Annotated in this window: 56 protein-coding genes and 1 pseudogene (1 of these 57 cut by a window edge); 27 read left to right on the forward strand and 30 right to left on the reverse strand. The window is 63.1% G+C overall.

The features are described 5' to 3' along the window. Together ilvB and miaA are read right to left on the reverse strand one after the other, a co-directional pair. On the reverse strand, nt 1-529 hold the 5' portion of the coding sequence (gene ilvB, locus JI59_RS00510; protein ID WP_007010977.1) for a biosynthetic-type acetolactate synthase large subunit. The gene continues 1,214 nt to the left of window position 1, outside the view; 529 of the gene's 1,743 nt are visible here — the first part of the coding sequence; its start codon is at nt 527-529; its stop codon lies beyond the left edge, outside the window. 217 nt (nt 530-746) lie between these two features. After that, on the reverse strand, nt 747-1,733 hold the full coding sequence (gene miaA, locus JI59_RS00515; protein ID WP_007010976.1) for a tRNA (adenosine(37)-N6)-dimethylallyltransferase MiaA: 987 nt from the start codon (nt 1,731-1,733) through the stop codon (nt 747-749). Here miaA and serB point away from each other — a divergent pair. After that, complete coding sequence (gene serB, locus JI59_RS00520) at nt 1,726-2,610, forward strand: phosphoserine phosphatase SerB (RefSeq protein ID WP_007010975.1); 885 nt, start codon at nt 1,726-1,728, stop codon at nt 2,608-2,610. The two genes, miaA and serB, sit on opposite strands and share 8 nt — an antisense overlap. Before the next feature lie 83 nt (nt 2,611-2,693). On the opposite strand, the gene purL is transcribed toward serB, so the two are convergent. After that, nucleotides 2,694-4,853, reverse strand: a complete 2,160-nt coding sequence (gene purL / locus JI59_RS00525; protein ID WP_007010974.1) for a phosphoribosylformylglycinamidine synthase subunit PurL — start codon at nt 4,851-4,853, stop codon at nt 2,694-2,696. Nucleotides 4,854-4,997: 144 nt separating this feature from the next. Here purL and JI59_RS00530 point away from each other — a divergent pair, with 144 nt between their 5' ends. The 10 genes and pseudogenes from JI59_RS00530 (at nt 4,998) to JI59_RS00575 (ending at nt 13,415) form a co-directional block, all read left to right on the forward strand. Then, entirely contained in the window at nt 4,998-5,252 is a 255-nt protein-coding gene (locus JI59_RS00530; protein WP_007010973.1) for an exodeoxyribonuclease VII small subunit, read from the forward strand. A gap of 3 nt (nt 5,253-5,255) precedes the next feature. After that, entirely contained in the window at nt 5,256-6,161 is a 906-nt protein-coding gene (locus JI59_RS00535) for a polyprenyl synthetase family protein (RefSeq protein ID WP_007010972.1), read from the forward strand. Further along, a complete protein-coding gene (gene coaD, locus JI59_RS00540; RefSeq protein WP_007010971.1) occupies nt 6,161-6,691 on the forward strand; it encodes a pantetheine-phosphate adenylyltransferase in 531 nt (176 codons plus the stop codon). The genes JI59_RS00535 and coaD overlap by 1 nt, the downstream gene beginning before the upstream one ends. 86 nt (nt 6,692-6,777) lie before the next feature. Further along, complete coding sequence (locus JI59_RS00545; protein ID WP_007010970.1) at nt 6,778-7,464, forward strand: peptidylprolyl isomerase; 687 nt, start codon at nt 6,778-6,780, stop codon at nt 7,462-7,464. Between the two features lie 83 nt (nt 7,465-7,547). Continuing rightward, complete coding sequence (gene queA / locus JI59_RS00550) at nt 7,548-8,576, forward strand: tRNA preQ1(34) S-adenosylmethionine ribosyltransferase-isomerase QueA (protein WP_007010969.1); 1,029 nt, start codon at nt 7,548-7,550, stop codon at nt 8,574-8,576. An 88-nt stretch (nt 8,577-8,664) separates the two neighbouring features. Continuing rightward, nucleotides 8,665-9,602 (forward strand): annotated as a pseudogene (locus tag JI59_RS00555) (ABC transporter ATP-binding protein). Next, nucleotides 9,599-10,369, forward strand: a complete 771-nt coding sequence (locus JI59_RS00560) for an ABC transporter permease (protein WP_007010967.1) — start codon at nt 9,599-9,601, stop codon at nt 10,367-10,369. The pseudogene JI59_RS00555 and the gene JI59_RS00560 overlap by 4 nt, the downstream one beginning before the upstream one ends. A gap of 21 nt (nt 10,370-10,390) precedes the next feature. Then, the gene (locus tag JI59_RS00565; protein WP_007010966.1) at nt 10,391-11,434 is read left to right on the forward strand and encodes a DUF481 domain-containing protein; all 1,044 of its coding nucleotides are present in this window, start codon (nt 10,391-10,393) and stop codon (nt 11,432-11,434) included. A 20-nt stretch (nt 11,435-11,454) separates the two neighbouring features. Then, entirely contained in the window at nt 11,455-12,582 is a 1,128-nt protein-coding gene (tgt, locus tag JI59_RS00570; protein WP_007010965.1) for a tRNA guanosine(34) transglycosylase Tgt, read from the forward strand. Between the two features lie 185 nt (nt 12,583-12,767). Continuing rightward, the gene (locus tag JI59_RS00575; RefSeq protein ID WP_038575280.1) at nt 12,768-13,415 is read left to right on the forward strand and encodes a ParA family protein; all 648 of its coding nucleotides are present in this window, start codon (nt 12,768-12,770) and stop codon (nt 13,413-13,415) included. A gap of 9 nt (nt 13,416-13,424) precedes the next feature. Here JI59_RS00575 and JI59_RS00580 read toward each other — a convergent pair whose 3' ends face one another. The 7 genes from JI59_RS00580 to rpiB form a co-directional block, all read right to left on the reverse strand. Then, nucleotides 13,425-13,637, reverse strand: coding sequence for a hypothetical protein (locus JI59_RS00580; RefSeq protein ID WP_038576685.1), 213 nt, complete (start codon nt 13,635-13,637; stop codon nt 13,425-13,427). Between the two features lie 145 nt (nt 13,638-13,782). Continuing rightward, a complete protein-coding gene (gene rpsD / locus JI59_RS00585) occupies nt 13,783-14,397 on the reverse strand; it encodes a 30S ribosomal protein S4 (protein WP_007010962.1) in 615 nt (204 codons plus the stop codon). Nucleotides 14,398-14,623: 226 nt separating this feature from the next. Beyond that, nucleotides 14,624-15,349, reverse strand: a complete 726-nt coding sequence (locus JI59_RS00590) for an RNA methyltransferase (protein ID WP_007010961.1) — start codon at nt 15,347-15,349, stop codon at nt 14,624-14,626. Further along, nucleotides 15,342-15,839: a transcriptional regulator NrdR gene (gene nrdR, locus JI59_RS00595; RefSeq protein ID WP_007010960.1), complete on the reverse strand. Its 498-nt coding sequence runs from the start codon at nt 15,837-15,839 to the stop codon at nt 15,342-15,344. The genes JI59_RS00590 and nrdR overlap by 8 nt, the downstream gene beginning before the upstream one ends. Nucleotides 15,840-15,872: 33 nt before the next feature. Next, on the reverse strand, nt 15,873-16,100 hold the full coding sequence (locus JI59_RS00600; protein ID WP_007010959.1) for a hypothetical protein: 228 nt from the start codon (nt 16,098-16,100) through the stop codon (nt 15,873-15,875). Nucleotides 16,101-16,104: 4 nt separating this feature from the next. After that, the gene (gene glyA / locus JI59_RS00605) at nt 16,105-17,403 is read right to left on the reverse strand and encodes a serine hydroxymethyltransferase (protein WP_007010958.1); all 1,299 of its coding nucleotides are present in this window, start codon (nt 17,401-17,403) and stop codon (nt 16,105-16,107) included. Nucleotides 17,404-17,423: 20 nt separating this feature from the next. Continuing rightward, on the reverse strand, nt 17,424-17,861 hold the full coding sequence (gene rpiB / locus JI59_RS00610) for a ribose 5-phosphate isomerase B (RefSeq protein ID WP_007010957.1): 438 nt from the start codon (nt 17,859-17,861) through the stop codon (nt 17,424-17,426). A 289-nt stretch (nt 17,862-18,150) separates the two neighbouring features. Here rpiB and JI59_RS00615 point away from each other — a divergent pair, with 289 nt between their 5' ends. Then, nucleotides 18,151-19,611 carry a catalase gene (locus JI59_RS00615; protein ID WP_420845485.1) on the forward strand — a complete coding sequence of 487 codons (1,461 nt, stop codon included), beginning with the start codon at nt 18,151-18,153 and terminating at the stop codon, nt 19,609-19,611. Nucleotides 19,612-19,710: 99 nt separating this feature from the next. On the opposite strand, the gene rpoD is transcribed toward JI59_RS00615, so the two are convergent. Genes rpoD through JI59_RS00630 form a run of 3 tightly spaced genes read right to left on the reverse strand, consistent with a single transcriptional unit; the run spans nt 19,711 to nt 24,146 of the window. Beyond that, on the reverse strand, nt 19,711-21,738 hold the full coding sequence (gene rpoD, locus JI59_RS00620) for an RNA polymerase sigma factor RpoD (protein ID WP_007010955.1): 2,028 nt from the start codon (nt 21,736-21,738) through the stop codon (nt 19,711-19,713). Nucleotides 21,739-21,779: 41 nt separating this feature from the next. Further along, a complete protein-coding gene (dnaG, locus tag JI59_RS00625) occupies nt 21,780-23,663 on the reverse strand; it encodes a DNA primase (protein WP_007010954.1) in 1,884 nt (627 codons plus the stop codon). Nucleotides 23,664-23,693: 30 nt separating this feature from the next. Next, entirely contained in the window at nt 23,694-24,146 is a 453-nt protein-coding gene (locus JI59_RS00630) for a GatB/YqeY domain-containing protein (protein WP_007010953.1), read from the reverse strand. Between the two features lie 159 nt (nt 24,147-24,305). Between JI59_RS00630 and carA the strand changes: the two genes are divergently transcribed. From carA to greA, 4 genes are all read left to right on the forward strand, one after another. After that, the gene (gene carA, locus JI59_RS00635; RefSeq protein WP_007010952.1) at nt 24,306-25,472 is read left to right on the forward strand and encodes a glutamine-hydrolyzing carbamoyl-phosphate synthase small subunit; all 1,167 of its coding nucleotides are present in this window, start codon (nt 24,306-24,308) and stop codon (nt 25,470-25,472) included. Further along, nucleotides 25,469-25,774: a hypothetical protein gene (locus JI59_RS00640; protein WP_007010951.1), complete on the forward strand. Its 306-nt coding sequence runs from the start codon at nt 25,469-25,471 to the stop codon at nt 25,772-25,774. Before carA ends, JI59_RS00640 begins: the two co-directional genes overlap by 4 nt. A gap of 179 nt (nt 25,775-25,953) precedes the next feature. Further along, on the forward strand, nt 25,954-29,277 hold the full coding sequence (carB, locus tag JI59_RS00645; protein ID WP_007010950.1) for a carbamoyl-phosphate synthase large subunit: 3,324 nt from the start codon (nt 25,954-25,956) through the stop codon (nt 29,275-29,277). A 103-nt stretch (nt 29,278-29,380) separates the two neighbouring features. Continuing rightward, a complete protein-coding gene (gene greA, locus JI59_RS00650) occupies nt 29,381-29,857 on the forward strand; it encodes a transcription elongation factor GreA (RefSeq protein ID WP_007010949.1) in 477 nt (158 codons plus the stop codon). A gap of 96 nt (nt 29,858-29,953) precedes the next feature. Here greA and JI59_RS00655 read toward each other — a convergent pair whose 3' ends face one another. The 5 genes from JI59_RS00655 to JI59_RS00675 all read right to left on the reverse strand — a co-directional run bounded on the left by JI59_RS00655 (nt 29,954) and on the right by JI59_RS00675 (nt 32,122). Further along, nucleotides 29,954-30,175, reverse strand: a complete 222-nt coding sequence (locus tag JI59_RS00655) for a DUF4170 domain-containing protein (protein ID WP_007010948.1) — start codon at nt 30,173-30,175, stop codon at nt 29,954-29,956. A gap of 126 nt (nt 30,176-30,301) precedes the next feature. Then, nucleotides 30,302-30,829 carry a hypothetical protein gene (locus JI59_RS00660; RefSeq protein WP_007010947.1) on the reverse strand — a complete coding sequence of 176 codons (528 nt, stop codon included), beginning with the start codon at nt 30,827-30,829 and terminating at the stop codon, nt 30,302-30,304. Further along, complete coding sequence (locus JI59_RS00665; RefSeq protein ID WP_007010946.1) at nt 30,822-31,139, reverse strand: hypothetical protein; 318 nt, start codon at nt 31,137-31,139, stop codon at nt 30,822-30,824. Before JI59_RS00665 ends, JI59_RS00660 begins: the two co-directional genes overlap by 8 nt. A gap of 4 nt (nt 31,140-31,143) precedes the next feature. After that, nucleotides 31,144-31,524 (reverse strand): phage holin family protein, encoded by a 381-nt coding sequence (locus JI59_RS00670; protein WP_007010945.1) that lies wholly within the window; start codon nt 31,522-31,524, stop codon nt 31,144-31,146. 28 nt (nt 31,525-31,552) lie between these two features. Then, complete coding sequence (locus JI59_RS00675) at nt 31,553-32,122, reverse strand: hypothetical protein (RefSeq protein ID WP_007010944.1); 570 nt, start codon at nt 32,120-32,122, stop codon at nt 31,553-31,555. 174 nt (nt 32,123-32,296) lie between these two features. Between JI59_RS00675 and eno the strand changes: the two genes are divergently transcribed. Further along, complete coding sequence (gene eno / locus JI59_RS00680) at nt 32,297-33,583, forward strand: phosphopyruvate hydratase (protein WP_007010943.1); 1,287 nt, start codon at nt 32,297-32,299, stop codon at nt 33,581-33,583. Nucleotides 33,584-33,736: 153 nt separating this feature from the next. Here eno and JI59_RS00685 read toward each other — a convergent pair whose 3' ends face one another. From JI59_RS00685 to ribB, 4 genes are all read right to left on the reverse strand, one after another. Then, nucleotides 33,737-34,303, reverse strand: coding sequence for a helix-turn-helix domain-containing protein (locus tag JI59_RS00685; protein ID WP_007010942.1), 567 nt, complete (start codon nt 34,301-34,303; stop codon nt 33,737-33,739). Nucleotides 34,304-34,474: 171 nt separating this feature from the next. Further along, a complete protein-coding gene (locus JI59_RS26590; RefSeq protein ID WP_138921218.1) occupies nt 34,475-34,669 on the reverse strand; it encodes a hypothetical protein in 195 nt (64 codons plus the stop codon). Between the two features lie 407 nt (nt 34,670-35,076). Beyond that, nucleotides 35,077-35,499: a 6,7-dimethyl-8-ribityllumazine synthase gene (gene ribH / locus JI59_RS00690; RefSeq protein WP_007010940.1), complete on the reverse strand. Its 423-nt coding sequence runs from the start codon at nt 35,497-35,499 to the stop codon at nt 35,077-35,079. A 1-nt stretch (nt 35,500) separates the two neighbouring features. Then, nucleotides 35,501-36,814: a 3,4-dihydroxy-2-butanone-4-phosphate synthase gene (gene ribB / locus JI59_RS00695; protein WP_038575285.1), complete on the reverse strand. Its 1,314-nt coding sequence runs from the start codon at nt 36,812-36,814 to the stop codon at nt 35,501-35,503. A 187-nt stretch (nt 36,815-37,001) separates the two neighbouring features. Here ribB and JI59_RS00700 point away from each other — a divergent pair, with 187 nt between their 5' ends. Next, a complete protein-coding gene (locus JI59_RS00700; RefSeq protein WP_007010937.1) occupies nt 37,002-37,469 on the forward strand; it encodes an MEKHLA domain-containing protein in 468 nt (155 codons plus the stop codon). Next, complete coding sequence (locus JI59_RS00705) at nt 37,466-38,296, forward strand: kinase (RefSeq protein ID WP_007010936.1); 831 nt, start codon at nt 37,466-37,468, stop codon at nt 38,294-38,296. Before JI59_RS00700 ends, JI59_RS00705 begins: the two co-directional genes overlap by 4 nt. On the opposite strand, the gene JI59_RS00710 is transcribed toward JI59_RS00705, so the two are convergent. Both JI59_RS00710 and JI59_RS27260 read right to left on the reverse strand, forming a co-directional pair. Further along, nucleotides 38,284-39,216 carry a YihY/virulence factor BrkB family protein gene (locus tag JI59_RS00710; protein ID WP_007010934.1) on the reverse strand — a complete coding sequence of 311 codons (933 nt, stop codon included), beginning with the start codon at nt 39,214-39,216 and terminating at the stop codon, nt 38,284-38,286. The two genes, JI59_RS00705 and JI59_RS00710, sit on opposite strands and share 13 nt — an antisense overlap. A gap of 97 nt (nt 39,217-39,313) precedes the next feature. Continuing rightward, on the reverse strand, nt 39,314-39,535 hold the full coding sequence (locus JI59_RS27260) for a hypothetical protein (RefSeq protein ID WP_203226073.1): 222 nt from the start codon (nt 39,533-39,535) through the stop codon (nt 39,314-39,316). Between JI59_RS27260 and JI59_RS00715 the strand changes: the two genes are divergently transcribed. The 7 genes from JI59_RS00715 to JI59_RS25475 all read left to right on the forward strand — a co-directional run bounded on the left by JI59_RS00715 (nt 39,534) and on the right by JI59_RS25475 (nt 49,689). Continuing rightward, a complete protein-coding gene (locus JI59_RS00715; RefSeq protein WP_138921217.1) occupies nt 39,534-41,771 on the forward strand; it encodes an autotransporter assembly complex protein TamA in 2,238 nt (745 codons plus the stop codon). The two genes, JI59_RS27260 and JI59_RS00715, sit on opposite strands and share 2 nt — an antisense overlap. After that, nucleotides 41,771-46,030, forward strand: coding sequence for a translocation/assembly module TamB domain-containing protein (locus JI59_RS00720; protein ID WP_007010932.1), 4,260 nt, complete (start codon nt 41,771-41,773; stop codon nt 46,028-46,030). The genes JI59_RS00715 and JI59_RS00720 overlap by 1 nt, the downstream gene beginning before the upstream one ends. Continuing rightward, nucleotides 46,030-46,221: a hypothetical protein gene (locus JI59_RS00725; RefSeq protein WP_007010931.1), complete on the forward strand. Its 192-nt coding sequence runs from the start codon at nt 46,030-46,032 to the stop codon at nt 46,219-46,221. The genes JI59_RS00720 and JI59_RS00725 overlap by 1 nt, the downstream gene beginning before the upstream one ends. An 80-nt stretch (nt 46,222-46,301) precedes the next feature. Next, nucleotides 46,302-46,685 (forward strand): PilZ domain-containing protein, encoded by a 384-nt coding sequence (locus JI59_RS00730; protein ID WP_038575287.1) that lies wholly within the window; start codon nt 46,302-46,304, stop codon nt 46,683-46,685. Between the two features lie 232 nt (nt 46,686-46,917). After that, entirely contained in the window at nt 46,918-48,087 is a 1,170-nt protein-coding gene (locus tag JI59_RS00735; protein ID WP_007010928.1) for a tyrosine-type recombinase/integrase, read from the forward strand. 658 nt (nt 48,088-48,745) lie between these two features. Next, nucleotides 48,746-48,973, forward strand: coding sequence for a helix-turn-helix transcriptional regulator (locus JI59_RS28155; protein ID WP_052117805.1), 228 nt, complete (start codon nt 48,746-48,748; stop codon nt 48,971-48,973). A 218-nt stretch (nt 48,974-49,191) separates the two neighbouring features. Beyond that, nucleotides 49,192-49,689, forward strand: coding sequence for a DUF3987 domain-containing protein (locus tag JI59_RS25475; RefSeq protein WP_052117806.1), 498 nt, complete (start codon nt 49,192-49,194; stop codon nt 49,687-49,689). Nucleotides 49,690-49,746: 57 nt separating this feature from the next. Here the strand turns inward: JI59_RS25475 and JI59_RS00750 are convergent. Next, a protein-coding gene (locus tag JI59_RS00750; protein WP_085997526.1) for an IS3 family transposase occupies nt 49,747-50,918 on the reverse strand; the annotation gives its coding sequence in 2 pieces (ribosomal slippage) (nt 49,747-50,654 and nt 50,654-50,918; 1,173 coding nt in all). Nucleotides 50,919-50,963: 45 nt separating this feature from the next. Here JI59_RS00750 and JI59_RS00760 point away from each other — a divergent pair. Next, nucleotides 50,964-51,959, forward strand: a complete 996-nt coding sequence (locus tag JI59_RS00760) for a DUF3987 domain-containing protein (RefSeq protein ID WP_081976325.1) — start codon at nt 50,964-50,966, stop codon at nt 51,957-51,959. 619 nt (nt 51,960-52,578) lie between these two features. Here JI59_RS00760 and JI59_RS00765 read toward each other — a convergent pair. The 5 genes from JI59_RS00765 to JI59_RS00780 all read right to left on the reverse strand — a co-directional run bounded on the left by JI59_RS00765 (nt 52,579) and on the right by JI59_RS00780 (nt 56,604). Further along, nucleotides 52,579-53,160, reverse strand: a complete 582-nt coding sequence (locus JI59_RS00765; protein ID WP_007015830.1) for a UPF0149 family protein — start codon at nt 53,158-53,160, stop codon at nt 52,579-52,581. Beyond that, nucleotides 53,157-54,710, reverse strand: a complete 1,554-nt coding sequence (gene tnpC, locus JI59_RS00770; protein WP_007015831.1) for an IS66 family transposase — start codon at nt 54,708-54,710, stop codon at nt 53,157-53,159. The genes JI59_RS00765 and tnpC overlap by 4 nt, the downstream gene beginning before the upstream one ends. 50 nt (nt 54,711-54,760) lie before the next feature. Further along, nucleotides 54,761-55,114 carry an IS66 family insertion sequence element accessory protein TnpB gene (gene tnpB, locus JI59_RS00775; RefSeq protein WP_038575295.1) on the reverse strand — a complete coding sequence of 118 codons (354 nt, stop codon included), beginning with the start codon at nt 55,112-55,114 and terminating at the stop codon, nt 54,761-54,763. Then, a complete protein-coding gene (locus JI59_RS25895) occupies nt 55,111-55,353 on the reverse strand; it encodes a hypothetical protein (protein WP_007015833.1) in 243 nt (80 codons plus the stop codon). Before JI59_RS25895 ends, tnpB begins: the two co-directional genes overlap by 4 nt. A 79-nt stretch (nt 55,354-55,432) precedes the next feature. After that, a protein-coding gene (locus JI59_RS00780) for an IS3 family transposase (protein WP_085997526.1) occupies nt 55,433-56,604 on the reverse strand; the annotation gives its coding sequence in 2 pieces (ribosomal slippage) (nt 55,433-56,340 and nt 56,340-56,604; 1,173 coding nt in all). Nucleotides 56,605-56,616 lie beyond the last annotated feature (12 nt).

The raw sequence follows: 56,616 nt of genomic DNA on the forward strand, positions 1-56,616 counted from the left end.
GGGCGTCGGTCCAGGGCGCGGTGGCGATCTGGACGTCCTTGGGAATGTCGATCAGGACCGGGCCGGGACGGCCGGTCGTCGCGATCTGGAATGCCTCGTCGATGGTCGCGGCCAGATCGGCCGGATCCTTCACCAGGTAGTTGTGCTTGGTGCAGTGCCGCGAGATTCCGACGGTATCGGCTTCCTGGAATGCATCCGAGCCGATCAGCGCGGTCGGAACCTGACCGGTGATGACGACGAGCGGAATCGAATCGAGGAAGGCATCGGCAATGCCGGTGACGGCATTGGTCGCGCCCGGGCCGGAGGTGACCAGCACGACGCCGGGCTTGCCGGTCGAACGGGCATAGCCTTCGGCGGCATGGGCCGCGCCGGCTTCGTGACGCACGAGGATGTGCCGAAGCCGTTCGTCACCGAAGAGAGCATCGTAGATCGGAAGCACGGCGCCACCGGGATAGCCGAATACGAATTCGACTCCCTGACGGACCAGGCTTTCGACCAAGATGTTCGCGCCGCTGCGCTCTTCACTCACAACACATTCCTCTTCGTATTCTGGTGTGCGACCCGCAAGAGTCCGCCTCAGAAAGCTCGCCTCCATAAGGGGATCGACCCCGGAAACAAGCATTTCCGAAGGTCACGCGCTCTCTAATGAAACCGACCCGACACGACAATCGTCGCGCCGGGTCATCCTCTCCTCCCTGCATAACTTCCACCAGCAGGTGATGGAGGCCTCTACGGGACGTTAAATGTTACGTCAAATGAAAAATGCGAAATAAAATGTCGTGTAGATAGGTGGAATCAAAATTTTCAAACGAGACGCGCTGCCAGTCTTCCGGCGGTTGGTGGCGCAACCACGTGAACTGGCGTTTGGCGTAGTTGCGGGTCGCCTGGCTGCCGCGGGCGATGGCTTCCTCGAGCGTCCACTCACCGCGCACGACTCCGGCGAGTTCAGGGACGCCGATAGCCCGCATGACGGGCAGGGCCGGATCGAGTTGCCGGGCGAGAAGCGCTTCGACTTCGCCCAGTGCGCCGCGTTCGATCATCCGTTCGAAGCGCAGGTCGCAGCGGCGGTAGAGCGCCTGGCGCTCAGGCAGGAGGATTGCCGGGTAAACCGTGACCGCATCGCCGATGCCGCCTGAAGTCTCAGCCTGCCATTGCGCCAGTGTCTTGCCGCTGGACCGGACGACTTCGAGTGCACGGGCGATGCGGGCGGTGTCCGCTGGGGCGAGGCGACTGGCACGCTCCGGGTCTTCCTGCCGGAGCGCGGCAAAGGCCTCATCGACGGGCAGCGCGCGAACCGCCTGCCGAATCCCGGGATCGATCGCCGGGACCGGAGCGATACCTTCGAGCAGAGTCCTTATATACAGGCCGGTACCGCCGACGAGGATGGGCAGGGCGCCTTCAGCGTGGATCGCCGAGATCGTGTGCCGCGCAGTTTGCGCCCAGTCGGCCGCGGAGCAGCTTTGCGACCCGTCCCAGTTTCCGAACAGGCGGTGCTCGATCCCGCCCATTTCCTCGTGCGTCGGCCGCGCGCTCAGGACCTGCAGGTCGGCATAGACCTGCGAGCTGTCGGCATTGACGACGACGCAGCGCCGCCCGCGCCTGTGCAGTTCCTGTGCCAGCATGACCGCACAATCGCTCTTGCCGCTGGCGGTCGGCCCTGCGATGAGCGCCAGCGGTGGCCGGTCTGCGGCCGCGATATTCAACGATGCATCAAGGATATTTGCAGTGCTCATTGCCCGGCTGATAGCAGAACCGGATCATCTCTCCGCAAGAATCGACGCGGCCCGTGCCGACATGGAGCAACGGGGCGTGCGCCTGGCCGAGGCATCGATGCTCGATTTCTGCGGACAGACGATGCAGATCGAGTCGCCCGACAGCGATGCGCTGGCCATGCGCGCTTCGCTCGATGCGCATTTCGAGGTGACCGACGGCCTCGTCTGCGAAAGCGAGCCGCAAGTGCCCGCGCTGTTCATTTCCGACATGGATTCGACCATGATCGGGCAGGAATGCATCGATGAACTGGCGGACTTCGCTGGCCTGAAGGATCGCATCGCCGACATTACCGAGCGGGCCATGCAGGGTGAGCTGGACTTCGAGCAGGCCCTTCGCGAACGCGTCGGATTGCTTGAGGGCCTGTCGGTCGAAGCGATCGACCAGTGCCTTGCCGGTCGTATCCAGCCCATGCCCGGATCGAAGGTTATGGTGCAGACGCTCAAGAAGCTGGGTTGCCGTACCGTGCTGGTAACGGGCGGCTTCCACCACTTCGCCGATCCGGTCGCCGAATGGCTGGGCTTCGAAGAGGTCGTGGGCAATCGCCTTGAAGTTGCGGATCGCAAGCTGACCGGCGGCCTTGTCGGCGGCATCGTCGACAGTTCGGTGAAGAAGGGCACGCTGCTTTCGATCATGGCCGAGCTGGCCGAAGGTGCGACGAGCCTTGCCACAGGCGATGGCGCCAATGACATCCCGATGCTTGAAGCGGCCACTTACGGCATTGCCTACCACGCCAAGCCCAAGGCGCGCGCTGCCGCAAATGGCTGGATCAACCGCGGAGACCTCACTTCGGTCCTGCGCCTGCTGGGCATTCCCGAGAAGGACTGGGTCCGCGATTGATGGCGGGGTTGTACCTTCGCTGAGTTCCTCCCCGTTGCGAAGCAATGGGGAGGGAAATCAGCCGCCGGACTGGCGGAAGGGTGTTACGCCTCCATCCAGTCCCGGAAGAACGCCTCGTTGGCTTCGCGAAGATCCGCGATTTTGACGCCAGCGACCTTGCTTCCGCCCACGCTGCCGATTCTGACCGCACCGGGCAGTTCGGTTCCGGCCGGGGCCGTCACGACGTAGCGGCCCTGATCTTCGCCGAAAGCTTCGGCAGTGGAAAGAGCGCTGTCGAGGGTGCAGCCCTTGCCGCTGGCGAGGGCCATTTCGGCAAGCGCGACCAGCAGGCCGCCGTCGCTGATGTCATGGACGGCGGTAACTTTGTCCTGACCGATCCATTCACGCACGGTTGCGCCGTTGGCACGTTCGGCATCGAGATCGACCTTCGGCGCTTCGCCCGCTTCCTGACCGGCAATCTCGCGCAGCCACAGCGACTGGCCCAGGTGCGTGCCCGAACCGCCCAGCACGAAGATGTCGTCGCCTTCGTTCTTGAAGGCGATGGTAGCCATCTTGTCGTGGTCGACGAGCAGGCCGACGCCGCCGATTGCCGGTGTCGGCAGGATAGCCGAGCCGCCGCCGGTGGCTTTCGATTCGTTGTAGAGCGAGACGTTGCCGGACACGATCGGATAGTCGAGCGCGCGGCAGGCATCGCCCATGCCGTTGAGGCAGCCGACGATCTGAGCCATGATCTGCGGGCGCTGTGGGTTCGCGAAGTTGAGGCAATTGGTGATTGCCAGCGGCAGGCCGCCGACCGCGCAGATGTTGCGGTAGGTCTCTGCGACCGCCTGCTTGCCGCCCTCGTAAGGGTCGGCATAGCAGTAGCGCGGGCTGCAGTCGGTGCTGATCGCCAGCGCCTTCTGCGTGCCGTGGACGCGCACGACCGCGGCATCGCCGCCCGACTTTTGCATGGTATCCGCGCCGACCTGGCTGTCGTACTGTTCCCAGATCCACTTGCGCGAGGCGAGGTCCGCCCCGCCCATCAGCTTGAGCAGATCCGCGCCCAGGTCTGTGCTTTCGGGCACGTCGCCCAGCGCGGGCACCTTGGCCCATGCCTTGTACTCTTCGGGGCTGACGTAGGGCCGCTCGTATTCCGGCGCATCGTCGGCGAGCGGGCCGAGCGGAATGTCGCAGACCACTTCGCCGTCGAACTCGAGGACCATGTGGCCGGTATCGGTGACTTCACCGATCACCGCGAAGTCGAGTTCCCACTTCCTGAAGATCGCTTCGGCCATGGCTTCCTTGCCCGGCTTGAGGACCATGAGCATGCGCTCCTGGCTCTCCGAAAGCATCATCTCGTAAGGCGTCATCGCCTCTTCACGGCAGGGCACCTTGTTCATGTCGAGCCGGATGCCCGCGCCGCCCTTGCTGGCCATTTCGACCGAGGAGGAAGTAAGGCCCGCCGCGCCCATGTCCTGGATCGCGACGATAGCATCGGTCGCCATCAGCTCGAGGCAGGCCTCGATCAGCAGCTTCTCGGTGAAGGGATCGCCGACCTGCACGGTCGGGCGCTTCTCGTCCGAGTTCTCGTCGAAGTCGGCAGAGGCCATGGTGGCGCCGTGAATGCCGTCGCGGCCGGTCTTCGAGCCGACGTAGACGATGGGGTTTCCCAGGCCGGTGGCGGCGCAGTAGAAGATCTTGTCGGTTTCGGCCACGCCCACGGTCATCGCGTTGACGAGGATGTTGCCGTCGTAGGCCTTGTGGAAGTTCGTCTCGCCGCCGACGGTGGGCACGCCCACGCAGTTGCCGTAACCGCCGATTCCCGCGACTACGCCCTGCACGAGGTGCTTCATCTTCGGGTGCTCGGGGCGGCCGAAGCGCAGCGCGTTCATGTTCGCGACCGGGCGCGCGCCCATCGTGAAGACGTCGCGCAGGATGCCGCCGACGCCCGTCGCCGCGCCCTGGTAGGGCTCGATGTAGCTGGGGTGGTTGTGGCTCTCCATCTTGAAGATGGCCGCCTGGCCGTCGCCGATGTCGATGACGCCGGCGTTTTCGCCGGGGCCCTGGATGACCCAGGGCGCCTCGGTCGGCAACTTCTTGAGGTGGAAGCGACTCGACTTGTACGAGCAATGCTCTGACCACATGACCGAAAAGATGCCGAGTTCCACAAGGTTCGGCTCTCGGCCGAGCGCATGAAGGACGCGCTCGTATTCCTCGGGGCTGAGGCCGTGGGCCTCGACGACTTCAGGGGTGATTCCGCTCATGCGACGCGCCTTAGCCATGTCATCGCGCGCGCGCTAGTCCGCTTTCACGCCCTGATTCAGGGTTCCTGACGCCAAGGGCATGGCAAAACGCGATTCTCCGGTTCCCACCTTGACCGTGTGACACGAGACGGCCATTGCTGCGGCATGAACGGAGAGACCCCGAACATCGACGCCTTGAGCTTTGAGGATGCGCTGCGCGCGCTGGAAGACGTAGTGCGCAAGCTCGAAAGCGGCGATGTGCCGCTCGAAGATTCGATCACGCTTTACGAACGTGGTGAAGAGCTGCGCAAGCATTGCCAGAAGCGCCTCGATGCGGCCCAGGCACGGATCGAGAAGATCGTCGCCGGACCTGACGGGGTGCCGTCCGGCACCCAGCCTTTCGATGCCGCGGATCGCTGAGTCGTGGCCCAGGGCGTAACCGACTCGCTGCTCGCAGAGGGTCTTGCGCGCATCGCGTCCGAGATCGACGGCGCTTTCGATGCACTGTTGCCGGTTCCGGAAGATGCGCGCGCGCGCCTGATCGAAGCCATGCGCTATGCCGCGATCGGCGGCGGCAAGCGGCTGCGTCCGCTCCTGCTGACCTCGGTGGCCGAAATGTACGGCGTCGACCGCGGGGCCGCGGTGCGGGCGGCCGTCGCGATCGAAGCGATCCACGTCTATTCGCTGATCCACGATGACCTGCCGTGCATGGACGATGATGCGCTGCGCCATGGCAAGCCGACCGTCCACATCGCTTTCGACGAGGCGACGGCGGTTCTGGCCGGGGATTCGCTGCACGTCTTCGCATTCGAGGTGCTGGCCGATCCGGCGACTTGCGCCGATCCCTTCACCCGCATCGAACTGGTCCAGGCGCTTGGCCATGCCAGCGGCGCGCACGGCATGGCGGGCGGCCAGATGATGGACCTCGTCGCCGAGACGAGCGAGTTCGATCTGCAGACCGTCACCCGCCTGCAACAGCTCAAGACAGGGGCCCTGCTGGGAGCAGCGGTCGAGATGGGCGCGATCCTGGGCCGGGTCTCGCCGGAAGGGCGCACGCACCTTCGCGGCTATGCGCGCGACATCGGGCTGGCCTTCCAGATCGCCGACGACCTGATCGATTATGAAGGCGATGCCGCCACCGCCGGCAAGGCGGTGGGCAAGGATGCCAGCGCCGGGAAGGAAACCTTCGTGTCGCTGCTCGGCCCCGAACGCGCACGCGAACAGGCGCGGCTGCTGGTTGATCAGGCGATCGCGTACCTTGCGCACTACGGCAAGGAAGCAGAACTGCTGCGCGCCGTGGCGCGCTACATCATCGAGAGGGATCATTGATGACGGCCTTGAAGACCGCTGGCGAACGCGTCGGCGTTTATCCCGGCACTTTCGATCCGATCACGCGCGGTCATGCCGACATCATCCGGCGCGGTGCCAAGCTGGTCGATCGGCTGATCATCGGCGTCACAACCAACATGTCGAAGAACCCGCTGTTCGCCCCCGACGAGCGCATCGCGATGGTGGAGCGTGAGGTGGAGAATCTGGGCATCGACAACGTCTCGGTGGTGGGCTTCAACGCACTGCTAATGAAGTTTGCCGAAAAGCAGGGAGCAACGGTCATCGTGCGCGGCCTGCGGGCCGTTGCCGACTTCGAGTACGAGTACCAGATGGCCGGCATGAACCAGCAGCTCAACGCGAACATCGAGACCGTCTTCCTCATGGCCGATGTCAGTCTCCAGCCGATCGCATCCAAGCTGGTGAAGGAGATCGCCATGTTCGGCGGCGATATCTCCAAGTTCGTCAGCCCTGCGGTTCGCGACGACGTGGTCGAACGCATCGCCGCGACCGGCCTCAAGGGCGACTACTGAACAGATCAGTCCGTTTCGTTCATTGTCACGTCATCGCCGGCGCTCTATCGCCCCCACGATGACTGGCTCCAGCTTGTGAGTAATCGATGAAATTTCGCCTTCCTCTCACCGCGACGATGATCGGGCTTGCGCTGGTGGCTGCACCGGCCCTGGCGAAGAAAAAGGAAGTACCCGCACCGGTCGCACCGGCGCTTTCCCCGGTAGTCGATACCGACATGTCGCACGATCCGCAGAACATCCTGGTGCTGGATCTTTCGGACGGCGGCCGCGTGGCGATCCGCCTGATGCCGGAATGGGCGCCCCACCATGTCGAGCGGATCAAGACGCTGGCCGAGCAGGGCTTCTACAACGGGGTGATCTTCCACCGCGTGATCGACGGCTTCATGGCGCAGACCGGCGACCCGACGGGCACCGGCCAGGGCGGTTCGCAGCTCCCCGACCTCGAGGCCGAATTCAATTCGCTGCCGCACCTGCGCGGCACCGTATCGATGGCGCGCACGAACGATCCGAACAGCGCGAACAGCCAGTTCTTCATCGTTTTCTATCCGCGCTTCTCGCTCGATCACAAGTACACGGTGTTCGGCCGCGTGATCTCGGGCATGCAGTACGTCGATGCGATTCATCGCGGCGAGCCGCCGCAGAACCCGACGCGCATCGTCCAGGCCTCGCTCGCCTCGGACCACAAGGCACCGCCTGCACCGGGCACTGTCGCGGCGTCGGCCACGGCGGCTCCGATCACCGCGGACCAGCTCAGCAATTCCAGTTCCGACTGAGCGCGGCGCAAGGCGGCGCTCAGTCGCGCGCAATCGCAACGCACGATCTTGTCGAAATCCGCGCGCTGCTCTAGCGCGCGGCCATGCGCGTTGACCTCTTCGATTTCGACCTTCCCACCGAACGCATAGCCCTTCGTCCGGCGAGGCCGCGCGATGCCGCGCGGATGCTGGTGGTCGATGGCGATGCGCCGTTCTCGGACCGCCATGTCCGCGACCTGCCACAGATGCTGCGCAAGGGAGACGTGCTGGTCTTCAACGACACCCGCGTCATTCCCGCCCAGCTCGAAGGCCGCCGGGGTGAAGCTCGGATCGGCGCGACCCTGCACAAGCGCATCGACCTGCGCCGCTGGCAGGCCTTCGTGCGCAATGCCAAGCGCCTCAGGCCCGGCGACCGGGTCGAGTTTCCGGCCGAAGTTACCGCGATTGCGGAAGCGCGGCACGAAGACGGCAGCTGGACGCTCGCCTTCGAGGGCGACGAACCGGTCGAAGTGCTGCTCGAGCGGGCAGGGCGCATGCCGCTGCCGCCCTACATCGCCGGCAAGCGCGATACCGACGAGGCCGACCGCTCGGACTACCAGACGATGTTCGCGCGCGAGAAGGGCGCGGTTGCCGCCCCGACTGCGGCGCTGCACTTCACCCCTGAACTCGTCGAGCGGCTCGATGAAGCCGGCATCGCCCGCGAGACGCTTACGCTCCATGTCGGGGCGGGTACCTTCCTGCCGGTGAAGGCCGACGATACCAGCGATCACAAGATGCATGCGGAATGGGGGCGGATCGACCAGGCCACGGCGGACCGTCTCAATGCCGCGCGCGCCGCTGGCGGTCGCCTGATCGCCGTAGGCACGACAAGCCTGCGCCTGCTGGAGAGTGCCGCAGGCGAGGACGACGTGATCCGGCCCTTCGAAGGCGACACCTCGATCTTCATTACCCCGGGCTATCGCTTCAAGGCGATCGACGGATTGATGACGAACTTCCACCTGCCCAAGTCGACCCTGTTCATGCTGGTCAGCGCACTGATGGGTCTGGACAAGATGCAGGCGGTCTATGCCCACGCCATCGGCGCGCAATACCGCTTCTATTCCTACGGCGATTCCAGCCTGTTGCTCCCCTGACTGGATACAGGCGGTCCAACTTGTGGGAATTGCGTCGCAATCTCACGGTCCAGGTCTTGGAACTGCCATCGTCATGCCCCATCAAGGCATGATGGAATCCATTCTTGAAATTCGCGGTCTCACCAAGACTTACGCGGGCGGCTTTACCGCGCTTCACGGCGTCGACCTCGACATCCGCAAGGGCGAGATCTTTGCCCTGCTGGGCCCGAACGGGGCAGGCAAGACGACCTTGATCGGAGCGGTGTGCGGACTGGTGCGGCCCAGTGCGGGCACGATCCGCGTTTTCGGCGAAGATCTGCGCTCGCACTGGCGCAGCTTGCGCGCCCGGATCGGACTGGTGCCGCAGGAACTGGCGACCGACATGTTCGAAACGGTCATGCACACGGTCAATTATTCGCGCGGGCTGTTCGGACTCGCGCCGGACGCGGACAAGATCGAGGAGATCCTCAAGGCGCTCAGCCTGTGGGACAAGCGCAATGAGCAGATCCGCGCCCTGTCCGGTGGCATGAAGCGCCGCGTGCTGATCGCCAAGGCGCTGGCACACGAACCGCAGCTGCTGTTTCTTGACGAGCCGACAGCGGGCGTCGACGTCGAACTGCGCCGCGACATGTGGCAGCAGATCGCCAAGCTGCGCGACCTGGGCACCACGATCATCCTGACGACGCACTACATCGAAGAGGCCGAGGAAATGGCCGACCGGGTCGGCATCATCCAGGCCGGACGGATCCGCATGGTCGAGCGGACGTCGGTCATGATGAAGCAGCTTGGCAGGACAGAAGCGCACATCGCGCTGGCCCAGCCGCTTTCGGACATTCCAGCGTCGCTGGAGCGCTTCGCGGTTACCCTTGGCGATGGCGGCAGCGAGCTGTGTTACCGTGGCGGCGACGGCGCGGGGGCGGCAAGGCCGAAGTGGCCGAACTGACCAAGGCGCTGGTCGCAGCCGGCATCGACTACACTTCCATCGATATTCGCGAATCGAGCCTCGAAGAGATCTTCGTCAATCTGCTTGAAGGAGAGGCGAAGTGATCGCATTCAACGCCCGCAGCGCCTGGACCATCTACAAGCGCGAAGTCTCGCGCGCGCTGCGCACCGCCATGCAGTCCATCCTTGGTCCGGTGCTGACTACCGTGCTTTATTTCGTCGTCTTCGGCGCGGCCATCGGTGGCCGTATGCAGACGATGGACGGGGTCAATTACGGGGCCTTCATCGTGCCCGGCCTGCTTTTGCTCACGCTGCTCAGCGAAAGTACGTCCAACGGCAGCTTCGGCATCTACATGCCGCGTTTCACCGGAGCGATCTACGAGTTGCTCTCCGCACCGGTCGGCACGGCCGAGACGCTGGTGGGCTTCGTTGGGGCGGCAGCGACCAAGTCACTGATCCTCGCCGCGATCATCCTGGGGACGGCGACCTTCTTCGTCGACTACACGATCCTGCACCCGCTCTACACGCTGGGCTTCATCCTGCTGGTATCGGCCAGTTTCTCGCTATTCGGCTTCATCCTCGGGATCTGGGCCGACAGCTTCGAGAAACTCGGCATCGTGCCGGTCCTGTTCATCGTTCCGCTGACCTTCCTCGGCGGTACGTTTTATTCGATCGATGTCCTGCCCGAGCCCTGGCGCTCGGTGGCCATGGCTAACCCGGTCGTCTATCTCGTCAACGGTCTGCGCTGGTGCTTCTACGGTAGCTCGGACTTCTCGATTGCCACTTCGCTGGGGATGACTCTGGCGTTCCTCGCGATTTGCGTGGCCTTCATCGCATGGATCTTCAAGACGGGCTGGCGGTTGCGTTCCTGATTTCATAGATTCGATTCGGTCATGCCCTTGAAGACGTTCCTCCCGGTCGCCCTCCCGTCCCTGCTGCTTGCCGTCCCCGTTCAGGCCCAGCCTCTCGAAGAGCCGAGGCTGTCGGTCGACGAAGGGCTGGTGGATTTCGCGCCCGAACCGCTGCGCCTGGACCTGCCGGACTATCCCTGGCCGACGCCGTTCATCGAAGTCCCGCCGCCCAGCCTGCCCAAGAACGTCAAGGCGATGATCGAGGCGGCAATCGATACGGACGATTCCGCAACGGTGGCCGCCGTCGTGAAGATGGCGATCGAGACGCAGCCTTACGACAAGGCCGAGATCAAGGCGATGCACCGCGCCTATCTCGACGACAAGGCCGCCCGCCTCGCAGCCAAGACCGAGGCCGAAACGCGCCGCATTCGCGAATCGGGCGTGCTGGAACTGTGGAAGGGACAGATCGAACTCGGCGCCTTCCACAGCACCGGCAACACCACGAACTTCGGTTTCACCGGCTCGCTCAAGCTCGATCGCAAGGGGATCGACTGGGAGCACCTGATCCTTGCTACAGCGGATTACCAGAAGGATTCGGGCACCGTCACGCGTGAGAAGTACGGGGCCAGCTACCAGCCACGCTACACCATCAACGACGGTGTCTTTACCTACGGCCGCTTTCAGTACGAGAAGGACGAAATTCAGGGCTATCGCGACCGTTTCTCGTTCTCGGGAGGTTTGGGTTACCGCCTCATCAAGCGTCGCAACATGACGCTATCGGTCGAGGCAGGTCCGGCCGTGCGCCGCACGAACTATATCGACGATCCCTCGGAGACCACCTGGTCAGCGCTGACATCGCTCGATTTCGACTGGAAGCTCAACGGTACGCTGGCACTGACCCAGGACGCTTCCAGCTACATCGGATCCGACAACAGTACCTTCACCTCGCTTACCGGGATCGAGGCGGGGATGGCCAGGGGCCTCAAGGCCAAGCTGTCCTATTCCATAGAGCATGAAACCGCGCCGCCGGCCGGTTCGCTCAAGACCGATACGATTTCGCGGTTCTCACTGGTCTACGGCTTCTGACCGGTCTAACGGACGCGGCCATGAACCCGCGTTTCGAATTCTCCATCCACGCCACCGACGGCAAGGCGCGCACCGGCGTCATCAAGATGCGCCGCGGCGAGATCCGCACGCCCGCCTTCATGCCGGTGGGAACTGCCGCCACGGTCAAGGCGATGAAGCCCGAGAGCGTGCGCGCGACCGGCGCCGACATCATTCTGGGCAATACCTATCACCTGATGCTGCGCCCGGGCGCCGAGCGCGTCGCGCGTCTTGGCGGCCTGCACAAGTTCATGAACTGGGACCGGCCTATCCTTACCGACAGCGGCGGCTATCAGGTCATGAGCCTGTCCGACCTTCGCAAGATCACCGAGGAGGGGGTGACGTTTGCCAGCCACCTCGACGGTTCGCGGCACATGCTCAGCCCCGAACGCTCGATGGAGATCCAGCGCCTGCTCGGCTCCGACATCGTCATGTGCTTCGATGAATGTCCGAAGATCGACCAGCCGCGCGACGTGATTGCCCGCTCGATGGAAATGTCGATGCGCTGGGCGAGGCGCAGCCGCGACGGTTTTGACAGCGGCGGCGAACATGCCGCCAATTCCGCGCTTTTCGGAATCCAGCAGGGCGCCCTCGACGAAGGCTTGCGCAAGGCCAGTGCCGATGCCCTCGTCGATATCGGCTTCGATGGCTACGCGATCGGCGGCCTCGCCGTGGGTGAGGGGCAGGAAGCGATGTTCGCCACGCTCGAGTTTGCCCCCGGGCAGTTGCCTGTCGATCGGCCACGCTATCTTATGGGCGTGGGCAAGCCTGACGATCTCGTCGGTGCGGTCGAGCGCGGGGTCGACATGTTCGACTGCGTGTTGCCCACGCGCTCAGGGCGCAATGGCCAGGCCTTCACCTGGAATGGCCCGCTCAACATGCGCAACGCGCGTCATGCCGAAGATAACGGCCCCATCGACGAGCGCTGCAAGTGCCCGACCTGCGGCACTTACAGCCGAGCCTATCTGCATCACCTGATCCGCTCCGGCGAGATCCTGGGCGCAATGCTGCTGACCGAGCACAACGTCTCGTTCTACCAGCAGCTTATGCAGGCCATGCGCGATGCTATAGCCGCGAGCCGTTTTGCCGCCTTCGCTGCCGATTTCCGCCGGGATTACCTGAGAAAGTAATCGGGCCCGGGCAGGCCCACGCGGACCCTGCGCCAAGTCTTTCGACCGTTCCCGTGCAGGTTTCGCGGGACAATGTCGCGCGGCTATGGACAAGAGCCGGTATCACCCGGACACTCCCCTGACCGGCATTTCCCACTCGAATCGGATCTTCCGGTGCCGGAGCAGCAGGACAGGGGGTGTTGTTCATGCCGACTATCGCGATCGTCAGCCAGAAGGGCGGCTCGGGCAAGACGACCATGGCGCTCCATCTGGCCACCAGCGCCGTCTATGCTGGCCGGGAAACCCGCGTCATCGACATCGATCCGCAAGCCACCTCCGCGACCTGGGGGGACTGGCGGGGCGATTTCAAGCCGGAAGTCATGACCTGCCCGCCGGTACGCCTGTTCAGCACGATCGAGAAAGCGCGGCGCGGCGGCGCCGAACTGATCGTCATCGATACCCCGCCGCACGGGGACACGGCATCGCGTGAGGCGGTGCGCGTGGCCGATCTCGTCCTGATCCCGACCCGTGCCCGCGCCTTCGACCTTCATGCCCTCGAAGCGACAGCCGGGCTGATGTCCTATGCGCGCAAGCCGGCCTTCGTCGTCTTCAACGCGGTTCCTGCGCGGGCCACCCGCATGATCGAGGAAGCGACGAAGGCGGCCGAGGCAATGGGCCTGCAGGTCTGTCCGATCCAGTTCGGTGAAAGGGCCGCCTTTCACCGCTCCTCAGGCACGGGCGAGGTCGCCGCAGAGATCGAGCCGGACGGCAAGGCCGCGGGCGAAGTCGACGCCCTGTGGAAATGGGCATCGGGCCACATCACGTTGAAGCAACTTCCCGCCCGGGGAGCATAAGGCCCGTTTTCAGGCCGGAGCCTTGTGCAGTTCGGCGGCGCTGCCCTGTCTGGCGCCGCGCGCCTTCATGACCTCAAGCCGGGTGCCGACGTAGGCCACGAATCGGCCGGTTCTGGAATCGAGAAAGCCTGCCCCGATCTCGCAGGCGAAGCGCTTTGCGGTATCGAGATCGGGGTACCATTTGCCGGTGCGGTGGGGAGTGATGAAACGGTATCGCTGCATGACGATGGTCAAATGCGCGAAGTCTGCTTCAGTTTCCTGACAAGGGCTTCGAATCGTGTATTTTTTGAGGGTGTCTGCCCATGCGAAAAGGGCGGCCCCGGAAGGACCGCCCTCTTGCTGAATTCCGTCTCCGGAAAACCGTGACTTAGCGCGAGTAGAACTCGACGACCAGGTTCGGTTCCATCTTCACCGGGTAGGGCACTTCGTCGAGCGAGGGCACGCGAACGAAGGTGACCTTGTCGTTGCCGTCGGGCGCGACATAGTCGGGAACTTCACGCTCGGGCAGGCTCTGCGCTTCGATGATCAGCGCCATTTCCTTGGCCTTGTTGCCGAGGCTGACGACGTCACCGACCTTCACGCGACGCGAAGCGATGTTGCACTTCACGCCGTTGACGCGGATGTGGCCGTGCGAAACGATCTGGCGAGCCGCGAAGATCGTCGGCGCGAACTTGGCGCGGTACACGATCATGTCGAGGCGCTGTTCGAGCAGGCCGATCAGGTTCTGACCGGTGTCGCCCTTCATCTTCGACGCTTCCTGGTAGGTGCGCTTGAACTGCTTCTCGGTCACGTCGCCGTAGTAGCCCTTGAGCTTCTGCTTGGCGCGCAGCTGGATGCCGTAGTCCGAAAGCTTGCCCTTGCGGCGCTGGCCGTGCTGGCCCGGGCCGTAGCTGCGGCGGTTGACCGAGCTCTTGGGGCGACCCCAGATGTTCTCGCCCATGCGGCGGTCGAGTTTGTACTTGGCGCTCTTGCGCTTCGACATGTGTCGTCTCCGTTCTGCTTGTCGCCAGGCCACCTTGGCCAGCGATCCGTGTTGTCCCGGGGCGCACCAACCAGCCGTACTTCGCTGGTTGCGGCCGCCGCTTCACCGGGGTGCGGGGCCGAATGGACGGATCTGCCGAAACAGGCAGGCGCCATGTGAAGGCGTGGCCCTTACGGGGTTGTCAGGGAATGTCAAGCGCGCCGAGGCATTCGCGCGCGAAACCGGCTCAATCGCGCTTGCGCCGGGCGTCCTCCAGCGTGCTGAGAATGCCGCGCAAGGTGCGTACTTCCAGGTGATTCCAGCCCGGCTTGGTCAGCAGGTTGCGCAAGGTCAGGCGATTGGCCGCCGCACGCGTTTCGGGCCAGAAGTAGTTCTTGGTCTCCAGGAAACGCTCGAAATGGCCGATCAACCCTTCCAGTTCATCCTGCGGGGCCGGGGGGAGCAGCTCTTCTGCCGTCGGCTGTGCCAGATCGGCGCCCTTCGACCATTCGTAGGCGCACAGGATCACCGCCTGCGCCAGGTTGAGCGAAGCGAATTCCGGATTGATCGGAACGGTCAGGATCGCGCGGGCCAGCGCCACGTCCTCGGTTTCCAGGCCCGAGCGTTCCGGTCCGAAGACATAGGCGGATCTGCCCGGCGCGGTATGGATTTCGCGCGCAGCCTGCTCGGGTGTGACCACCGGCTTGGTGACGCCGCGCTTGCGAACGGTCGTCGCATAGACATTGGCGCAGTCGGCAACGGCCTCGGCGAGCGTTTCGTAAACCTGCGCTCCATCGAGCACCTGGTCGGCGCCGGCGGCCGCGGGCCCGGCGGAGGGGTTCGGCCAGCCGTCACGCGGCGAGACGAGCCGCATTTCGGTAAGCCCGAAGTTCAGCATGGCCCGCGCGGCCTTGCCGATGTTCTCGCCCAGCTGCGGACGTACGAGGACGATGACGGGCTGGTTATCAGCCATTGGTGGTCGTTCCTTCATCCTCGGCGACGTCGCGCACGGTTCCGGCGAATTCCTCGAAGTCCCTTGCCTCGTTGAAGGCACGGTAGACCGAGGCAAAGCGGATGTAGGCGACCGAATCGAGCTGGCGCAGCCCGTCCATCACCATTTCGCCGATTTCGCGGGAGGCCACTTCGGCTTCGCCCGAGGTTTCGATCTGGCGCTGCACGCCGGAAACGAGCTGGTCGATCTTTTCGCGGTCGATACCGCGCTTGCGGCAAGCCAGCGTGACCGATTGCTCGATCTTGGAGCGGTCGAAAGGCTCGCGCCGCGGCTCCTCGTTCTCGCCGCCGGTCTTGACCACGGTGATCTCACGAAGCTGGACGCGTTCGAAAGTCGTGAAGCGCGCGCCGCAGCTGGAGCACTGGCGGCGACGGCGGATCGCGGTGTTGTCCTCGGTCGGGCGGCTGTCCTTGACCTGGGAATCGTCGTGGGCGCAGAACGGACAGCGCATTTACGAGGGAACTTCCTTGAAAAGAGGGCGCGGTCAGTCGGGCCGGACGCGCTTGTAGAACTTGTATCCGGCACCTGCGGCAAGGCCGAGGCCGATCGATACGAAGGGCAGCATCGCGCCTGCAACCGCACCCATCGCCCCCCAGACGAGCACCGGCCTGGTCGAAGGATGGTCGAGACCGTCCTGGAGCATTCCGGCAAGCTCATGGCGCGCATCGCTGACGAAGCTGCCATTGTCCTGGGGGCGACGGGGGGCGGTCATCGTATCAGTCCTCGTAGATCGGGAAGCGGTCACACAAGGCTTCTACGCGTACGCGCACGTTCTGTTCCACTTGCGCATCACCTTCTTCGCCGCACTTGGCCAGACCGTCGAGCACGTCGGCGACCATGTTGCCGATCTCGCGGAATTCCTCGACCCCGAAGCCGCGGGTGGTGCCCGCAGGGGAACCGACGCGGATGCCGCTGGTCTTCATCGGCGGCAGCGGGTCGAACGGAATGCCGTTCTTGTTGCAGGTGATGCCGGCACGCTCGAGCGCTTCGTCGGCGTCCTTGCCGGTCACGCCGAGCGGCGAGAGGTCGATCAGCGCAAGGTGCGTGTCGGTGCCGCCCGAGACGATCTCGGCGCCGCGTGCCTTGAGCGTTTCGGCAAGGGCCTTGGCGTTCTCGACGACCTTCTTGCTGTAGTCCTTGAAATCGGGACGCAGCGCTTCACCGAAAGCCACGGCCTTGGCGGCGATGACATGCATCAGCGGACCGCCCTGCAGGCCGGGGAACACGGCAGAGTTGATCTTCTTGGCCAGCGCCTCGTCATTGGTGAGGATCATGCCGCCGCGCGGACCGCGCAGGGTCTTGTGCGTGGTGGTGGTGGCGATGTGCGCGTGCGGGAACGGCGAGGGGTGCACGCCCGCGGCCACGAGGCCCGCGAAGTGCGCCATGTCGACCTGGAACAGCGCGCCCACGCTGTCGGCGATCTCGCGCATGCGCTTGAAATCGATCACGCGCGGATAGGCCGAACCGCCGGCGATGATCAGCTTGGGCTGGTGTTCCTTGGCGAGAGCCTCGACCTGGTCGTAGTCGATCAGGTGGGTGTCCTTGGTCACGCCGTACTGCACCGCGTTGAACCACTTGCCCGAAAGCGCGGCGCGCGCGCCGTGGGTGAGGTGGCCGCCGGCATCGAGGCTCATGCCCATGACCGTATCGCCGGGCTTGACCGTCGCGAGCAGGACCGCACCGTTGGCCTGTGCGCCCGAGTGGGGCTGGACGTTCGCGAAGCCGCAGTCGAAAAGCTGCTTGGCGCGTTCGATGGCCAGCGTCTCGACTTCGTCGGAAGGCTCGCAGCCCTGGTAGTAGCGCTTGCCCGGGTAGCCTTCGGCGTACTTGTTGGTGAGGACCGAGCCCTGCGCTTCAAGCACGGCCTTGGAGACGATGTTCTCCGAGGCGATCAGCTCGATCTGCTTGCGCTCGCGCTTGAGTTCCTTGCCGATGGCCTTGGCGACGGCAGGATCGCTGTCCGCGATCGTGTCGGTGAAGAAGCCGGGGGAACGGATGGCAGTTTCGACGGTCATGTTCGTTGGACCTCTTCGGATCAGCTTTTGGGGTTGGAGAGTTTCTCGACGCGCCCGGCGTGGCGACCACCGCCGAATTCGGTCGAGAGGAATGCGTCCAGGCAGGCCTTGGCCATGTCCTCGCCGGTCAGGCGTGCGCCCATGGCGATGACGTTGGCATCGTTGTGCTCCCGCGCGAGGATGGCCGACAGCGGCTCCGAGACGAGCGCGCAGCGGCACTTGGGATCGCGGTTGACGGCGATCGAGATGCCGATGCCCGAACCGCACAGCGCCACGCCAAATTCGGCGGTGCCGTCGGCAACGACCGAGGCGAGCTTGTAGCCGTAGTCGGGATAGTCGACGCGGTCTGCGGTTTCAGGGCCGAGGTCTGCGACTTCGTGGCCGAGGTCGATGAGGTATTCGCGCAGCGTCGCCTTGAGGTCGACGGCGGCGTGGTCGGATGCGATGGCGATGCGCATGTTCGTTCCGTGGCAGTTCCGGGAATCGGGTTCGCGACGCGCCTTAGTGCGATACGCCCCGGAAGGCCACCGCAATAAGACCTCGGCGGTGACATGGAGTGTCCGGCGGGATTTGGCAAGAACGGGCCGGGATGAGGACTTCTCCGGATCGGCCTCGGAACTACCGGCGCGTTCGGCGTGTTGGGTAGGGGTATCGCAAACCCAGTCCGGAGGACACGACCTTGGCCGACGAAACCATTCCCCCACGACCACCGATGCCGGCATTCGCGTCCAGAGCGACGAGCATTCCCTGACTGTGGGACGCGACGGACCGATCGTACTCAACGACCATTATCTGCTTGAGCAGATGGCGAATTTCAACCGGGAGCGCATTCCCGAGCGCCAGCCCCACGCCAAGGGCAGCGGGGCCTTCGGTCATTTCGAGGTGACCAATGACGTCTCGCGCTACACCAAGGCGAAAGTCTTCCAGCCCGGCGCCAGGGCCCAGACCTTGGCCCGCTTCTCTACCGTTGCAGGTGAGCGCGGCAGTCCGGACACCTGGCGCGATCCGCGCGGCTTTGCCGTGAAGTTCTACACCGAGGACGGCAATTTCGACATGGTCGGCAACAACACGCCGATTTTCTTCATACGCGATCCGATGAAGTTCCAGCACTTCATCCGCAGCCAGAAGCGCCGCGCCGACAACGGCCTTCGCGATCACGACATGCAGTGGGACTTCTGGACGCTTTCACCGGAAAGTGCGCATCAGGTTGCCTATCTCATGGGCGACCGCGGCGTACCGAAAACCTGGCGAGAGATGAACGGCTATTCCAGCCACACCTACTCGCTGGTCAATGCCTCGGGCGAGAAGTTCTGGGTGAAGTTCCACTTCAAGACCGATCTCGGCGACGGGAATGCCTACCTTTCCCAGGATGAGGCCGACGAGATGGCGGGAAAGGACGGCGACTTCCATCGGCGCGACCTGTTCGATGCCATTGCGCGCGGCGACCATCCGAGCTGGACGCTCTACTGGCAGGTCATGCCGTTCGAGGACGCGAAGACCTATCGCATCAATCCCTTCGATCTCACCAAGGTCTGGCCGCATTCGGACTATCCCCTCATCGAGGTCGGCAAGCTCACGCTTGACCGCAATCCGACCGATTTCCATACCGAGATCGAGCAGGCCGCGTTCGAGCCCAACAACATGGTGCCCGGCATCGGCCTGTCTCCCGACAAGATGCTGCTCGCACGCGGGTTTGCCTACTCCGATGCCCATCGCGCGCGACTGGGCGTGAACTACAAGCAGATTCCGGTGAACAAGCCGCAGTGCCCGGTCTTCAGTTATTCGAAGGATGGGGCAGGACGTACCGAGAACGTGTCCGATCCGGTCTATGCGCCCAACAGCTACGGCGGTCCGGCCGCGCAGCCCGACCTCTCCGGCGAAGCGGGCCTGTGGTACGCGGACGGGGAAATGGTGCGCTCGGCCTATACGCCGCGCAAGGATGACGACGATGTCAGCCAGCCCCGGGCGCTCATCCGCGACGTGATGGACGATGCCGCGCGCGCAAGGCTCGTGATGAATATCGTCGGCCACCTGTGCGACGGGGTGTCGGAGAAAGTTCTCACGCGCGCGTTCGATTACTGGAAGGCTATCGACGCGGAGACCGGTGAGAAAGTCGAAAAGGGCGTGCGCGAGAAACTGGGCGGCAAATCCAAGGCACCCGGAATGGCCTCGGCCGAAGCGATTGCGGAGCACGAGCCTGCCGAATAATCGGCCTTTCCCGCATGACGAAGAAAAGCCCTGCTTCGGCGGGGCTTTTTTGTGGATTGCGGACAAGAAAAACCCCGCCGAAGCGGGGCTTTTCCGTCATCACTGGTCCAGGAACGAGCGCATCTTGCGGCTGCGGCTCGGGTGTTTGAGCTTCCTCAGCGCCTTGGCCTCGATCTGGCGGATACGTTCGCGGGTCACCGAGAACTGCTGGCCGACTTCTTCCAGCGTGTGATCGGTGTTCATGCCGATGCCGAAGCGCATGCGCAGCACGCGTTCCTCACGCGGGGTGAGGCTGGCAAGCACGCGGGTGACCGTTTCCTTGAGGTTCGCCTGGATCGCCGCGTCCACCGGGATGATCGCGTTCTTGTCCTCGATGAAATCGCCCAGGTGCGAATCTTCCTCATCGCCGATCGGCGTTTCGAGGCTGATCGGTTCCTTGGCGATCTTCATCACCTTGCGGACCTTCTCGAGCGGCATCGAGAGACGCTCGGCCATTTCTTCCGGCGTCGGCTCGCGGCCCTGCTCGTGCAGGAACTGGCGGCTTGTGCGCACCAGCTTGTTGATCGTCTCGATCATGTGGACCGGGATACGGATGGTGCGGGCCTGGTCCGCGATCGAGCGGGTGATGGCCTGTCTGATCCACCAGGTCGCGTAAGTCGAAAACTTGTAGCCGCGGCGGTACTCGAACTTGTCGACCGCCTTCATTAGGCCGATGTTGCCTTCCTGGATGAGGTCCAGGAACTGCAGGCCGCGGTTGGTGTACTTCTTGGCGATCGAAATCACCAGGCGCAGGTTCGCCTCGACCATTTCCTTCTTGGCGATGCGCGCCTCGCGCTCACCCTTCTGGACCATGTTGACGATGCGGCGAAACTCGGGGAGCGCCATGCCGGTGGCAGCGGCGATGTCCGAGACTTCCGATCGGATACGTTCGACCGAATCGGCCTCGTTCTCGGCGAAAGCGGCCCACTTCTTGTCCTTCCTGGACATTTCCGGGAGCCAGGTGTCGTCGAGTTCACGGCCGACGTAAGTGGTCAGGAAGTCCGCACGCTTGACCTTGTGACGTTCGGCAAGGCGCAGCATCTGGCCGCCCAGCGTCGTCAGGCGGCGGTTGAAGGCGTAAAGGTTGTCGACCAGATATTCGATCTTGGTCGCGTGGAACTGAACCGATTCCACCTGCGCGGTCAGTTCCTCGCGCAGCTGCTGGTAGTGATCTTCCTTGGCGGTCGGGAAATCGATGCCGAGCGCGAGAGCGTCCAGACGCTCGGACTGCAGCCTTTCGAAAGCCTGGAATAGTTCGGTGATTCGCGCGAACTTCTCAAGCGCTTCGGGCTTGAGGGCCGCTTCCATCTGCGCGAGGCTGAGGGTGTTGTCTTCCTCGTCGTCGTCGCGCTGGCGTTCGCTGCGGCCTTCGCCGTTCTCGCCGTCCTCGCCGTCGGCCGATTCCTCTTCTTCCTCGTCGTCGTCTTCCTTGTACGAGGGGCCGGCGGTGGCTTCGCTGATCTCGCCGTCGTCGTCGCTCTCGCCGTCCTCGTTGAGGCTTTCGGGAGCCGGTTCCTTTGAAAGCATGGCGTCGAGATCGAGGATCTCGCGCAGCTGCATTTCACCGTTGTTGAGCGCCTCGGACCACTGGATGATGGCGTGGAAGGTGATCGGGCTTTCGCACAGGCCCAGGATCATCATGTCGCGGCCGGCTTCGATGCGCTTGGCGATGGCGATTTCGCCCTCGCGGCTGAGCAGCTCGACTGCGCCCATCTCGCGCAGGTACATGCGCACCGGGTCGTCGGTACGCTCGACCGTTTCCTTCTTCTTCGTCTCGGCGACCATCTTGGGCGCCGATTCGTCTGCATCGACTTCTTCGACGTCGTTGTCGTTATCGTCGTCGCTCTGGCCGTCCTCGTCGCTCTCGACGATGTTGACGCCCATCTCGGAGATGGCCGCCATGATGTCCTCGATCTGCTCGGAAGACATCTGGTCCTGCGGTAGGGCTTCGTTCAGTTCGTCATAAGTGATCACACCGCGGCGCTTCGCGCGCGCGATCAGCTTCTTGATCGAAGCTTCGTTGAGATCGATCAGCGGAGCGTCGGTGCCGTCGTTCTTGTCGCCGCTGTTGTCGTCGTTTCTGCTCATTCCACCGCCGTTAATTCGTGCCGAACACCACGATTATACAATCAGGAGCCCGCCTGTCTTGTCGCCATTTGCCTGAGGCGACTGTCAAATTCCAGCTTTCTCTTGAGCAGGCGCTGCTGCTCGGCAAAGGCCTCGTCGGACAACTCGCTTTCAAACCGCGTAGTCGCTTGGGCCAGAGCCGCTTCCAGAACCGGACGCTCTACCAAGAGATCAATGGCCTGCGCCAGATCGGATACCGCCTGTTGCTCGTTTGCTTCCGGATGGAGAAAGCTGAAACGAAGGCCTGAATATTCCGCGGTTCCGGGCGGCTGCAAACCATTTTCCGTCAATATGGTGCCCAGCGCGCCGCTTTCAAGCGCGTCTTCGGCATCGCAGCAATCGAGCAGGGCTTCGAATCGCGGATCTAGGCCGGGTGTGCGGGCCAGCGCCTCGGCATGGCGGGCCAGTTGCGAAGGCCAGCGGATCAGGCCGGCAAGCACTGCTGCCGACAGCGCATCGCGTGCCCCGCTGCCTGAGCCTGCGTCGAAACGGCGCTTGAGCCGGTCAATCGATTCGGGGCTGGAGGGGGCCGGGGCAGGGCGCCCGTTCCACTTGCCGCGCGGTCCGGAGCGGGTGAACCCGCCGCCCTTCTGTCCGCCGCCTTGCCAGCGATTCTCGCGGCGCGGGAATGCGAACTCGGAATAGCGGTCGAGCAATTCGCGGCGATAGAGGCTGGCGATGTCGGGGTGCTGGATCGCCTCGACATGCTCGATCAGGCGAGCCTTCAGGCCGGCCTTGTCCTCGGGGGTGACTAGGGGGTGCGAATCGCGTTCGAATTCCCAGAGTACTTCGACGAGGCTGCGCGCGCCCTCGAGGATCTCTTCCAGGGCCCTTACTCCGCGCGCCTTGATGAGGTCGTCCGGGTCGAGGCCCTCGGGCAGGCGCACGATGCGCAGCGAATGGGCGGGGCGGAGCAGGGGCAGGGCGCGCGAAATCGCCCGCATTGCCGCGCGCTGGCCCGCGGTGTCGCCGTCGAAGCACAGGATCGGCGTTTCGACCTGGCGCCAGAGCATTTCGATCTGGTGTTCGGTCAGCGCCGTGCCGAGCGGGGCGACGCATTCGCCGATGCCTGCCGCAGCCAGCGCGATGACGTCCATGTAGCCTTCGACGACGATCATCCTGCCGCTCTGGCGTGCCGCCGGCGCGGCGCGGTGCAGGTTGTAGAGCGTGCGGCCCTTGTCGAAGAGCGGGGTATCGGGTGAATTCAGGTACTTGGGGGCGTCCGACTTCTCCTTGGTGAGAATACGGCCGCCGAAAGCGATGACGCGGCCGCGCGCGTCCTCGATCGGAAGCATCAGGCGCCCGCGGAAGCGATCGTAGGGATCGCGGTTCTCCACGGCGATGCGCAGGCCCGCCTCGATCAGCATCGGTTCGGGGAACTTGCCGAGCGCTTCCTTCATCGCCTGCCGCCCTTCCGGGGCATAGCCGAAGCCGAAACGGGCGACGGTATGGGCATCGAACCCGCGTGTGGCGAGGTAGGCGCGGGCTTCCTCGCCCTGGGGCGAGGACAGGTTCTGCACGAACCAGTCCTGCGCCGCATACATCACGTCATGCAGTGTGTCGCGCTTTTCCGCGGCCTTGGCGGCGCGCGGGTCGGGGGCTGGCACGTCCATGCCGGCTTCGGCCGCGAGTTCCTTCACGGCATCCATGAAGTCGAGGCCCTGATGGTCGGTCATCCAGCGAATCGCGTCGCCATGAGCCCCGCAACCGAAGCAGTGATAGAAGCCCTTTTCGTCGTTGACGGTGAAGCTGGGCGACTTCTCGTTATGGAAGGGGCAGCACGCCTTGTGCTCGCGACCTGCCTTCTGCAGGCGCACGGAGCGGCCGATCAACGCCGAGAGCGTCGTTCGGGACCTGAGCTGGTCTAGCCATTGCGGTGTGAGCACGGATCGTGCCGCCGTTTCCTGTGAAGCCCGTCAGCTCAGCGCCGCCTTCACCCAGCCGCTGGCCTTGCCCATGTCGAGCTGGTTGCCGTGGCGCGCCTTCAGTTCGGCCATGACCTTGCCCATGTCCTTCATGCCTGCCGCGCCGGTTTCGGCCTTGATCGATTCGATCGCGGCCTTCGTTTCGTCTTCGGACATCTGCGCGGGCAGGAACTCCTCGATCACCACCAGTTCGGCGCGTTCGTCAGCGGCACGTTCGGGGCGTCCGCCGTCCTCGAAGAGTTGAATCGATTCGCGGCGCTGCTTCACCATCTTTTGCAGCACCTCGATGACGAGGTCGTCGTCTTCCGGTTTCTTGTCGACGGTGCGAAGCTCGATGTCGCGGTCCTTGAGCTTGGCAAGGATGAGTCGCACGGCGGCAAGGCGCGGCTTGTCGCCGGCTTTCATCGCGGAAATCTGCGCGGCCTTGATCGAATCACGAAGCATTGTTTTTCTTTTGTCCTGAGGTTGGCGATTAGATTAGCGTATAAAACTAGCAAGACGCGCGCCAATTTGCACCCGCTGCCTTGACGCGCTGCACAAGCGTCTCTAGCGCGTGGGCCTTAGCACTAAACGTTAGAAACGCCGTAAACGGAGCGACCCACCATGGCCGACGCCGCATTTTCGCTTGCGCCCAAACCGGAAGGGGCGACAGGCGTGCTTGTCTTGAGTGACGGGCACGTCATCTGGGGTCGTGGCTTCGGCGCTGTCGGCAATGCCGTCGGCGAAGTCTGCTTTAATACCTCGATGACCGGTTACCAGGAAGTGATGACCGATCCTTCCTATGCCGGACAGATCGTCACCTTCACTTTCCCCCACATCGGCAACGTCGGCGTCAACGACGAGGATCTTGAATCCAGGGTCGACAGCGCTGTCGGTTGCGTCGTCCGCGAGGACGTCACGCCTTCGTCTAACTTCCGCGCGGAAGGCGAGTTCGGCGATTGGCTCGCAGCCAAGGGCAAGATCGGCCTTGCCGGTGTCGATACCCGCGCCCTGACCCGCCGCATCCGCTTGTCGGGCGCGCCCAATGCAGTGATCGCGCACGATCCCAAGGGCGAGTTCGATATTCCGGCGCTGATCAAGAAGGCGCAGGAGTGGCCGGGCCTCGAAGGCATGGACCTTGCCAAGATCGTCAGCCGCGAACACCAGGAGGGCTGGGAAGGCTCTACCTGGACGCTCGGCCAGGGTTACGGCCGCTCGCCGCGCGACGAACGGCCGCATGTCGTCGCGATGGATTTCGGCGCCAAGGACAACATCTTCCGCAACCTGGTGAAGGCCGGCGCGCGCGTGACGGTGGTTCCCGCCGAGGCGACGCTGGACCAGGTGCTCGAGCTGAAGCCCCAAGGCGTGTTCCTTTCCAATGGCCCGGGCGACCCGGCGGCGACCGGCAAGTATGCCGTTCCCGTCATCCAGGGCCTGCTTGAGCGCGACGTGCCGATCTTCGGCATCTGCCTGGGGCACCAGATGCTGGCGCTCGCCGCCGGTGCCAGCACATCGAAGATGCACCAGGGCCACCGCGGCGCCAACCACCCGGTCAAGCGCCTTGCCGACGACGTCGTCGAGATTACCTCGATGAACCACGGCTTCGCGGTCGACAATGCAACGTTGCCCGATACCATCGAAGAGACTCACGTCTCGCTGTTCGACGGTTCGAACTGCGGCATCGCGATCAAGGGCAAGAAGGCGTTCGGCGTCCAGTATCACCCCGAGGCAAGCCCGGGGCCGCAGGACAGCTTCTACCTCTTCGAGAAGTTCGTGGGCGCGCTGGCTTGAAGGCTGGCCTCGCTCTTCTGGTCGGCGCGGCCGGCCTGCTTGCGGGATGCGAAGCGCCTCCCGTCAAGCCGGCATTGAGCGATGCCGATTTCAAGGCTGTTTCCGACAAGTGCGGTGTAACCGCAGCGTCGATCAGCCTGAAGGGCGATGAAGTCTCGTTCGAGCCGCACAGCCAGGCGGACCGAAGCCGGGCTGCCTGCGTGTTCAAGGCGATCCGCGAACGCTTCCCGGCGGCGCGGATCGGCATTCCGGATGCGGCCGATGGGAAATCGCAGGACACTTCGAACGGAGTGACCTCATGATTACCGGCGTTTCGCAACCCATCGTTTCCTGCGATGACGGACAGGCACATGGTCCGGCAGTTGCAGGAACAAGAACCAAGGTCGGAGCCGAAGACCTGCCCTGACAGGTCCCGGCATCCGGCAACCCGGTCGCCTCAGGGCGGCTTTAACTGTAAGCACACTTCCAAGGCAGGAAACCCATGCCCAAGCGCACAGATATCTCCTCGATCCTCGTCATTGGTGCCGGTCCCATCATCATCGGCCAGGCGTGCGAGTTCGACTACTCGGGCACGCAGGCGATCAAGGCGCTCAAGGAAGAGGGCTACCGAGTCATCCTCGTGAACTCGAACCCGGCCACGATCATGACCGACCCGGACATGGCCGATGCGACCTATGTCGAGCCGATCACGCCCGAGATCGTCGCCAAGATCATCGAGAAGGAACGCCCCGATGCGGTGCTGCCGACGATGGGCGGGCAGACCGCGCTCAACTGCGCGTTGGCCCTGTTCAACGACGGCACGCTCGAGAAGTACGGCGTCAAGATGATCGGCGCCGATGCCGATGCCATCGACAAGGCCGAGGATCGCCAGCGCTTCCGCGAGGCGATGGACAAGATCGGGCTCGAATCCGCACGCTCGGGCGTCGCCCATACGCTCGAAGAGGCCTACGCAGTGCTTGAGCGCACCGGGCTTCCCTCGATCATCCGCCCCAGCTTCACGCTTGGCGGTACCGGCGGCGGCGTTGCCTACAACAAGGCAGAGTTCGAAGCGATCGTCCGCTCGGGCCTCGATGCCTCGCCGACCACCGAAGTGCTCATCGAGGAAAGCCTGCTGGGCTGGAAGGAGTACGAGATGGAGGTCGTGCGCGACAGGCACGACAACTGCATCATCATCTGCTCCATCGAGAACGTCGATCCGATGGGCGTCCATACCGGCGACTCGATCACCGTCGCCCCGGCGCTGACGCTGACCGACAAGGAATACCAGATCATGCGTACCGCCTCGATCGAGGTTCTGCGCGAGATCGGCGTCGAAACCGGCGGTTCGAACGTGCAGTTCGCGGTGAACCCGAAGGACGGCCGCCTCATCGTCATCGAGATGAACCCGCGCGTCTCGCGCTCCTCGGCGCTGGCGTCGAAGGCCACCGGCTTCCCGATCGCGCGCGTCGCTGCAAAGCTGGCAGTGGGCTACACGCTCGACGAGATCATGAACGAGATCACCGGGGCCACGCCGGCCTCGTTCGAGCCGACCATCGACTACGTCGTGACCAAGATCCCGCGGTTCGCCTTCGAGAAGTTCAAGGGTTCCAAGCCCGAACTGACAACGGCGATGAAGTCGGTCGGCGAGGTCATGGCGATCGGCCGCAACATCAAGGAATCGATGCAGAAGGCCCTGCGCGGCCTCGAAACCGGCCTCGACGGCTTCAACCGCGTGCCGGAACTCGAAGGGGCAGGGCGCGACACGATCACTGCGGCGCTTTCCAAGGCAACGCCCGATCGTCTGCTCAACGTCGCCCAGGCGATGCGCGAAGGCTTCAGCGTGGATGAGATCCACGCGATCACTTTCTACGACAAGTGGTTCCTGCGCCACATCGAGGAAATCATCGCCGAAGAGGCGAAGGTCATGAAGGACGGCCTGCCGATCGATGCTGCCGGCATGCGCCGTCTCAAGTCCATGGGCTTCTCTGACAAGCGCCTTGCCACGCTGGCGGTGCGCTCGGTCCATGTCGCAGGCGGTCTCGGCGAGACCCAGGCGAAGCGCTCGGGCCTTCTCCATGACGCCCTGCGCGCCATGGCAGGCGCAACCAGCGAGGACGAAGTGCGCCAGCTGCGTACCAAGCTCGGCGTCCACCCGGTGTTCAAGCGGATCGACTCCTGCGCGGCCGAGTTCGAGGCGATCACGCCCTACATGTACTCGACCTACGAGGCGCCGTTCTTCGGTGAGCCCGAGGACGAGGCGATGCCGTCGGACCGCAGGAAGATCGTCATCCTCGGCGGCGGTCCCAACCGCATCGGCCAGGGCATCGAGTTCGACTACTGCTGCGTCCATGCCTGCTTCGCGCTCGACGATGCCGGCTATGAGACGATCATGATCAACTGCAATCCCGAGACCGTTTCGACCGACTACGACACCTCGGACCGTCTCTACTTCGAGCCGCTCACGGCTGAGGACGTGCTGGAAATCCTGCGCGTCGAGCAGCAGAAGGGCGAACTCGTCGGCGTCATCGTGCAGTTCGGCGGGCAGACTCCGCTCAAGCTCGCCGATGCGCTCGAGAAGGCGGGCATTCCGATCCTGGGCACGTCGCCCGACGCGATCGACCTTGCCGAAGACCGTGAGCGCTTCGCCGCGCTGGTCGAGAAGCTCGGCCTCAAGCAGCCGCTCAACGGCATTGCCCGCAGCCGCGACGAGGCCGTCGCGGTCGCCAACCGCATCGGTTATCCGGTCCTGACCCGTCCCAGCTACGTGCTGGGCGGCCGCGCGATGGAGATCGTCGACAGCGAACAGCAGCTCGACGACTACATCGCCACCGCCGTGCAGGTCTCGGGCGATAGCCCGGTGCTGATCGACCAGTACTTGCGCGATGCCATCGAGTGCGACGTCGATGCGCTGTGCGATGGCGATCAGGTCGTTGTCGCAGGCGTCATGCAGCACATCGAGGAAGCGGGCATCCACTCGGGCGACAGCGCCTGCACGCTCCCGCCCTACAGCCTGCCCGACGAAATCATCGAAGAGATGGAGCGTCAGGCAGAAGCCCTCGCCAGGGGGCTTGGCGTGCGCGGACTGATGAACGTCCAGTTCGCGGTCAAGGACGGTGAGGTCTACCTCATCGAAGTGAACCCGCGTGCCTCGCGTACCGTGCCTTTCGTTGCCAAGGCCATCGGCCAGCCGGTCGCCAAGATCGCCGCGCGCGTCATGGCGGGCGAAAAGCTGGCCGACTTCCCGCCGTTCAAGCGCAAGCTGGACTACTTCGCGGTCAAGGAAGCGGTGTTCCCCTTCGCGCGTTTCCCCGGCGTCGATCCCGTGCTCAGCCCGGAAATGAAGTCGACCGGCGAAGTCATGGGTATCGACACGGACTATCCCACTGCCTTCGCAAAGGCGCAGCTCGGCGCGGGCATGCGCCTGCCGACCGAGGGTACTGCGTTCGTTTCGGTGAAGAACAGCGACAAGCCGCACATCCTGCCTGCCGTGCGCAAGCTGGTGGACGAGGGCTTCCGCATCATCGCCACTTCGGGCACGCAGAAGTACCTCGCCGATGCGGGTATTCCGGTCGAAATGGTGAACAAGGTGGCCGAAGGGCGTCCGCACATCGTCGACAAGATCATCGACGGTGAGATCTCGCTGATCTTCAACACCACCGAGGGCTGGCAGAGCCTCAAGGACTCGCAGTCGATCCGCGCTTCGGCGCTGACGGCCAAGGTCTCGATCTTCACCACGGCTGCTGCGAGCGTGGCTGCAAGCGAGGCAATTGCGACGATTCGCGGGAGCCAGCTTGAAGTGCGCTCGTTGCAGGATTATTATAACTGAAATCGATCTTGCCTCCCCACATCGCTGCAGATCGGCCCCCGTGCCTCAAGGGACGGGACCGGCGAGTAGTCTGCAGCAAGGGAGGCAACAGGAGGAATTATTGATGGCCAGTATAGAAAAGCTGCCCATGCTCGCCGAAGGGTATGAGAGGCTGACCGCAGAGCTGAAGGCCCTGCGCGAGGAGCGTCCGCGGATCGTCGATGCCATCGAAGAAGCGCGCGCGCATGGCGATCTTTCCGAAAATGCAGAATATCACGCGGCCAAGGAACGTCAGGGCCAGGTCGAGGCGACCATTGCCGACCTGGAAGACAAGGTCAGCCGCGCGCAGATCGTCGATCCCAAGACCCTCTCGGGTTCGAAGGTGATCTTCGGTGCGACGGTGACTCTGCTCGACGATGACGACAAGCCGGTGAAATACCAGATCGTCGGTCCCTACGAAGCGGACGCGAAGATCGGCCGGATCAGCTACAACTCGCCGCTCGGCAAGGCGCTGATCGGTCGTCAGGTCGAGGACGAAGTGGAAGTGACCGTCCCGGCGGGCGACAAGTTCTACCTCGTGCAGAAGATCGAATTCATCTGAGTCAGCGGAGCCCCAGTGGCTCCGTCTTGCGCAGATACGAAAAAGGCCGGCGAGTTCGCCGGCCTTTCTTCGTTCTGGGCCTGTCGGTTCAGCCGTTCAGCCTTGGGGCAGTTCGGGCTCGAGCAGGCGATGAAGGTGAACGATCACGTACTTCATCTCGGCGTCGTCGACCGTGCGCTGGGCATTGGAGCGCCAGGCTTCCTCTGCCGAGGCGTAGTCGGGGAACACGCCGACGAGATCGATGTTCTTGAGATCTTCGAATTCGAGGCTGCGCGGGTCCGAGACCCGGCCGCCCATGACGAGGTGAAGCTTTTGCATGCGAGAGGACCGCTTTCCTGTTGGGAGGAGCGATCCCTATAATTTTTGACAGGCTCAAGGGCAAGGCTTCATCGCAATCGATATTCGCCCTATATGATATTGCGAACTATTATCAAATTAGGCGCTTTAGCGCTTTGCCCGCTTTTTGATTTCACCCGCCATATCGACGATTTCATGGCCCTTTTCCGCAGCCGCTTCGCCAACCTCTTCAGCCTTTTTCGCGGCGGCACGGCCGAAGGCGCTGACGGCTGCAACGGCGGCGAGCGCCAGCTTCTCTATCCCGGCGGCGGTCGCGCTGGTCGCCTTTTCGGCTGAACTGGCCAGCCTGCCTGCGGATTCCCGCGCATCGGCGCCCAGTTCCTGCGCCTTTTCCGAAGTCTCCCGGCCGAACATGGCCGTAGCCGCGCCGGCAGTCTCAGCCAGCTTGATGGCGCGACCGGCGAGCTTGCGACCGGCCTTGCGCGGCAACAGGGCGCTGGCAGCCGCGCCCAGAACCAGTCCGCTCGCAACGGTAATGACCGGGTGCTTCTTGACGAAACCGACGACCTTTTCACGCGGGGTCGGTTCGGCCTTCGCCGGGGTCAGCGGGACGACATTGTTCGCATCCATTGCACTGGTCGGGATCTGCGGGGTGTTGGGATCGCTGTCAGTCATTGTCCGCTTCCTTCTTCCATTTCGCATCCGGGCCGAGTGCAGTGTCGAACCAGGCCATGATCGGGTTCCTTAGAAACCAAAGCATGAGCGCGGCCAAGGTTCCCCCGACCACGCCCGGGTTGCTCTCGGCAATGTCGACGGCTTCATCGAGCATCTCCCTGGCCTGCTCGATGGATTCATCGATCACCCGCCCGGCAATGCCGCGCTTTTCCATGTCGGCCTTGATCGCGCCGTAACGTGCATCGAATGCCGTGCGCGCGGCATCGCGCATGGCCCTGTCCGCTTCGAGCTGGCGGGCTAGATTGCCCATCGGACTATCCCCTGTTGTCGGAAATGGCGTTCAGCATGGCTTTGAGTTTCGCCTTTGCGGCAAGCGCGCAGGCGGCGGCGACAAGAACAAGCGTTCCGGTAACCGCCAGCATTGCACCCCATGGCCCAAGGACCGGCCCGAGCGCGATAACGGCGCCCACGACAAGGGCCATCGCTGCAAAGAACAGTACGACGAGCGCAACCACCCCGAGCAGGGCAATGCCCTTGGCCTCGGCGCCGGCATAGGCTGCGCGCGACTTCTGGAAGGCGAATTCGGCTTCTGCCAGGACCCGGGCATCCTGCGCCAGCTGACGCAAGTCTTCGGTAAGCGTCACCGTCTCTGCCTCTTCGGGCGCAGGGACGAGTTCAGGTTTTGCTTCGGCCATGCTGATCAGTCAGTCTTGCCCGGCGCCATCACTTGCTCTTCTTGAACATGCGTCCGAACAGGAAACCGGCGGCGACGGCCATGCCTACGGCAAGTCCCGGGCTGGTGCGCACGAATTCCTTGGCGTCTTCGCCCAGGTCGTCGAGCGACTTTTCGTCGAGTTTGGTGGCGGCATCCTGCATGGACCGGGAAGCTGTCCGAACATAATCGCCATATTTGGGGCCGACCTTCTCGTCGATCAGGTGGACGTTCTCATCCATCACCTTGGACAGGCCGACCATGGCCTGACTGGTACGGGCCTTGCCTTCGTTGGCGAGATCGGTGGCCTTGACCTTGGCGTCGGCAGCGTAGGTGCTGGCCTTCTCGCGGGCTTCGGCCGCGAAGTCGTTGGCCTTGGTTCGCGCATCGTCCGACCGCGTCTTTACCTCGCTTGACCATTCATTCGTCGCCTGGGTCAGCTTTCCGCGATATTCTTCGGCGCGCGCCTGAGCTTCCTTGCCGAGTGCCTGTGCGCCGGCCTTGGCCTCTTCCATCGCCTTGGCAAAGTGGTTCTTGGCGGATTCGGCTTCGTTTCCGGTGGTAGCGGTAGGTTCGGCCATACGTCTATCCTTCCTTCGTTTCCCGTTCGCCGGGACTATCCCCATATAGGCGGTGCGCGTACAGAGTAACACATCTTGCCTATAGATCCCCAACGCAACTTGTCAGGCGGAGTTCCCCTGCTAAGACGCCGGCCAAAGGCGCAGTGAGGCGCCGCAATGAGGAGTTCAGCTCAAATGACCGCGATCATCGACATTCATGGCCGTGAAATCCTGGACAGCCGCGGCAATCCGACCGTGGAAGTCGACGTCCTGCTCGAAGACGGCAGTTTCGGCCGCGCGGCTGTGCCTTCGGGTGCTTCGACCGGCGCCCACGAGGCGGTCGAGCTGCGTGACGGCGACAAGGCACGCTACCTCGGCAAGGGTGTGCTCAAGGCTGTCGATGCCGTCAACGGCGAGATCGCCGAGGCGCTGGTCGGCCTCGATGCCGAGGATCAGCGCGATCTCGACCTGGCGATGATTGCCCTCGACGGCACCGAAAACAAGGCGCGTCTTGGCGCGAACGCCATCCTCGGTACCAGTCTTGCAGCCGCCAAGGCCGCGGCGAATGCCCGCGGCCTGCCGCTCTATTCCTATGTCGGCGGCGTTTCGGCCCATGTCCTGCCGGTGCCGATGATGAACATCATCAACGGCGGCGAACATGCCGACAACCCGATCGACTTTCAGGAATTCATGATCATGCCGGTCGGCGCGGGCTCGATTGCCGAGGCCGTTCGCTGGGGTGCAGAGGTTTTCCACACGCTCAAGAAGGGCCTGTCCGAGAAGGGCCTTGCGACCGCCGTCGGCGATGAAGGCGGTTTTGCGCCGAACCTTGCCAGCACCCGCGATGCGCTCGACTTCGTCATGGCCTCGATCGAGAAGGCCGGCTTCAAGCCCGGCACCGATATCCAGCTGGCACTCGACTGCGCTTCGACCGAGTTCTTCAAGAACGGCAAGTACGAGATCAGCGGCGAGGGCCTTTCGCTCGATCCGGTCGCCTTTGCCGATTATCTGGCCGATCTGTGCGACGCCTACCCGATCATTTCGGTCGAGGACGGCATGAGCGAGGACGATTTCGAGGGCTGGAAGGCTCTGACCGACAAGGTTGGCCACAAGGTTCAGCTCGTCGGTGACGACCTTTTCGTGACCAATCCCAAGCGCCTGACCATGGGCATCGAGCAGGGCCTCGCCAACTCGCTGCTGGTCAAGGTGAACCAGATCGGCTCGCTGACCGAGACGCTCGAAGCCGTCTCGATCGCCAACCGTGCAGGCTACACCGCGGTCATGTCGCACCGTTCGGGCGAGACCGAGGATTCGACGATCGCCGACCTCGCGGTTGCGACCAACTGCGGCCAGATCAAGACCGGGTCGCTGGCGCGTTCGGACCGGCTTGCCAAGTACAACCAGCTCATCCGCATCGAGGAAGAGCTGGGCGATGCCGCTCATTATGCCGGGGCCGGTGCCTTCGGCCGCCTGAGCGTCTGACGTCAGTAACAGCTCGAGCCTCTGACCATCAGATTAGGGTAAGAGTCGGGTCCGGGCGACTGCTCCACATGGGTTGGAGCAGTCGCCCGGCGCTGCCAGGCACGTACAGGTTCTCCCTTCCAAGGGGGGCGGAAAGGGTGGGGGCGCCTGATTCTATCGCGCGGCAGCGAAGCGGGGGCTCGGATCGTCCAGCGGCACGACCGAGCGAGACGAGGCTGCAAAGTATTCCAGCATGGCGGCATAGCCGCGGGCGCTGAGACGGACGTAAACCCTGCGCGCATCGCCGGGATCGGCTTCGCGTTGCAGGAGCTGGTGCTTTTCGAGAATGCTGATCCAGCGCAGCGCCGTGGTTGACGGCACGGCCGAGCCGATGCAGGCGCTCGTCACCGAAACGCGGCGCCTTTCCTTTGCGGCGATGAACAGGTCGAGCAGAATATCCCAGGCCGGCTCTCCGAAGAGGGCGTCGGCCTGAAAGATCTTCGACCTGCGGCGCCTGTCGCCATAGGCCTGACGGGCCAGCTCAACCCAGATGGGATGGTCCTTGCTGGCGAATTCCCTGAAGTGTCCGGGCGCATCGTGAAGGCTTGCGTCCGAAAAGGGATCGCCGGCCAGCGGCTGCCCGATTTCGAGTTCGCGGGCCATGGCGAGCAGTTCATTCGCTATGCCGATCAGGCGAATGGCCTTGGCGCGGTTGCGCATCAACTGGTCGGACATGTCCATCGACGGCGATCACCCAATTGCGTGCCGGGATCGCGCAAGGCACCGATGGTCCTTGCGATAGGGAGATCCGCAGCGATTGAACCCACGTTCGCGGAACCCAGGATGATCCGTGCCAAAAACTTGTTCCGGCATGGTTTTCATTCTCGGTGCCGCAACCCGGGGTGATCAATGTCACGCCGTGGCGAGATCGTCTCGCGCAGGTTCATCCGTTTCGGACGGACATCTTTCGAGATTGAAGGATTTGGCAAGCGCGGCGATGGCCGCATCGAGATGCGCTGCGGCGACAGGGACGTCGAGGCGGTCGAACTCCACCAGCATGCCCTCAAGCGCGGGAATGAGCCCCGCAGCGCAATTTTTCCTGTCCAACTCAGTGACCTCCGTGAGGCGAGGCGCTTGCCTTTCAGACCATGCAGATGCCGAAAGACAACTGGCGAAAGCGTTCGTTCGCGCTTCTCAAGCCTGCTGCCAATTGGCTCCGATCAGGATCTGACTTTGCCATCTATTGTTGGATGGGTACAATAAACCGTCCAAGTTGAAACAGTATAAATGACAATGTTCCATAAGTGAACATATTGTAAGGGTTAAGTTGGTTTCCCTATTGACCAGCTATCTGGCCGAATTTGTCTGCAAATAAGCACGGGCGAGGATTTTTAAGTTGATCCTTCTCGGTCCGTCACTGCAGTTGAGCCGTCATGCCGCTTGCGGGTGCGTCCGGGGGCGGCCGCGTCCGGGTTCGGGCGCTCGCTTCACGGCACCCGAACCCGGCCGATCGATCAGCCGCCGAAGCGTTCGCGCAGCTCGAGCAGGGCGATGGCCGCCTTGGCAGCTTCGCCGCCCTTGTCCTTCTGTGCCGGATCGGCGCGGACCAGTGCCTGCTGCTCGTTCTCGACGGTGAGGATGCCGTTGCCGATGGCAATGCCGTCCATCGTCAATGCCATGATGCCGCGTGCGCTTTCACCAGCGACGATTTCGAAGTGGTAGGTCTCGCCGCGGATTACGACGCCGATAGCGACATAGCCGTCGTAATCGCCCGAAGCATCGGCCAGCGAAATCGCGCCGGGAATTTCCAGGGCGCCGGGTACTGTAATAACGTCGACGCCATGACCGGCGGCCTTGAGCGCCTGGCTGGCGCCGGCCACGAGCATGTCGTTGAGGTGGTCGTAGAAGCGGGCCTCGATGATCAGGAAACGGGCCATGTCAATTCGCTCCTTCGGTTGGATGCGCGGGAATGGCGCGTTCGCTCACGATGTTGAGGCCATAGCCTTCCAGCGCGACGAGCGAATGGTGGGTGTTGGTCAGCAGGATCATGTCATGGATGCCCAGTTCGGCAAGGATCTGCGCCCCGACGCCGTAGTCGCGCAGTTCCTCGAGGTCGGGCGTGCGTCCGGCCCGCGCTTCCTGCTTGATTTCCATGATGCGCGACATCAACCTGTCCATCGGGCGGTTGATGATGACGATGACGCCGGCGCCTTCACCGGCAATCATTTCCATCGAGCGATGCAGGAGTTCGCCGCGTTCTTCGGAGTCTTCGCCGAGGACGTCGGAGAAGACCGAGAGGGTGTGCATGCGCACCAGCGTCGGCTTTGACGGATCGATACGGCCCTTGATCAGGGCAATGGTCTCGACGCCGGTGGCCTTGTTGCCGAAGCTGCGCGCGACCCACTGCCCGCCGTAACGGCTGTTGAACACCAGCTCGTTCTTGGTTTCCACGAGGCGGTCGTGCCTGCGGCGATAGGCGATGAGGTCGCGGATCGTGCCGATCTTGAGGTCATGCATGCGCGCGAAGGTCATCAGGTCGTCCATGCGCGCCATGGTGCCGTCGTCGCGCATGATCTCGCAGATCACGCCCGAGGGGTTGAGGCCGGCGAGGCGGGAGATGTCGACCGCGGCTTCGGTGTGGCCGGCCCGGACGAGTACGCCGCCGTCGCGCGCGCGCAGCGGAAAGATGTGGCCCGGGGTGACGATGTCGTCCTTGCCCTTGGTTCCGTCGATCGCGACGCTGACGGTGCGCGCGCGGTCGCCGGCGGAAATCCCGGTGGTGACGCCTTCGCGCGCCTCGATCGAGGTGGTGAATGCGGTCTCGTGGCGCGTGCCGTTGTTTTGGCTCATCAGGTCGAGGCCGAGCTGGCTGACACGCTCGCTGGTGAGCGAGAGGCAGATCAGACCGCGGCCATGGGTGGCCATGAAGTTGATCGCCGAGGGGGTCGCCATCTGCGCGGGAATGACGAGATCGCCCTCATTCTCGCGGTCCTCGTCGTCGACGAGGACGAACATGCGGCCGTTGCGGGCCTCCTCGATGATTTCCTCGATCGGCACGAGGACCTGCCGGTCGTCGTTGGAGAAGAGGACGCGTTCGAGCTTGCCCAGCGTATCGGCGGTGGGGTTCCAGTCCGGCTCGGTGCAATCGCGCAGGGTGTTGGCGTGGAGGCCGGCGGCGCGGGCGAGGCCCGCCTTGCTCATTCCGCCCTCGGTCACGAGCTTGCGGACTTGTTCGATTATGTTGCCAGACATGGGAATCACCGTTGTTCACATTATGATGTGAAGTTGATATGAACCTCTCACATCAAAATTCAAGTGACATTTTCGATGTGAAGGATGTCCTCGTCGCAATGCCGGCCGAGGAGGAAAGGCCACCCATTGCAGGCGTTCCGCGCTCCTGTCAGAAATAGTCCGAAAGGCAAAGGTTGGGGTACTCAAGGTGTCGATAACGGAAACGGAAGATGTCCCTGAGATCTATCGCGAACCCCGCCGCGCAGAGCGGATCGCGCTGCTTGCTTCCAGTTACCGGCGCTTGCTTGGCCGGGACCTGATTGCACCGTGCGACGATGTGGTGGCCGGTCTTTGGAATGCGCCGTTCGCACTGCTTGCCCATGGTACCGAGACCGATCCGGTCTTTTTCTTCGGCAATGCCTGTGCGTTGGCGGCATTCGAGAGCGACGTTTCGAGTTTTACGGCGATGCCCTCGCGCCTTTCCGCCGAGGCTCCCTTGCGCGAGGAGCGACAGGCGCTGCTCGACCGGGTCACGGCGCAAGGATTCATCGATGACTATGCCGGGGTGCGCATCACGGCAAAGGGGCGTCGGTTTCGGATCGGGCCGGCGGTCGTGTGGAACCTGATCGACGAGGAAGGGCGCGTTCAGGGGCAGGCAGCGACATTCGTTCCATGAGCAAGGCCGATCCGCGCGTCGTGGCGGCGGTGATGAGCCAGATCGATGCGGCTCTTGGCGAATCCGCTCGTCGGCCGGTGGTGATTGGGCTGTGCGGCGCGCAGGGGAGCGGCAAGACGACTCTGGCCAGGGCTGTTCTAGCCTCTTGCACGGGCAAGGGGCTGCGCGCCGCCGCGCTTTCCATCGACGACATCTACCTCACCCGTGCAGAGCGAGCGGAACTTGCCCGTTCGGTGCATCCGCTACTGGCCACGCGAGGCGTTCCCGGGACACATGACGTGGGCCTGGGCCTGCGGGTCATGGATGCGCTGGAAAGGGGCGAGGCGGCGCGCCTGCCCCGCTTCGACAAGGCAAGGGACGATCGCGCGGCAATGTCCGAATGGCCGAGTGCACCCGAGGCTTGCGAGGTCCTGATCTTCGAAGGCTGGTGCGTAGGCGCCGCTCCCCAGCGCGAAGAGGACCTCGCAGCACCAGTGAACGGCCTCGAAGAACGCGAGGATGCAGACGGACGCTGGCGGCGCTACGTCAATGCCGCAATGGCAGGAAGGTACGCGTCCTTGTTCGCAAGGCTCGACCGCCTCGTCCTGATCGCGGCGCCGGACTTCGCAGTCGTGTATGCCTGGCGACTGGAGCAGGAGCGGGATCTGGCCCGGTCCGCCCCTTCGGGAGGGGCTCTCATGGACGAGGCAGGTATCTCCCGCTTCATCAGTCATTACGAGCGCTTGACTCGGCATATCCTCCAGGAAATGCCCGCACGCGCGGATCTGGTCATTCTCCTGGACGAGCAGCGCCGTCCGGTCTGCATCGAAAGCGGTCAGTCCGCCTGATGGCGGGCAATGTCGCCGCGTCGACGCTTGCGCCCTTCCAGTTCGCTCACCGAAGGAATGGTACTGTCGATGACATCGGCGAGGATCGCCCCGCGCTCGCCCGGGGGACGTTCCGGTCCGATCGTCGTATCGCGGAAGGTCTGCCGTTCGATCTCGGCGTTGAGAAGCGCGCCGAGCAGCGCGCCGTAAGCGGAGAGGAACAGCCACATCAGGAAGACCACGATGGCCGAGAGCGAGCCGTACGTCGCATTGTAGTCGCTGATGTAGGCGACATAGAGGGAGAAGCCGAAGGACACCGCGATCCACAGCAACGTGGCAAGCAGGGCGCCAGGCGTCAGCCAGCGCCATTTGGCGGGGCGGCGGTCAGGCCCGTAGCGCATGATCAGCGCAAATCCTGCGCTGCCCAGCGCTACGGCGGCTGCCCAGGTCAGGGCCTTGAAGAGCATTTGTGTCGAGCCGCCGAGATAGACTTTGGTCTGCGTCTGCAGCCAGGCGAAGATGCCTCCGGCCAGCACGCCGGTCAGCGCAATCATCACGCCGGCGAGTGTCAGCCAGGCAGCCCGCATCATCGTCGACAAGATGCCGCGCGTTTCATGTTCCTCGTTGATGATGTTGAGCGCACTGATCATTCCGTTGGCCGCGCGCATGCCGCCGAAGATCGCGAAGAACAGCGCTATGAAAAGCGCCAGCCCGGTCACGCCGGAGCTGGTCGAGACGATCTGCATGAGCTGCTGTTCCAGGATATGCGCCGCTTCGGGCGGAACCACCTTGGCGATTCGTTCCATCTGGCTTCTGACGGTATCGACATCGCCGATCAGGCCGTAGATCATCACAGTGGCTGCGATCAGGGGCGTGAGGGCAAGGAAGCAATAGAAGGCCAGTCCGGCGGAGAGCAGGCCCAGTTCGTGAAAGCCGCTCATGATCCAGACGCGCTTCAATACACCCCCCCAGGCCGAAAGCGGCATGGACCAGGGGGAATTTGCGTTAGCGCCTGGCTGCGCCGAAGGAGGCGGCGTGCTAGTTTCCATGATCTTGTCGAATCTTACGGGGAACTTTCCCTGTTGCAAAGCGATAGGGAATTTCAGGAAAAGCCGTCCGGTCCGGCTTCAAAAGGGGAAGATTCGTCGTACAGTTCATGCCTTGGCTAATGGATCGCAATTCACCTTGTTCCCGGCGGGTGCGCAACCATCGTTTCCTTTCCGCGCCGAGCCTTGCAACTCTCTCGGTGGCGCTGGTCATGGCAACAGGCGTTGCGCATGCCCAGGTCTCGTCAGGCGCTGGACACTCTCCGGCGCAGCCTTCCGCGCAAGCTGGCGATGCAGCCGGATCCACTGGCGATATCGATCTGGAAGCCGGAAAGGTTCCCGTTCCCGCGCCTCCGGCTGACGTGACCTTGCCGGAACTCGATCCGGTCATCGGCGACGACGAGTTCAATTCCACGGTCCCCGTGCTCGATGAGGCCGACGATCCCGAACTGGACAAGCCACTGGAATCGATCGAGGCCTTCGAGCGCCGCTTGGCGGCGGATCAGGCCGATGCGAAGCCCGGCGAGGGGCAGGAGGCTCCGCTGGGCGATCCGGACCTTGCCGACCATGACCGGGCCGAGGAAATCGGCGATGCGCCCGTGCGCGATGCAGAACTGACTGCCCCTTTGCCACCGCTCGACCGGTTCGAGGTGACGCCGGTCGAATTCGATCGCAATGCCGACGAGGAGAAGCAGGACGTCGAGGTCGCCTACAAGGTGAGCATCGAGGGACTGGAAGCCGCGGACGACGAGACGGGGGTCAATCTCAAGAGCCAGTTCAACGGTCTTTCCGCGCTCAGGAAGGGCGATGGCAAGGCCGCCAATATCGCGATGATCTCGGCGCGCCTGACCGAGGACAGCGAGTTGCTGCAGAACATTCTCGCGGCCCAAGGCTGGTATTTGGCGCGCGTGCGCACCCGCATCGATCGCGGTACCCAGGGTGACGGCCAGCCGCTTCAGGCCGTACTGACGGTCCGCCCCGGCAAGCGCTATGTCTTCTCCGACATCGTCATCAAGGCCGATCCCACCGTGCCGCCCCACCTGATCGAGGACAATGTCGCGCTGAAGCCGGGCGAGCCGATCGTCGCCGATCGCGTGCAGGGTACGGAGGCGCAGATTGCCGTGGCCTTGCCTGAACACGGTTATCCCTTCGCAGCTGTGGGCGAGCGCGACATCCTGCTCGATCGGCAGACCGGCGAAGGGGTTTACACGCTGCCCGTCGACATCGGTCCGCGCGGCCGCTTCGGCGGGATCACCACCGACGGCGACCTCGCTTTCGATGCCCACCACATCGAGGTCCTCAGTCGGTTCAAGCGCGGGGATCTGTTCGACAGCCGGAAGGTCGACGACCTGCGCAAGGCGCTGATCGCGACGAGCCTGTTCTCCACGGTCTCGGTCGAACCGAAGAAGACCGGCGAAGCAGCCGGGGAGGGCACCGAATACGTCGATCTCCATGTGAAGCAGGATGCAGGCCCGCCGCGCACCATTGCCGGATCGCTGGGTTTTGCCGCTGGCGAGGGTATCACGGCCAAGGCGAGCTGGACCCACCGCAATTTCTTCCCGCCCGAAGGCGCGCTAATTGCCAATGCCGTAGCCGGTACGCGCCAGCAGGGTGTGGGCGTCACTTTCCGCCGCTCCAATGCAGGCAAGCGCGATCGCACGCTGGAAGTGGTCGCCGAGGCCTTCCACAACGATTATGATGCGTACAGCGCCTATACCGGACGCCTCGCGGCCAAGATCGGGCGCGATTCCACGCCGATCTGGCAGAAGAAATACACTTATGCCTTCGGCGTGGAACTGCTTGCCACTTCCGAGACCGATTTCGACGCGGCTACCGGAGACCGGTCGCGCCGCACGTTCTACATTGCCGGCGTGAACGGACAGGTCGGCTTCGACCGGACCGACAGCCTCCTCGACCCGACGAAGGGCTATCGCCTGACTGCGCTGGTCCAGCCTGAGACGACCGTGAACAAGGGATTCAACCCTTACGTGCGTGCGCGACTGGATGCCTCGGCCTATTACCCGATCTCCGATCAGTTGGTGGTTGCAGGGCGGATGAGACTGGGCACGATCCAGGGCGTAGGGCTTTTCGACATTGCGCCGTCCCGGCGTCTCTATGCCGGCGGCGGCGGTTCGGTTCGCGGCTTCGCCTACCAGAAGCTGGGCGAGCAGGCTCCCGACGGTGATCCGGTCGGCGGGCGCAGCCTCAACGAGGCATCTGCCGAGCTGCGCTATCGCTTCGGCAATTACGGTATTGTCGGCTTCATCGATGCCGGGCAGGCTTATCGCGAGACCATGCCCCAGTTCTCCGACTTGCGGTACGGCGTCGGCATCGGCGGCCGCTTCTATACGAACTTCGGTCCGATCCGGCTGGACGTTGCAACGCCGCTGGCGCGCCGTCCCGGGGAATCGCGGATCAATATCTACGTTTCGATCGGACAGGCGTTCTGATGGCGGAAAACGACGACATTCCCGCCGAAACGCCCCCTCCGGCCATGGAAGAAGCGGTCGTGATCGAACGGCCCTCGCTGTTGCAGCGCGCCAAGGTGCGCGCGCTCAAGACCGTTGTGCTGATCGGCATCGGCATCGTGGCGCTTGCGGTCCTGGTGATCTTCGGCATCGATACCGGACCGGGGCGGCGTTTCGTCGCCGACCAGATAGCCGCTCTCGAATTCGAGAACGGCATGAAGATCTTGGTCGGGCGGATCGAGGGCTCGCTCTATGGCAAGATGACCCTGCACGATCTGTCGGTGCGCGATCCCAAGGGCGAGTTCCTGTTCTCGCCCGAGATCCACGTCGACTGGAATCCCTTCGACTATTTCAGCAATCACGTGAACGTGCGCAGCGCCACGGCACAGCGCATGATCCTGCGCCGGGCGCCGCAGTTTCGCGAGACGCCGCCCAGTGATGCGCCCTTGCTGCCGGATCTCGATATCGACGTGGGCGCGATGCGCGTCGACAATTTCGTCTTCGAGCCGGCGGTATCGGGCGAGCGGCGGATCATGTCGTTCGCCGGTAAGGTGCACATCGCCGACGGCAGGGCACAAGTGGACACCAAGGGCGCGACGATCGCGATTGCCGGCAAGGAGGGGGGAGATCGCTTCGATCTCTCGCTGGATGCCGTGCCGAAGCAGAACCGTCTGGGCATCGGCCTGGATCTCGACGCGCCGACGGGAGGCGTGATCGCCTCACTGGCTGGGCTGACGCAGCCGCTGACGCTCGAAGTCAACGGCAAGGGCACATGGGCCGCCTGGAACGGCAAGCTCGCCGCGAACTATGGAACCGGGGATCTCGCGCGGCTGGATCTCACTGCGCGCGACGGAACTTTCGCGATCAAGGGACCGACCCGCTTTGCACGCATGTTCAGCGGGCCGACCGCGAACCTGCTCGGTCCAGTCACCAGTATCGACGTAAAGGCAGTGCTGGCGGACCGGCGCGCGAACGTGTCGGGCATGATTTCCAGCGACACGTTCAACCTCACCCCCAATGGCCTCGTTGACCTTTCGGACAACAGCTTCGAGGACTTCAAACTGGCTTTCGTGCTGCTCAAGCCTTCTGCCCTGGCGAAGAACCTGAGCGGAGCGGGCACTCGCGCTATCCTGACGCTGGACGGAGCCTTCACCGCGCCCAGGGTCGGCTATCGCATCAGCGCGAGCCGGCTGGTAATGAACGACATGGGCCTGCAGGGCTTTGTCGCAGAAGGCGCCGCGCGGGTTGACGCGGGCAAGATCATGATCCCTGTTTCGGCGCGGGTCGAGCGGATCACCGGCCTCGATACGGTGGCCGGCGGGACATTGCCCAATGTCCGCCTCAACGGCGATCTGGCGATAGACGGGGCGCGCATCCTGTCCGACAACATGCGGCTGCGCTCCGATCGTATCGATGCCGGGCTGATCCTTGTCGCCGATGTCGGCAAGGGGCTCTACACCGGCGCCATCGACGGCAAGATCGACAATTATCGCCTTGCCAGCGTGGGCATCTTCAACATCCGCACCGACATGGACCTCGAAAGCAAGGGGAACGGCTTTGCCCTGGACGGTACGGTGCGGGCACAATCGACGCGCCTGCTGAACGACAGCCTCAAGGGCTATCTCGGCGGCAATTTCGCAGCGGCCTCGCACGTGAATTACGGCACCGATGGCGTCGTGCGCTTCTCCAACCTGCAGATGACCGCGCCGGACCTCAAGGTGCGCGGCGGCCGTGGCTTCTGGTCGCCTGACGGGCGCATTTCCCTCGTCGCCGATGGGACCTCGGATCGCTACGGAGCGATCGGCGTTCGCGTGGCCGGGACGATTGCCGATCCTGACGCCCATATCACGGCGGACAAGCCCAACCTCGGCATCGGCCTCGCCAATCTCGATGCGCGGGTGACCGGTGCGCGGGGCGGCTATAACCTAGCCCTGACCGGCGATACCGACTACGGCCCGCTCAAGGCCGATGTCACGCTGGGCATGGGGCAGGCGATGTCCCTGCAGATCAACGAGGCCAATCTTTCCGGCGTCGCCTTCGCAGGCAAGCTCGGCCAGACCCGCAGTGGCCCCTTTGCCGGTGAGCTGACTGCCACAGGCAACGGTGTGAACGGGGTTCTGACCCTCTCGGCCGAGCGGAAATACCAGGCCATCGACTTCAACCTGCGCGCGCAGGATTCGACTTTCGCCGGCCCTGCGAACCTGACGATCCGTTCCGCCATCATCGACGGGCGCGCGGTCCTCTACGATCAGCCCAGTCTGGTGGCCGACGCCCAGATTTCCGGAACCCGTATGGGGGCGCTTCGCATCGCCGTGGCGCGCGCGCTGATCGATTACCGTAATGGCCGGGGCAAGGCGAAAGCGATGCTCGAAGGCTATAGCGGCGTACCCTTCAAGCTGGCGCTGAACGGTGACCTGCAGCCCGATGTCTGGCGCATCGCGCTTGACGGCAAGGTTCGCGGTCAGAGCGTCAAGACCACGTCGCCTGCCAGGATCCTGCCGAAGGAAGACGGATACGAACTCTTGCCGACCAAGCTGGCCTTCGGCGGTGGCTCGGCCAAGATCGCGGGCACCTATGGCGCCGGCATGAAGCTGCAGAGCCGTCTTGAGAACATCGACATGACCATGCTCAATGCTTTCCTGCCCGGGTATGGCTTCGGCGGTTCGGCGAGCGGCAGTCTCGACTTTGCGCAGGCCGATCCCGCCGCATTTCCTCGTGCCGATGCGCGCCTGACGCTCAACAACTTTACCCGCACCAGTTCGGACATCGTCAGCCAGCCTGTCGACATCAATTTCGTCGGCAAGCTCCTGGCTGACGGCGGTGAGGCGAGGGCGGTGTTCCGGCGCAGTGGTTCCGTCATCGGGCGCATGGTCGCAAGCCTGCGGCCCTTGCCGCCCGGCAGCGGCCCGTGGACCGAGCGCTTGCTCGATGCCCCGCTGGGCGGCGGTATCCGATACAACGGCCCGGCCGATACCCTGTTCTCGTTCGCGGGAATGTCGGGGCAGACCCTCAGCGGCCCGATGGGGCTGGCGGCCGACTTCTCCTGCAAGCTTTCCGATCCCTGCCTGAACGGCATCGTGCGCGGCAAGGATCTTGTCTACGAAAACCAGACATACGGCACGCGGCTGTCCAAGCTCAATTTTGCGGGCAAGTTCGACGGCAACCGGATGGAACTGGAATCGCTGAGCGCCAAGGCAGGCGATGGCACGTTGAGCGCAAACGGCTTTGTCAGCCTGGCCGCCGACCAGGGCTATCCGATGGACATCTCGGTTGAGCTGGAAAAAGCGCGGCTAGCGCGCAGCAGTTCCATTTCCGCCAGCGCGACCGGCAACCTGCGCCTGAGCAAGCAGGCCGGAGAGGATGCGCTTCTTTCCGGCGTCCTGCGACTTCCCGAAACGCGCTACCAGATCGTGCGAGAAGGCTCGGCCGAAGTGCCGCGGCTGACCGGAGTGCGCTTCAAGCCGCGGCGCGGCCCGGAACGCATTACCGGTGACGAGCCCGCTGAACCGATCTCGTCGATGTTCTCCAGGCTACGCCTCGACTTGCGCATGCGTGCGCCGGAAAAGCTCTATGTTTCGGGCATGGGGCTTGAGTCCGAGTGGAAGGCGAACTTCACCATCGGCGGTACCAGTGCGGCGCCGACGATGGCCGGCGACGTTGAACTGATCCGCGGTACGCTCGGGTTCGCTGGACGCTCGTTCGAACTGACCCAAGGCGTGATCTCGTTCAACGGCGGAAGGACCATCGATCCCGCGGTGGCGATCACCGCGCAGGAATCGATCGACGATGTCGACGTGACCGTGGAAGTGGGCGGCAGGGCCTACAGCCCGCAAATCACTTTCAGCTCGACGCCCAGCCTGCCGCAGGACGAGGTGCTCTCGCGCATTCTGTTCGGCAGCTCCATCGCCAACCTTTCGGCGATCCAGGCGGTACAGCTGGCATCCTCGCTCAACTCTCTCAACTCAACCGGGGGCGGGCTCAATCCGCTCGGGCAACTGCGCTCGGCCACGGGGATCGACCGCCTGCGCATCCTGGGTGCGGACGAGGCATCGGGCCGGGGTACGGCTCTGGCGGCAGGTCAGTATCTGACCGACGACGTCTATGTCGAACTGATCACCGATGCGCGCGGCTTTACCGCGACGCAGCTCGAGGTCAGCGTGACCAAGTGGCTATCGGTGCTGAGTCAGGCTGGCGGTTCGGGCGTCAACAGCGTGAACCTGCGCATCAAGAAGAACTATTGATGCGCAGGCTCGCCTTCCTGGCGTTTGCCGTCCTCACGCTAGCCGCCTGCCACAGCGAGCCGGACTTCGATGAGCGCTACGATGCGGCAAGCAAGAAGATCCGGGAAAAGGCGGCGGACATCGACGCGCGCATTGCCGGCACGGGATCCCCTGAGTCCGAGGCCGCATTGGTTGACGACGGAAAGACCTGATCCGAACCTGCTGCGCAACCGAAGTTTTACTTCTGGCTGTTAAGCCTCAGCGCCAGTTCCGAGCGCAAATAGGGGCTTCGATGAAAGAGATTGCCGACTGCGATCGCCTCAACCGGCGGTTGACCGTTCTGCTGCATGGCCGTTGCCGCCAGTCCAGCTGGCAGGTCTTCGATGTCGAGTTGGGCGACATTTCGGAAGGCGGCTGCTGCGTGATCGGCAATGCGGATCGCTTCGCGCAGGGCCAGCATGTTTCCTTGCGCTTCGCGACCCTTCGCAATGTCGAAGGTTCCGTGCGATGGCTGCGCGAAGACCGGATCGGCGTGGAGTTCCGCAAGCCGATCAAGGCCCGCGTGATCGAGGAACTGGCGGCGAGCTTCGGCCTGCCTGAAACGCGCTCGGCGCCTGCCGGCAATGCCCGGGCGGAATCGGGGCTTGGCAGCACACTGACCGTCAGCAAGCGATAGGCTGGCGAAGTCTTCTGGCGGGATCGCTGCGCGTGATTTCGAAGAAGGGGTGGTGGACGCACTAGGGCTCGAACCTAGGACCCGCTGATTAAGAGTTTGGTCTGCATGGTGTTGCCACATGATAGCGCATGTTAGCGTAAGCTAGTCAAGTATCAGAAATTAAACAATAAATGTGGACCTTATCTAGGGCTCATGTTAGCATTCGTTTGCGTGCGGTGCTTATGGCACGCTTATGAATAGGAGCGATCCGATGCCACAGATGAGGCTCACCAAGGCACAAATTGATCGGGTCGCTAAGCCAGGTGGGAAGTGCGACACGCTCTTTTGGGATGAACAGCCGAGAGGATTTGGCCTCCGAGTTACACCGACAGGCAAAGCGACATTTGTCGTCCAAGGCAGGGTAGATGGATCCAAGAAGGAAGCCCGTATCACGATTGGCCCATACGGTGTTTTTACGGTCGAACAGGCGCGGGATATTGCCCGTGAGCACTTACGCACGATGCGGATGGGCTTGGATCCCCGTGATTTGAAGCGTCAGGACGAGGCAATGAAAGTGACCTTGGGAGAGGCGCTCAGCGCATATATCGATCGCCCCGGGAAGTTGAAATCGAGCACCGCAGCTGAATACCGGCGCCATGTAGAAAAAGTGTTCAAGGGGTGGAAGGACATCCCCGTTATCTCGATTACGCGAGATATGGTTCTCGACCGCCACAAGGAACTCGTTCGGCATGGTTTGGGAGGCACGCGTGCGGCGCCCGCCAGTGCGAACGCCGCGATGGTGACGCTCCGCATCCTCATTAACTTCGCCAGCCGCCAATACCGCCGCGCTGATGGCAGCCCGCTTGTGCTGCACAATCCCGTTGATGTGCTTAAAGACCATTGGGCACCGCTCGGTTCACGTACCGAACGCTATATTGACCGCCGCAAGATCGGTGAGGTGTGGAACAAGCTACATGAAGCCCGCAAAACACCTAAGAACAAGGAAGCGCTGGCTGCAATTGACCTGACAATCTTCGCGTTGCTGACGGGTGCCCGCCGGGATGAGATGGCCACGCTTACATGGGATCGCGTCAACATCGACGATAACGATCCATCCAATTGTTGGTGGCATCTGGACGACCGCAAACGTGGCGATCCCATCTGGCTCCCACTCTCGTCGCAAGCGGTGGCCCTTCTAAAGTCGCGCAGACCCGAACCTAAAGAGAGCGAGGACGCCCCGGAACCTAGTCCGTACGTGTTCCCTAGCTGGTCGAAGAGTGGCCACATCACTGACGCGCGGGCCCCCATGGAAGCGATCAGTGGTATTGTCGGGAAACATCTCTCGCTTCACGACCTTCGCCGGTCATTCACAAATTACGCCATGCGGGAATGTCTCATTGAGAAATTCGTGTCGATCTTCTAACCGGTCACAAACCGGCGCAGGAAGACATTACGGCGCGGGCATATTTGGATCTCGTCCGCCTCGAATGGCTGCAACTGGAAGTGCAACGCATCGCTGATTGGATCGAGCAGCAAGCCGAAGTCGCTGCCAGCAGAAACGTGATTCCGCTACATGCAGCTGGAGCCGCGTAGGGCCGGTTACAGCCCCGAAACCAGCTTGCTGCCGGGTTAGGGACGGCCACGCGCCGATCGCGCCCCACGCGGCCCCGTAGCCGAGAGCCAGTTGCGTCCATGCGGGCCGGGGCGATGCTGGAGCCGCAGCGAGGGAGCACCCCACCTACGCTTTTTTGAATCGAGTTCGGGCGGCTTTGAAGCCTCTCCCTCCTACGCTTTTTTGGATTTTCGCCCACTCGTGGTTGCGGGTGCGAAGGTGCAAATTATCCAAGCATTATCCGCTAGCCTGTGCTAACAGAGCACTGTCGTTGCTTTTTGCATCGATCGGGGCCGGCACCCGTCCACGAGAAAAGTCCCGGAAACGCAGCCGGTGAGGCGCAAGGGTGAAAGCCCCCTAGGCCCCGGACACTCTGCCAGAGGGTGTTCCTCTGGTGCTGGTGACTACAGCTTAATGACGCTCTGCATGATGCGCGAACCGCATGCAGGGCTATGCTGGAGTTACCTGTATGTCAGCCAAAGTCCTGACCCACAAACAAGCCGCAGCCCTGATTGGCGTGACGGAGGCTACCCTTCGCTTCTGGAGAGTCCGGGGCCGCGGGCCCAAATTTACGAAGCTGTCCGATTCCAAGCAGGCAGGCGTCCGATACGACCTAGCCGATGTTGAGACCTGGAAGGCGGAACGAAAGTTTGCCAGCACCAGTGCCGCAACAGTCGGTCACCCCGGCGACGCCTGAACCTGCCCCTCATGAGTAGCGGCAGGACCGTTCGAGCGACCCTGCCGCTGGAGAGATCAACATGACATGCTTTACTTACGAAATCAGCGGTTCGGTCTGCAACCCCGCTGCCCGACAATCGCACCCAGCGTATATCGCGAAAAATCGTTCTGCATTGGAAAGTCACCTGACGCGATCTGCCTTTCCTGAATCCCGGTCATACCGGGAGGAGGCGTGCCGTGGCTGACCTATCGAATGCAAACCTAGACGCCGTGGCAAGCCTTGTAGCTTGGAACCCTAAGCCCCTTCGCAAGGAAGATCGTCCCTTCGACTATCCGTTGGAACGGTTGCCCGGTGTAATTGGCGATGCAGTACGGGAGGTTGCCGACTGCATGCAGGCACCTGTTGCACTTGTCGCGGCTTGCGCTTTGTCAGCGGTGTCTGCCGCGGTGCAAACTCAATTCAGCGTTCGCCGCAATCGAATCCTTTCTGGACCGGCCTCTCTCTACTTCCTCAGCGTTGCAGAGAGCGGCGAGCGCAAGAGCAGCGTGGATAGCCTCTTCATGAAACCGATTCGGGATTGGGAAGCAGCGCAGCGGAAGCGCGAGAAGGAGCTTGAAGAAGAATATAGAAAGGAAATGGCTGCTTGGGAAAAGGCCGACAGTGCTGATCGAGGTGATCCGCCTGAAAAGCCTGATCCGACAGCTAAAATGCTTCGTGTCGATGATACAGCTTGAGGTGGTCCCGCCTTCCTGTACAGGTTTGCGGCTAAGTTAAGCTCATCCGGTTGTTGTTTACGCCGCCATTCTGGTGATCAGATCATGGGGGGCATGCCCCCCATGATCTGAAGCGTCGATTTGCCCATATGCCTCTGCCGGGGTTTTGCCTGCAAGGCGTGAGTGAGGCCGGTGATGGTTGTAATAGGCGAACCAGCGGGACAGGCCTGCGCGCAGTTCGGAACCCGTCTCGAAGGCGTGCAGATAGACGCACTCGTACTTCACCGAGCGCCACAGGCGCTCGATGAAGACGTTGTCCATCCAGCGCCCCTTGCCATCCATGCTGATTTTCACTTCGGCCGCCCGCAGCACGCCGGTGAAGGCCTGCGAAGTGAACTGGCTGCCCTGATCGGTGTTGAAGATGTCCGGCTTGCCAAAGCGGGCCATGGCATCCTCCAGAGCCTCGACGCAAAAAGCCGCGTCCATGGTATTGGACAATCGCCAGGCCAGCACCTTGCGGGTGGCCCAATCCATGATCGCAACGAGATAGAGGAAGCCTCGGCGCATCGGTAGATATGTCACGTCCGCACACCACACCTGATTGGGCCGCTCGATCTTCATGTCCCGCAGCAGATAGGGATAAATCCGATGCTCCGGGTGCGGATCGCTCGTGCGCGGGCGCTGGTAGATCGCCGCCAGCCCCATCTGCGCCATCAGCCGTCGTACCCGGCGGCGGCCCACCGCATGACCAAGCCGCTGCAGGTGCCGCACCATCTGCCGGCTGCCGTACCACGGACAGTCCATGAACGTCTCGTCGATTACCCGCATCAGCGCCAGCGTCTCCTCGCTCTGAGGCGCAGGCGTATAATAATAGGAAGACCGGCTGATCGACAGCAGGCGGCACTGCGCCGCGATCGACAGGCGCTGGTGAGCAGGCTCGATCAGCAATCGCCTCTGGCCCGCGCTCATCGACCGGAGGCTTTCGCCAAAAAATCCCGCTCCACCAGCAATTGCCCGATCTTGGCATGCAGCTTCTCGATTTCCGCTTCGGTCTCCGTCTTCGACGCCTGCTCACCGCCGTCGAACAGGCTGGCCATCCCGTCCACCGCCTGACGCTTCCATCCCCCGATCATCGTATGGTGGACGCCGTGCTTCGCAGCCAGTTCCGCCAGCGTCAGTTCACCACGGATCGCCTCCATCGCAACTTTCGCCTTGAATTCCGCGCTGTAGCGCTTTCTCGTCTTCTTCATTCCCGTCCATTCCTTAGGTCGGGATGAGCTTAACACCCTGTCCAGATTTCCAGCACCACGTCAGCTGAAGCACTCGTTTCGCACCTGACGAAGTACCCGATTGCGGCCTTCATCAGCTCTGAGGCCGGTGTGATCTTCGGTGGGCATTCCATGAAGGCGGAAAGCGTCAAACGAAACTTGGGACTGCTTAACCAACTGTGGGACGGAGGACCGGTAAATGAAGGTCGCGTCGGTAGAGGGGAAACCTATATCGAGAGCGTCCGCGTCACGATGGGTCTAATGGTCCAGCCAAGCGTCCTCGATAGCTTCTTTCAGAAGACCGAAGGGCTGGCGCGCGGTATCGGATTTTTCGCCCGGTTTCTGTTCAGCCATCCTGAAAGCACCCAAGGTCTGCGGTTTTACAAGGAACCAGAAGCGATGCCATCGCTCGATGAATTCCAGCGGCGCGTCACTTCGCTTCTACAACTCCATGCGTTGAAGGATGATTTGGGCAGGCTGGTGACTCACCCCGTGGGTCTGGATGCCGGGGCACAGAAGGCTTGGATCTGCTTCCACGATGAGGTGGAAGAATTCATTGGGGGTGACCGCGAATACTCGACCATCAAGGATGTTGCGAGCAAAGCGGCGGAGAACGCGGCTCGGCTGGCATGCTGCCTCCACGTCTTCACGAAGTATGGTGGTCCATTCGGTGATATCGAGCATAGCACCATGGACTCCGCATGCTCTTTGATGCGCTGGTATCTCGACGAGGCCGTTAGGTTCGGTCGAAAATCTGAAATGACTGAGGATCTGCGAAACGCAGAGCTGCTTGAGGGTTGGCTGGTGGAGAAACACAAGGAGGCAATCCGCCAGAAACGCGAAACGCTTATCACAGTGAACACAATCCGACAGAAGGGACCCAATGCCCTGCGCGGCGGTAAGCGCATTGATGATGCGTTGAGCCTTCTTCAGGACCATGGGAGACTGCGCGTGACGCAATCGCCGGGCTCCAAGACCCGGTTCGTCACGGTTGCTCCCCCAGTGATCATCGAATGGAGCTAACCACAGCGTTGACTGGATCGTAGCGGTTCGTAGCGGCGGATTTCGGGGGCTCTTGCTACCTTCGTAGCGGCCCCAATCCCGCACAAATGCGCGTAAACAGGGGTGCCGTAGCAAAAATAGCCGTTGCGGCCAGCGCGCGCTACGGCGCGGTAGCAGCGATAGCATGGCGGTGCGGGAAGATATTCAACAGCGCCCTTTTTATCTCCGTGCCAGCCAGCGCTTTTGCAGCAATGCGTACCCGACAACGGCTATTTCGCTACGATTCCAAGCTGTACGCTTGCGAAAGCGCACAAAACCGCTGTTTTCGTGGTTAGTTTCTGTAGCGAAAGCGCGGCTACGCTACCGCTATGGCCGCTAGGATCGCAGTTTGGTGCCAAAATGTCTTGGGGACGAAATGCAGATCGCTGAGTGGTAGCGGCAACCAAGACAGCGCCAAAATTAACATGAAGAATTTCCAGAATTCTTCAATACTTTGAACATGGTATGCGCAGCAGAAACAAATTAACGCATTAACCTCGCCTTCGCTTACGTTGCTGAAAGCGATCGGGTGCTTACAAACCGATTTCGAGTGCAATGTAACCGCTGCACCGGCCCCACGCAGGAGCTGACGAGGTAGCCGTCAGAGCGCCGTCATGGTTCGTGCGAAGGCGCAGTGGTCATGGAGGAACGAGATGATCTCGGGCACCATGCGCCAGGTATCGGCGAGAGCGTGATTGGCGGACGGATCGTCGAGTTGCTCGATCAAGGAGGCCCCCCCGGTAAGGGTGCTGTGGCCGAGGATGGCGGCTAGCGGCAAGCCGAACTCGGGATCATCTACGAAGGGGGTCCAGGCATTCATGTCGAGATGCATCGCGGTAAAGAAGCCGTTGGCAAAGTCCTCGAGCAACACCTCGCCATCCTCGGTGCGCATATAGATCGGCGCATAGATCTCCGGCTGCTCGGCAAGCTCGATGCAGATGCGGTTGTAGCGCTGGAGAATCGTTCTGCGTGCAGGTGCCGAACTCGCGCTTCGGGTGTGTTCGCGCAGGATGCTCTTGAGCCATACGTCGGGATCGATGACGCAAGGGCCTGCCGCCAGCGCAGCGAGGAAGCCGTCGATCGAGGAGACGCCGGCAACCGGCGGGTCGAGGGCGTCCAGCCAGATCTCGAGTTGCTCGAGCGAGAGGGTTCTGCCCCCGGATGCGTGCCGTTTGGATCTCATGCCGCCAAGGCCTTAACCGGCTCGTGTGCAGGGCGCCAGTTCCAGGCGAGGAGACTGTCGAGTTCGTTGATCTTCACCTTCTCCGAGACGATCCGCTCCAGAACGTCGCTCAGCCATGTGTACGGATCAAGGCCGTTGAGGCGAGCTGTCTGGAGAAGTGACGCCAGGACAGCCCAGGTCTGGGCCCCTTCCTCGCTGCCGGCGAAGAGGCTCGCCTTCCTGCCCTGGGCAACATTTCGCATGCCGCGTTCGACGGTATTGGTATCGACCTCGATGCGACCGTCCTCCAGGAACAGCGTCAGCCCCTTCCAATGATTGAGCGTGTAGCGCATCGCCTTGGCCAGATCGGATTTGGGCGAGAGCTTGGGCAGTATGTCGTCGATCTGGGCCTTGATCCTGTTCATCGCTTCCCGGGCCTCGGCCTGACGGGCGATCAGGCGCTCTGCTGCGCTGCCGGTGCGCACCCGGGCCTCGATGGCGTAGACCTCACCGATCAGGGCGATGATCGCGGCAGCTTCGGGCGACGGAGATTTGCGGTAGGCGTCGACGAACTTGCGGCGAGTATGAGCCAGACAGAAGACAAGCGTGATCCCTTCCGCCCCCTTGCGGACGAGCGCCTTGTAGGCGGCGTACCCATCGACCTGCAGGATGCCCTGATAGTTGGCAAGCTGCTGGCGCGCTTCAGCCTGCCCGCGACCGCGCGCATGGATATAGGCGACGGCGGGCCTTGCCGGGCCAGACCAGGGTCCGTCGTCGCAGGCATGGGCCCAGAACTGTGTGATCCGGGTTCGTTTTCGTCCCTTCTCGAGAACCGGCATCCGGGTCTCGTCGCAGAATATTCGGGATTGACCATGGATGTAGGCAAGCAGGCGCTCATAGAGCGCCTTGAGCCACCATGCGACCTTGCGCATCCATCGGCTCGGGAGGGCCCGGTCGAGAATGACGCCTTGCCCTGCCAGCATCTGCAACTGCCGGTTAAGCGGGATCGACCAGGCGAAGCGCGCCGTCGCCATCCAGGCCAGGGTCGAGGTGGTGACCATCGAGCCGGGGATCGCGCGGCGCGGGGCCGGCGCCTGGACCACGCCTTCACGGCAGTTGCGGCAGGCGTAGCGCGGTCGCACGGTACGGATGACACGCACGATGGCTGGCACCCAGTCGAGAGCTTCGCTGGCGTCTTCGCCGATCCTGTGAAGCTTGCCTGCGCAGCAGGGGCAATCCAGCGCTTCGGGCTCTATCACGCGCTCCACCCGTTCGAGATGGGCGGGTAATGCCATCATGCCACGCTTCCTGCGCGGGCGCCGGATCAAGGGCCGTTCCTCGGCCACCTCGTCGTCGTTCGCCGCGGTGACCGGCGTGCTGACCAGATCGCCCAGATCGAGCAGCCCCTGATCTCCCAGGATGACGCCGGCGCGTTCCGACCGGCTGCCGAAGGCCTGATGGCCTACGCCTTTGAGCAGTGCGCGCAGCTGTGCAATTTCAGCCCGGAGCTCACACACCAAGGCTGCCATTTGCTCAATATTTTCAGAAAGATCGTCGGCTCCGGCGGGCATGGTTGCCTATACCACACAGGCTTCCCGCCGCCACTTAAAAACCACCGATTTCAGCCATAAAATGCAGGGCGACGGGCCTCTTGCGACGGCAATTTCTGCCAATCCAGACCAGACAGCAGCGCCACGCACTGCGCCCCGCTCAGAGCCAGCGTTCCACCTCGCACCGGCGGCCAATGGAACTTCCCATGGTCGAGCCATTTCGTCGCCATAACCGCGCCGGACCCGTCATGACGGACCAGCTTGACCTTATCTGCTCCCTTGTTGCGGAAGACGAAGACATCCCCGGCGCAGGCGTCATGGCCCAGCACATGCGTCACCAGTCCCATGAGCCGGTTAATCCCGGCCCTGAAGTCTACGGGCTGCGTGGCCACATAGATCCGCACGCTTCCATCGATGGGGATCACGCGCGGATCGCCGCCAGCACCGTGCGCAGATGGTCCGCCTCGATCGCACCCCGGATACGAACGGTCACGTCGCGCACGATCAGTTCCATGCCGGCGGTCTGGCTCGCCTGCTCCGCTTCCGCAACGACCGTCACGGGTACGAGCCGCAATTCCTCGACAACGCCCGCTGCCCGCGCCTGTCGACGCCAATAGTGCAACAGGCCCAGGCCAACACCGTTATCCCGTGCGACCTGCGCCACCGTCCTCCCAGGCGCGAAGTGAGGTGGTCCCGCCTTCCTGTACAGGTTTGCGGCTAAGTTAAGCTCATCCGGTTGTTGTTTACGCCGCCATTCTGGTGATCAGATCATGGGGGGCATGCCCCCCATGATCTGAAGCGTCGATTTGCCCATATGCCTCTGCCGGGGTTTTGCCTGCAAGGCGTGAGTGAGGCCGGTGATGGTTGTAATAGGCGAACCAGCGGGACAGGCCTGCGCGCAGTTCGGAACCCGTCTCGAAGGCGTGCAGATAGACGCACTCGTACTTCACCGAGCGCCACAGGCGCTCGATGAAGACGTTGTCCATCCAGCGCCCCTTGCCATCCATGCTGATTTTCACTTCGGCCGCCCGCAGCACGCCGGTGAAGGCCTGCGAAGTGAACTGGCTGCCCTGATCGGTGTTGAAGATGTCCGGCTTGCCAAAGCGGGCCATGGCATCCTCCAGAGCCTCGACGCAAAAAGCCGCGTCCATGGTATTGGACAATCGCCAGGCCAGCACCTTGCGGGTGGCCCAATCCATGATCGCAACGAGATAGAGGAAGCCTCGGCGCATCGGTAGATATGTCACGTCCGCACACCACACCTGATTGGGCCGCTCGATCTTCATGTCCCGCAGCAGATAGGGATAAATCCGATGCTCCGGGTGCGGATCGCTCGTGCGCGGGCGCTGGTAGATCGCCGCCAGCCCCATCTGCGCCATCAGCCGTCGTACCCGGCGGCGGCCCACCGCATGACCAAGCCGCTGCAGGTGCCGCACCATCTGCCGGCTGCCGTACCACGGACAGTCCATGAACGTCTCGTCGATTACCCGCATCAGCGCCAGCGTCTCCTCGCTCTGAGGCGCAGGCGTATAATAATAGGAAGACCGGCTGATCGACAGCAGGCGGCACTGCGCCGCGATCGACAGGCGCTGGTGAGCAGGCTCGATCAGCAATCGCCTCTGGCCCGCGCTCATCGACCGGAGGCTTTCGCCAAAAAATCCCGCTCCACCAGCAATTGCCCGATCTTGGCATGCAGCTTCTCGATTTCCGCTTCGGTCTCCGTCTTCGACGCCTGCTCACCGCCGTCGAACAGGCTGGCCATCCCGTCCACCGCCTGACGCTTCCATCCCCCGATCATCGTATGGTGGACGCCGTGCTTCGCAGCCAGTTCCGCCAGCGTCAGTTCACCACGGATCGCCTCCATCGCAACTTTCGCCTTGAATTCCGCGCTGTAGCGCTTTCTCGTCTTCTTCATTCCCGTCCATTC

This window comes from Novosphingobium pentaromativorans US6-1, from assembly GCF_000767465.1.
GTDB classification, from domain to species: domain Bacteria; phylum Pseudomonadota; class Alphaproteobacteria; order Sphingomonadales; family Sphingomonadaceae; genus Novosphingobium; species Novosphingobium pentaromativorans.

Coding starts and splice junctions, on each gene's coding strand:
- JI59_RS00655 (WP_007010948.1), bottom strand. CDS start 30,175: ATGCAAAAGCTTCACCTCGTCATGGGCGGCCGGGTCTCGGACCCGCGC.
- JI59_RS00705 (WP_007010936.1), top strand. CDS start 37,466: ATGAGCAAGGCCGATCCGCGCGTCGTGGCGGCGGTGATGAGCCAGATC.
- ribB (WP_038575285.1), bottom strand. CDS start 36,814: ATGTCTGGCAACATAATCGAACAAGTCCGCAAGCTCGTGACCGAGGGC.
- JI59_RS00590 (WP_007010961.1), bottom strand. CDS start 15,349: ATGGCTGATAACCAGCCCGTCATCGTCCTCGTACGTCCGCAGCTGGGC.
- carA (WP_007010952.1), top strand. CDS start 24,306: ATGGCCGACGCCGCATTTTCGCTTGCGCCCAAACCGGAAGGGGCGACA.
- JI59_RS00675 (WP_007010944.1), bottom strand. CDS start 32,122: ATGGCCGAACCTACCGCTACCACCGGAAACGAAGCCGAATCCGCCAAG.
- JI59_RS00600 (WP_007010959.1), bottom strand. CDS start 16,100: ATGACCGCCCCCCGTCGCCCCCAGGACAATGGCAGCTTCGTCAGCGAT.
- JI59_RS00725 (WP_007010931.1), top strand. CDS start 46,030: ATGCGCAGGCTCGCCTTCCTGGCGTTTGCCGTCCTCACGCTAGCCGCC.
- JI59_RS00580 (WP_038576685.1), bottom strand. CDS start 13,637: ATGCAGCGATACCGTTTCATCACTCCCCACCGCACCGGCAAATGGTAC.
- JI59_RS00660 (WP_007010947.1), bottom strand. CDS start 30,829: ATGACTGACAGCGATCCCAACACCCCGCAGATCCCGACCAGTGCAATG.
- JI59_RS00565 (WP_007010966.1), top strand. CDS start 10,391: ATGCCCTTGAAGACGTTCCTCCCGGTCGCCCTCCCGTCCCTGCTGCTT.
- JI59_RS27260 (WP_203226073.1), bottom strand. CDS start 39,535: ATGACCAGCGCCACCGAGAGAGTTGCAAGGCTCGGCGCGGAAAGGAAA.
- JI59_RS00685 (WP_007010942.1), bottom strand. CDS start 34,303: ATGGACATGTCCGACCAGTTGATGCGCAACCGCGCCAAGGCCATTCGC.
- coaD (WP_007010971.1), top strand. CDS start 6,161: ATGACGGCCTTGAAGACCGCTGGCGAACGCGTCGGCGTTTATCCCGGC.
- glyA (WP_007010958.1), bottom strand. CDS start 17,403: ATGACCGTCGAAACTGCCATCCGTTCCCCCGGCTTCTTCACCGACACG.
- JI59_RS00710 (WP_007010934.1), bottom strand. CDS start 39,216: ATGAGCGGCTTTCACGAACTGGGCCTGCTCTCCGCCGGACTGGCCTTC.
- JI59_RS00730 (WP_038575287.1), top strand. CDS start 46,302: ATGAAAGAGATTGCCGACTGCGATCGCCTCAACCGGCGGTTGACCGTT.
- carB (WP_007010950.1), top strand. CDS start 25,954: ATGCCCAAGCGCACAGATATCTCCTCGATCCTCGTCATTGGTGCCGGT.
- queA (WP_007010969.1), top strand. CDS start 7,548: ATGCGCGTTGACCTCTTCGATTTCGACCTTCCCACCGAACGCATAGCC.
- tnpC (WP_007015831.1), bottom strand. CDS start 54,710: ATGCCCGCCGGAGCCGACGATCTTTCTGAAAATATTGAGCAAATGGCA.
- rpoD (WP_007010955.1), bottom strand. CDS start 21,738: ATGAGCAGAAACGACGACAACAGCGGCGACAAGAACGACGGCACCGAC.
- JI59_RS00735 (WP_007010928.1), top strand. CDS start 46,918: ATGAATAGGAGCGATCCGATGCCACAGATGAGGCTCACCAAGGCACAA.
- JI59_RS00715 (WP_138921217.1), top strand. CDS start 39,534: ATGGCAACAGGCGTTGCGCATGCCCAGGTCTCGTCAGGCGCTGGACAC.
- JI59_RS00630 (WP_007010953.1), bottom strand. CDS start 24,146: ATGCTTCGTGATTCGATCAAGGCCGCGCAGATTTCCGCGATGAAAGCC.
- miaA (WP_007010976.1), bottom strand. CDS start 1,733: ATGAGCACTGCAAATATCCTTGATGCATCGTTGAATATCGCGGCCGCA.
- rpiB (WP_007010957.1), bottom strand. CDS start 17,861: ATGCGCATCGCCATCGCATCCGACCACGCCGCCGTCGACCTCAAGGCG.
- purL (WP_007010974.1), bottom strand. CDS start 4,853: ATGAGCGGAATCACCCCTGAAGTCGTCGAGGCCCACGGCCTCAGCCCC.
- JI59_RS00665 (WP_007010946.1), bottom strand. CDS start 31,139: ATGGGCAATCTAGCCCGCCAGCTCGAAGCGGACAGGGCCATGCGCGAT.
- greA (WP_007010949.1), top strand. CDS start 29,381: ATGGCCAGTATAGAAAAGCTGCCCATGCTCGCCGAAGGGTATGAGAGG.
- JI59_RS00530 (WP_007010973.1), top strand. CDS start 4,998: ATGAACGGAGAGACCCCGAACATCGACGCCTTGAGCTTTGAGGATGCG.
- JI59_RS00720 (WP_007010932.1), top strand. CDS start 41,771: ATGGCGGAAAACGACGACATTCCCGCCGAAACGCCCCCTCCGGCCATG.
- JI59_RS28155 (WP_052117805.1), top strand. CDS start 48,746: ATGTCAGCCAAAGTCCTGACCCACAAACAAGCCGCAGCCCTGATTGGC.
- nrdR (WP_007010960.1), bottom strand. CDS start 15,839: ATGCGCTGTCCGTTCTGCGCCCACGACGATTCCCAGGTCAAGGACAGC.
- eno (WP_007010943.1), top strand. CDS start 32,297: ATGACCGCGATCATCGACATTCATGGCCGTGAAATCCTGGACAGCCGC.
- tgt (WP_007010965.1), top strand. CDS start 11,455: ATGAACCCGCGTTTCGAATTCTCCATCCACGCCACCGACGGCAAGGCG.
- rpsD (WP_007010962.1), bottom strand. CDS start 14,397: ATGTCGAAGCGCAAGAGCGCCAAGTACAAACTCGACCGCCGCATGGGC.
- JI59_RS00670 (WP_007010945.1), bottom strand. CDS start 31,524: ATGGCCGAAGCAAAACCTGAACTCGTCCCTGCGCCCGAAGAGGCAGAG.
- JI59_RS00575 (WP_038575280.1), top strand. CDS start 12,768: ATGCCGACTATCGCGATCGTCAGCCAGAAGGGCGGCTCGGGCAAGACG.
- ribH (WP_007010940.1), bottom strand. CDS start 35,499: ATGGCCCGTTTCCTGATCATCGAGGCCCGCTTCTACGACCACCTCAAC.
- JI59_RS00545 (WP_007010970.1), top strand. CDS start 6,778: ATGAAATTTCGCCTTCCTCTCACCGCGACGATGATCGGGCTTGCGCTG.
- JI59_RS00765 (WP_007015830.1), bottom strand. CDS start 53,160: ATGAGATCCAAACGGCACGCATCCGGGGGCAGAACCCTCTCGCTCGAG.